General features: G+C 42.2%; 57 protein-coding genes, 2 tRNA genes, 1 rRNA gene and 1 pseudogene. 26 read left to right on the top strand and 35 right to left on the bottom strand.

From position 1 onward, the window contains the following. Positions 1 to 196: 196 nt before the first annotated feature. From rrf to BLQ81_RS18625, 6 genes are all read left to right on the top strand, one after another. A 5S ribosomal RNA gene (gene rrf / locus BLQ81_RS18650) occupies positions 197 to 308 on the top strand. A gap of 718 nt (positions 309 to 1,026) precedes the next feature. Further along, positions 1,027 to 2,001, top strand: a complete 975-nt coding sequence (locus BLQ81_RS18645; RefSeq protein ID WP_317042037.1) for a dihydroorotase — start codon at positions 1,027 to 1,029, stop codon at positions 1,999 to 2,001. Between the two features lie 31 nt (positions 2,002 to 2,032). Further along, on the top strand, positions 2,033 to 2,506 hold the full coding sequence (locus BLQ81_RS18640; RefSeq protein WP_245693309.1) for a DUF4199 domain-containing protein: 474 nt from the start codon (positions 2,033 to 2,035) through the stop codon (positions 2,504 to 2,506). 7 nt (positions 2,507 to 2,513) lie between these two features. Next, on the top strand, positions 2,514 to 3,062 hold the full coding sequence (locus tag BLQ81_RS18635; protein ID WP_092733484.1) for a DUF4199 domain-containing protein: 549 nt from the start codon (positions 2,514 to 2,516) through the stop codon (positions 3,060 to 3,062). A gap of 3 nt (positions 3,063 to 3,065) precedes the next feature. Then, positions 3,066 to 4,028 (top strand): glycosyltransferase family 2 protein, encoded by a 963-nt coding sequence (locus tag BLQ81_RS18630; RefSeq protein ID WP_092733481.1) that lies wholly within the window; start codon positions 3,066 to 3,068, stop codon positions 4,026 to 4,028. After that, the gene (locus tag BLQ81_RS18625) at positions 4,028 to 4,990 is read left to right on the top strand and encodes a glycosyltransferase (RefSeq protein WP_092733478.1); all 963 of its coding nucleotides are present in this window, start codon (positions 4,028 to 4,030) and stop codon (positions 4,988 to 4,990) included. Before BLQ81_RS18630 ends, BLQ81_RS18625 begins: the two co-directional genes overlap by 1 nt. On the opposite strand, the gene BLQ81_RS18620 is transcribed toward BLQ81_RS18625, so the two are convergent. From BLQ81_RS18620 to BLQ81_RS22385, 11 genes are all read right to left on the bottom strand, one after another. After that, a complete protein-coding gene (locus BLQ81_RS18620) occupies positions 4,987 to 5,751 on the bottom strand; it encodes a class I SAM-dependent methyltransferase (RefSeq protein WP_092733475.1) in 765 nt (254 codons plus the stop codon). The two genes, BLQ81_RS18625 and BLQ81_RS18620, sit on opposite strands and share 4 nt — an antisense overlap. 100 nt (positions 5,752 to 5,851) lie before the next feature. Next, positions 5,852 to 6,211, bottom strand: coding sequence for a hypothetical protein (locus BLQ81_RS18615; RefSeq protein WP_092733472.1), 360 nt, complete (start codon positions 6,209 to 6,211; stop codon positions 5,852 to 5,854). A 48-nt stretch (positions 6,212 to 6,259) separates the two neighbouring features. Continuing rightward, a complete protein-coding gene (locus BLQ81_RS18610; protein ID WP_092733469.1) occupies positions 6,260 to 6,436 on the bottom strand; it encodes an Arc family DNA-binding protein in 177 nt (58 codons plus the stop codon). Then, complete coding sequence (locus BLQ81_RS18605) at positions 6,426 to 6,920, bottom strand: hypothetical protein (RefSeq protein ID WP_092733466.1); 495 nt, start codon at positions 6,918 to 6,920, stop codon at positions 6,426 to 6,428. The genes BLQ81_RS18610 and BLQ81_RS18605 overlap by 11 nt, the downstream gene beginning before the upstream one ends. Positions 6,921 to 6,931: 11 nt before the next feature. Then, a complete protein-coding gene (locus BLQ81_RS18600; protein WP_092733464.1) occupies positions 6,932 to 7,417 on the bottom strand; it encodes a hypothetical protein in 486 nt (161 codons plus the stop codon). Between the two features lie 3 nt (positions 7,418 to 7,420). Further along, complete coding sequence (locus BLQ81_RS18595) at positions 7,421 to 8,269, bottom strand: SPFH domain-containing protein (RefSeq protein ID WP_092733461.1); 849 nt, start codon at positions 8,267 to 8,269, stop codon at positions 7,421 to 7,423. Positions 8,270 to 8,387: 118 nt separating this feature from the next. Further along, positions 8,388 to 9,344: a signal recognition particle-docking protein FtsY gene (gene ftsY, locus BLQ81_RS18590; RefSeq protein WP_092733458.1), complete on the bottom strand. Its 957-nt coding sequence runs from the start codon at positions 9,342 to 9,344 to the stop codon at positions 8,388 to 8,390. 93 nt (positions 9,345 to 9,437) lie between these two features. Continuing rightward, positions 9,438 to 9,590: a DUF4295 domain-containing protein gene (locus BLQ81_RS18585; protein ID WP_092733455.1), complete on the bottom strand. Its 153-nt coding sequence runs from the start codon at positions 9,588 to 9,590 to the stop codon at positions 9,438 to 9,440. Positions 9,591 to 9,627: 37 nt separating this feature from the next. Further along, positions 9,628 to 9,810: a 50S ribosomal protein L33 gene (rpmG, locus tag BLQ81_RS18580; protein ID WP_009036148.1), complete on the bottom strand. Its 183-nt coding sequence runs from the start codon at positions 9,808 to 9,810 to the stop codon at positions 9,628 to 9,630. Positions 9,811 to 9,842: 32 nt separating this feature from the next. After that, positions 9,843 to 10,085: a 50S ribosomal protein L28 gene (gene rpmB / locus BLQ81_RS18575; protein WP_092733452.1), complete on the bottom strand. Its 243-nt coding sequence runs from the start codon at positions 10,083 to 10,085 to the stop codon at positions 9,843 to 9,845. A 99-nt stretch (positions 10,086 to 10,184) separates the two neighbouring features. After that, positions 10,185 to 10,340: a DUF5522 domain-containing protein gene (locus BLQ81_RS22385; protein WP_175454277.1), complete on the bottom strand. Its 156-nt coding sequence runs from the start codon at positions 10,338 to 10,340 to the stop codon at positions 10,185 to 10,187. Between the two features lie 72 nt (positions 10,341 to 10,412). Here BLQ81_RS22385 and rocD point away from each other — a divergent pair, with 72 nt between their 5' ends. The 7 genes and pseudogenes from rocD to BLQ81_RS18540 all read left to right on the top strand — a co-directional run bounded on the left by rocD (position 10,413) and on the right by BLQ81_RS18540 (position 18,868). Beyond that, positions 10,413 to 11,684, top strand: coding sequence for an ornithine--oxo-acid transaminase (rocD, locus tag BLQ81_RS18570; protein WP_092733449.1), 1,272 nt, complete (start codon positions 10,413 to 10,415; stop codon positions 11,682 to 11,684). A 75-nt stretch (positions 11,685 to 11,759) separates the two neighbouring features. Continuing rightward, positions 11,760 to 12,413, top strand: coding sequence for an HAD family hydrolase (locus tag BLQ81_RS18565; protein ID WP_092733446.1), 654 nt, complete (start codon positions 11,760 to 11,762; stop codon positions 12,411 to 12,413). Between the two features lie 398 nt (positions 12,414 to 12,811). Next, positions 12,812 to 14,023, top strand: a pseudogene (locus BLQ81_RS18560) (porin). Positions 14,024 to 14,143: 120 nt separating this feature from the next. Next, positions 14,144 to 15,109: a porphobilinogen synthase gene (hemB, locus tag BLQ81_RS18555; protein WP_092733443.1), complete on the top strand. Its 966-nt coding sequence runs from the start codon at positions 14,144 to 14,146 to the stop codon at positions 15,107 to 15,109. A 518-nt stretch (positions 15,110 to 15,627) separates the two neighbouring features. Next, entirely contained in the window at positions 15,628 to 16,923 is a 1,296-nt protein-coding gene (locus BLQ81_RS18550; RefSeq protein WP_245693308.1) for an ammonium transporter, read from the top strand. A gap of 112 nt (positions 16,924 to 17,035) precedes the next feature. Then, positions 17,036 to 18,211 (top strand): porin, encoded by a 1,176-nt coding sequence (locus BLQ81_RS18545; RefSeq protein ID WP_092733438.1) that lies wholly within the window; start codon positions 17,036 to 17,038, stop codon positions 18,209 to 18,211. A 294-nt stretch (positions 18,212 to 18,505) separates the two neighbouring features. Further along, positions 18,506 to 18,868 (top strand): hypothetical protein, encoded by a 363-nt coding sequence (locus BLQ81_RS18540; RefSeq protein WP_139183674.1) that lies wholly within the window; start codon positions 18,506 to 18,508, stop codon positions 18,866 to 18,868. 30 nt (positions 18,869 to 18,898) lie between these two features. Here the strand turns inward: BLQ81_RS18540 and BLQ81_RS18535 are convergent, their stop codons facing one another. Both BLQ81_RS18535 and dnaK read right to left on the bottom strand, forming a co-directional pair. Continuing rightward, positions 18,899 to 19,273 carry a co-chaperone GroES gene (locus BLQ81_RS18535; protein ID WP_092733503.1) on the bottom strand — a complete coding sequence of 125 codons (375 nt, stop codon included), beginning with the start codon at positions 19,271 to 19,273 and terminating at the stop codon, positions 18,899 to 18,901. Between the two features lie 126 nt (positions 19,274 to 19,399). Continuing rightward, on the bottom strand, positions 19,400 to 21,313 hold the full coding sequence (gene dnaK / locus BLQ81_RS18530; protein ID WP_092733431.1) for a molecular chaperone DnaK: 1,914 nt from the start codon (positions 21,311 to 21,313) through the stop codon (positions 19,400 to 19,402). 425 nt (positions 21,314 to 21,738) lie between these two features. On the opposite strand from dnaK, the gene BLQ81_RS18520 reads away from it, so the two are divergent. After that, positions 21,739 to 22,548: an MOSC domain-containing protein gene (locus tag BLQ81_RS18520; RefSeq protein ID WP_092733425.1), complete on the top strand. Its 810-nt coding sequence runs from the start codon at positions 21,739 to 21,741 to the stop codon at positions 22,546 to 22,548. Between the two features lie 57 nt (positions 22,549 to 22,605). Here the strand turns inward: BLQ81_RS18520 and BLQ81_RS18515 are convergent, their stop codons facing one another. The 7 genes from BLQ81_RS18515 to truA all read right to left on the bottom strand — a co-directional run bounded on the left by BLQ81_RS18515 (position 22,606) and on the right by truA (position 29,252). Further along, on the bottom strand, positions 22,606 to 23,346 hold the full coding sequence (locus BLQ81_RS18515) for a DUF6733 family protein (protein ID WP_245693307.1): 741 nt from the start codon (positions 23,344 to 23,346) through the stop codon (positions 22,606 to 22,608). A 311-nt stretch (positions 23,347 to 23,657) separates the two neighbouring features. Continuing rightward, on the bottom strand, positions 23,658 to 24,683 hold the full coding sequence (hemE, locus tag BLQ81_RS18510) for a uroporphyrinogen decarboxylase (RefSeq protein WP_092733419.1): 1,026 nt from the start codon (positions 24,681 to 24,683) through the stop codon (positions 23,658 to 23,660). A gap of 103 nt (positions 24,684 to 24,786) precedes the next feature. Continuing rightward, on the bottom strand, positions 24,787 to 25,338 hold the full coding sequence (locus tag BLQ81_RS18505; protein ID WP_092733416.1) for a hypothetical protein: 552 nt from the start codon (positions 25,336 to 25,338) through the stop codon (positions 24,787 to 24,789). 194 nt (positions 25,339 to 25,532) lie between these two features. Then, a complete protein-coding gene (locus tag BLQ81_RS18500) occupies positions 25,533 to 26,045 on the bottom strand; it encodes a hypothetical protein (RefSeq protein ID WP_092733413.1) in 513 nt (170 codons plus the stop codon). A gap of 2 nt (positions 26,046 to 26,047) precedes the next feature. Continuing rightward, a complete protein-coding gene (locus tag BLQ81_RS18495; protein WP_092733500.1) occupies positions 26,048 to 26,629 on the bottom strand; it encodes a hypothetical protein in 582 nt (193 codons plus the stop codon). 34 nt (positions 26,630 to 26,663) lie between these two features. After that, a complete protein-coding gene (locus tag BLQ81_RS18490; RefSeq protein ID WP_092733410.1) occupies positions 26,664 to 28,436 on the bottom strand; it encodes an ABC transporter ATP-binding protein in 1,773 nt (590 codons plus the stop codon). A gap of 6 nt (positions 28,437 to 28,442) precedes the next feature. Next, a complete protein-coding gene (truA, locus tag BLQ81_RS18485; protein ID WP_245693306.1) occupies positions 28,443 to 29,252 on the bottom strand; it encodes a tRNA pseudouridine(38-40) synthase TruA in 810 nt (269 codons plus the stop codon). A gap of 51 nt (positions 29,253 to 29,303) precedes the next feature. Between truA and BLQ81_RS18480 the strand changes: the two genes are divergently transcribed. Continuing rightward, complete coding sequence (locus BLQ81_RS18480) at positions 29,304 to 29,786, top strand: DUF4293 domain-containing protein (RefSeq protein ID WP_139183673.1); 483 nt, start codon at positions 29,304 to 29,306, stop codon at positions 29,784 to 29,786. Positions 29,787 to 30,000: 214 nt separating this feature from the next. Then, complete coding sequence (locus BLQ81_RS18475; RefSeq protein WP_092733404.1) at positions 30,001 to 31,101, top strand: trans-sulfuration enzyme family protein; 1,101 nt, start codon at positions 30,001 to 30,003, stop codon at positions 31,099 to 31,101. A 254-nt stretch (positions 31,102 to 31,355) separates the two neighbouring features. Here the strand turns inward: BLQ81_RS18475 and BLQ81_RS18470 are convergent, their stop codons facing one another. Continuing rightward, positions 31,356 to 33,311: a M1 family metallopeptidase gene (locus BLQ81_RS18470; protein WP_092733401.1), complete on the bottom strand. Its 1,956-nt coding sequence runs from the start codon at positions 33,309 to 33,311 to the stop codon at positions 31,356 to 31,358. Between the two features lie 155 nt (positions 33,312 to 33,466). On the opposite strand from BLQ81_RS18470, the gene BLQ81_RS18465 reads away from it, so the two are divergent. The 3 genes from BLQ81_RS18465 (at position 33,467) to BLQ81_RS18455 (ending at position 35,724) form a co-directional block, all read left to right on the top strand. Next, on the top strand, positions 33,467 to 35,293 hold the full coding sequence (locus BLQ81_RS18465) for a TonB-dependent receptor plug domain-containing protein (protein ID WP_092733398.1): 1,827 nt from the start codon (positions 33,467 to 33,469) through the stop codon (positions 35,291 to 35,293). Between the two features lie 234 nt (positions 35,294 to 35,527). Then, positions 35,528 to 35,602 (top strand) — tRNA-Val (locus tag BLQ81_RS18460). A gap of 47 nt (positions 35,603 to 35,649) precedes the next feature. After that, a tRNA-Val gene (locus tag BLQ81_RS18455) sits at positions 35,650 to 35,724 on the top strand. A 142-nt stretch (positions 35,725 to 35,866) separates the two neighbouring features. On the opposite strand, the gene BLQ81_RS18450 is transcribed toward BLQ81_RS18455, so the two are convergent. The 8 genes from BLQ81_RS18450 to lpdA all read right to left on the bottom strand — a co-directional run bounded on the left by BLQ81_RS18450 (position 35,867) and on the right by lpdA (position 42,315). Then, complete coding sequence (locus BLQ81_RS18450) at positions 35,867 to 37,129, bottom strand: replication-associated recombination protein A (RefSeq protein WP_092733395.1); 1,263 nt, start codon at positions 37,127 to 37,129, stop codon at positions 35,867 to 35,869. A gap of 89 nt (positions 37,130 to 37,218) precedes the next feature. Continuing rightward, complete coding sequence (locus BLQ81_RS18445; protein ID WP_092733392.1) at positions 37,219 to 37,518, bottom strand: HigA family addiction module antitoxin; 300 nt, start codon at positions 37,516 to 37,518, stop codon at positions 37,219 to 37,221. A 10-nt stretch (positions 37,519 to 37,528) separates the two neighbouring features. After that, positions 37,529 to 37,810 (bottom strand): type II toxin-antitoxin system RelE/ParE family toxin, encoded by a 282-nt coding sequence (locus BLQ81_RS18440; protein ID WP_092733389.1) that lies wholly within the window; start codon positions 37,808 to 37,810, stop codon positions 37,529 to 37,531. A 65-nt stretch (positions 37,811 to 37,875) separates the two neighbouring features. After that, positions 37,876 to 38,889: a threonine aldolase family protein gene (locus BLQ81_RS18435; protein WP_092733386.1), complete on the bottom strand. Its 1,014-nt coding sequence runs from the start codon at positions 38,887 to 38,889 to the stop codon at positions 37,876 to 37,878. A gap of 30 nt (positions 38,890 to 38,919) precedes the next feature. Then, positions 38,920 to 39,378: a DUF2721 domain-containing protein gene (locus BLQ81_RS18430; protein WP_092733383.1), complete on the bottom strand. Its 459-nt coding sequence runs from the start codon at positions 39,376 to 39,378 to the stop codon at positions 38,920 to 38,922. A 100-nt stretch (positions 39,379 to 39,478) separates the two neighbouring features. Continuing rightward, positions 39,479 to 40,303 (bottom strand): anti-sigma factor, encoded by an 825-nt coding sequence (locus tag BLQ81_RS18425; RefSeq protein ID WP_092733380.1) that lies wholly within the window; start codon positions 40,301 to 40,303, stop codon positions 39,479 to 39,481. After that, on the bottom strand, positions 40,303 to 40,836 hold the full coding sequence (locus BLQ81_RS18420) for an RNA polymerase sigma factor (RefSeq protein ID WP_092733377.1): 534 nt from the start codon (positions 40,834 to 40,836) through the stop codon (positions 40,303 to 40,305). The genes BLQ81_RS18425 and BLQ81_RS18420 overlap by 1 nt, the downstream gene beginning before the upstream one ends. A gap of 81 nt (positions 40,837 to 40,917) precedes the next feature. Further along, the gene (lpdA, locus tag BLQ81_RS18415) at positions 40,918 to 42,315 is read right to left on the bottom strand and encodes a dihydrolipoyl dehydrogenase (RefSeq protein WP_092733374.1); all 1,398 of its coding nucleotides are present in this window, start codon (positions 42,313 to 42,315) and stop codon (positions 40,918 to 40,920) included. A 293-nt stretch (positions 42,316 to 42,608) separates the two neighbouring features. Here lpdA and fabG point away from each other — a divergent pair, with 293 nt between their 5' ends. Continuing rightward, positions 42,609 to 43,355 carry a 3-oxoacyl-[acyl-carrier-protein] reductase gene (fabG, locus tag BLQ81_RS18410; RefSeq protein WP_092733371.1) on the top strand — a complete coding sequence of 249 codons (747 nt, stop codon included), beginning with the start codon at positions 42,609 to 42,611 and terminating at the stop codon, positions 43,353 to 43,355. A 135-nt stretch (positions 43,356 to 43,490) separates the two neighbouring features. On the opposite strand, the gene BLQ81_RS18405 is transcribed toward fabG, so the two are convergent. Then, on the bottom strand, positions 43,491 to 44,054 hold the full coding sequence (locus tag BLQ81_RS18405; protein WP_092733368.1) for a transposase: 564 nt from the start codon (positions 44,052 to 44,054) through the stop codon (positions 43,491 to 43,493). 70 nt (positions 44,055 to 44,124) lie between these two features. Here BLQ81_RS18405 and BLQ81_RS18400 point away from each other — a divergent pair, with 70 nt between their 5' ends. Beyond that, a complete protein-coding gene (locus BLQ81_RS18400) occupies positions 44,125 to 44,343 on the top strand; it encodes a hypothetical protein (RefSeq protein ID WP_092733365.1) in 219 nt (72 codons plus the stop codon). Positions 44,344 to 44,417: 74 nt separating this feature from the next. Here BLQ81_RS18400 and BLQ81_RS18395 read toward each other — a convergent pair whose 3' ends face one another. Further along, positions 44,418 to 44,870 (bottom strand): GlcG/HbpS family heme-binding protein, encoded by a 453-nt coding sequence (locus BLQ81_RS18395; RefSeq protein WP_092733362.1) that lies wholly within the window; start codon positions 44,868 to 44,870, stop codon positions 44,418 to 44,420. Positions 44,871 to 45,002: 132 nt separating this feature from the next. Between BLQ81_RS18395 and BLQ81_RS18390 the strand changes: the two genes are divergently transcribed. The 3 genes from BLQ81_RS18390 (at position 45,003) to BLQ81_RS18380 (ending at position 47,290) form a co-directional block, all read left to right on the top strand. Further along, complete coding sequence (locus BLQ81_RS18390; protein WP_092733359.1) at positions 45,003 to 46,100, top strand: Gfo/Idh/MocA family protein; 1,098 nt, start codon at positions 45,003 to 45,005, stop codon at positions 46,098 to 46,100. A 176-nt stretch (positions 46,101 to 46,276) separates the two neighbouring features. Then, positions 46,277 to 46,729, top strand: coding sequence for a hypothetical protein (locus tag BLQ81_RS18385; RefSeq protein ID WP_139183672.1), 453 nt, complete (start codon positions 46,277 to 46,279; stop codon positions 46,727 to 46,729). Positions 46,730 to 47,038: 309 nt separating this feature from the next. Further along, positions 47,039 to 47,290 carry a hypothetical protein gene (locus BLQ81_RS18380; protein WP_092733353.1) on the top strand — a complete coding sequence of 84 codons (252 nt, stop codon included), beginning with the start codon at positions 47,039 to 47,041 and terminating at the stop codon, positions 47,288 to 47,290. Between the two features lie 306 nt (positions 47,291 to 47,596). On the opposite strand, the gene BLQ81_RS18375 is transcribed toward BLQ81_RS18380, so the two are convergent. The 3 genes from BLQ81_RS18375 to BLQ81_RS18365 form a co-directional block, all read right to left on the bottom strand. Continuing rightward, positions 47,597 to 49,216: a Gfo/Idh/MocA family protein gene (locus BLQ81_RS18375; RefSeq protein WP_092733493.1), complete on the bottom strand. Its 1,620-nt coding sequence runs from the start codon at positions 49,214 to 49,216 to the stop codon at positions 47,597 to 47,599. A gap of 13 nt (positions 49,217 to 49,229) precedes the next feature. Beyond that, positions 49,230 to 49,715: a DoxX family membrane protein gene (locus tag BLQ81_RS18370; RefSeq protein WP_092733350.1), complete on the bottom strand. Its 486-nt coding sequence runs from the start codon at positions 49,713 to 49,715 to the stop codon at positions 49,230 to 49,232. Between the two features lie 285 nt (positions 49,716 to 50,000). Beyond that, positions 50,001 to 50,396, bottom strand: a complete 396-nt coding sequence (locus BLQ81_RS18365; RefSeq protein WP_245693305.1) for a thermonuclease family protein — start codon at positions 50,394 to 50,396, stop codon at positions 50,001 to 50,003. A gap of 677 nt (positions 50,397 to 51,073) precedes the next feature. Between BLQ81_RS18365 and BLQ81_RS18360 the strand changes: the two genes are divergently transcribed. Then, positions 51,074 to 51,721 carry a vWA domain-containing protein gene (locus BLQ81_RS18360; protein ID WP_139183671.1) on the top strand — a complete coding sequence of 216 codons (648 nt, stop codon included), beginning with the start codon at positions 51,074 to 51,076 and terminating at the stop codon, positions 51,719 to 51,721. A gap of 11 nt (positions 51,722 to 51,732) precedes the next feature. Continuing rightward, on the top strand, positions 51,733 to 52,062 hold the full coding sequence (locus BLQ81_RS18355; protein ID WP_139183670.1) for a DUF6717 family protein: 330 nt from the start codon (positions 51,733 to 51,735) through the stop codon (positions 52,060 to 52,062). Positions 52,063 to 52,148: 86 nt separating this feature from the next. On the opposite strand, the gene BLQ81_RS18350 is transcribed toward BLQ81_RS18355, so the two are convergent. Further along, the coding region (locus tag BLQ81_RS18350; RefSeq protein WP_139183669.1) for an IS3 family transposase at positions 52,149 to 52,355 on the bottom strand (207 nt) is incomplete at its 5' end.

Here is a 52,355-nt window from a genome sequence, read left to right as displayed (position 1 = left end):
AGACGATGACGTTGATAGGCTGCAGGTGTAAAGTCAGTGATGGCATAGCTGAGCAGTACTAATTGCCCAAAAACTTACGCTACGTTTGTTACAGTTTCTACCAAATATGTTAAAGACATAAGACATTAGACGAAAAGAAGTTAGACAAGAGAAGAGAGATCTTGATCCTTGATACGAGCTACTGAAGTCTTCCAATTTAGGCGGCCTAGCGCAGGGGTCCCACCTCTTCCCATCCCGAACAGAGAAGTTAAGCCCTGCAGCGCCGATGGTACTGGGGTTACACCCGGGAGAGTAGGTCGCCGCCACATTATTCAAAAGCCTTTGGAGAAATCCGGAGGCTTTTTTGCGTTTAAACCCTCCATGTTTTGAAGGGAAGGTTCTTGTTGGATAATGATTTGTATCGACGTTCTGAAAGAAAGTTTAATCCATTTGTCAGAGTATCAGAAAGTCGTCTAAGCATTAAAACTTGATGGGAACCAATCTCTAACTATAAATTAATGTTTTTTAGAATAATCCTGAAATTTCCTTGCTAAGTGAAGACTTTTGAAATCCGAACATTATATCCCAAAGTGAGTGTACGTTTTTTATTTCTATATAACAAATGATTTTCGGTTTCGAAATCCGTTCCAGCTTTATCTTCGATCAAGGATAAATTGGCCTCTTAAGTGAATCCCTTTAAACTTTGATTAAAGAGGTTTTATCAACCTTACATTTCTTTTTATACTTTATTGTTGCACTTTTGTAGCATAACTCAAATTGATGGCGGTACTACTTAAAAACCTCAGATTGATCCAAGAAGGAGTGATTCTTGACCCTTTGAATTATATATTTAAAAATGGGTTTATTCAGGAAGTTCTTAATGGTGATCCAATAATTTTTGAAACTGAGATCGATTGCACCTCCTTTTTTGCTTCCAAAGGCTGGGTGGATCTTCGCTGTGGACTGGGCGAACCTGGACAGGAGTACCGAGAGACTGTAGAAAGTCTTTGTCAATCCCTTACAGTTAGCGGATTTGCTCACGCTCTGGTGTTACCCAATACTGATCCAGTCATTCAATCTAAGAATGAAGTAGACTTTGTTTTAAACAAAGCCAAGGTTTTTTCGTCTCAATTGCAAGTAATGGGGGCGGTTACAAAAAATGCAACCGGAGATGATCTAACTGAGATTTTGGATATGCATTTCCAGTCGGGTCTTCGGTTCTTTGGGGATGGTATAAGAACATTGTCAAATTCTGACCGCTACATGAAGATCTTGCAATATCTCCAGAAATTCGATGGAATACTGTTTGATCATGCCTACGATTCACTCCTGGGGATTTTTGGACAGATGCACGAGGGTGAGGTTTCCACAAAACTCGGGATGAAAGGAATTCCAAATCTAGCTGAAGATGTTGCTATTCAACGAAATCTTGAAATCATAAGATATGCAGGCGGAAGAGTGCATTTCCAAACTGTTAATACAGCTAAAGGGGTGGAATTAATACGTAAAGCAAAAGCAGAAGGACTTAAAGTGACAGCAGATGTTTCAATTTATCAAATGATATTCTCGGACAGTGATTTGGTTACCTTTGATTCTAACTACAAAGTCAAACCTCCCTTTAGAGGTAATGACGATAGAGAAGCACTAATAAAGGGGCTTAAAGATGGAACGATCGATTCAATTGTTTCAAATCACCAACCTCATGATTTCGATTCTAAATTTGCCGAATTCGATTTAGCAGCTTTTGGTATGGCGGGACTTCAGACCTTTCTTCCGGCAATGGTAAAGCTATCTGAGGAAATTGGCTGGGAACTTCTGATTGAAAAAATAACAATAGGCCCGGAAAAGGTAATAGGAAAACTATCTGATTCATTGACTATTTTCGATCCTGAGGAAAAATGGCTTTATAACGAGAAAAGCAATAAGTCATTATCCTCAAACAATCCATGGTTTGGAATGGAACTTCAAGGTAGAGTGAAGTATGTCATTCAAAAAGGCCAATTAATCAAGGCAGATGAATAGGTACTTAATTACTGCTTATCAATTTGGCACCTTGGGCGGGATTTTGAGTTTTATCGCCTTTTATTGTTTTTCATTTTTAAATCCTGATCCTACCAGTTTAAATTTAGTCTTTGGGTATTTTCTAGTCCCAGTGTCAATTTTTTTATCAATCAAATTTTTCAAAGATTATTCCAACTCAGGCTATTTGTCCTTCGCTGAAGGAATGACAGTTGGTTTTGTCACTTATGCACTTTTGGGTATTTTGTCAACTATTGGGATATGGACACTACTTCTTCTTTTTCCCGATTTATTTGAGGTCATTAAAACTCAGAAAATAGAACTGCTATTGGAGAATAGGGATTTAATTATATCGCAAGTGGGAGAAGCCTCGTTCAATGCGACTGAATTAAGTATGAATGGTTTGACACCTTGGAACGTCGCACTAAACGATGGACTTTGGAAAATCATCCCCGGAATGTTTTTTAGTATTATTATTTCAATAATTTTAAGAAAAAATCCTAACTAATTCTTTTATGGAAGAGCAACAAACACCTATGCAAGCGGCAGTAAAACCAGGATTGACAATTGGTCTCATATCTCTGGCAATTACTTACCTGGCCTATTTTATTGATTCGTCTCTGTTGGCTTCTGGCTGGTTTGGACTTGTATCATTAGTGATTATGGCGGTACTCCTAATTTACTTTGGAACCCAATACCGAACTGAAATCGGCGGGTTTATGACCTTTGGAACTGCCTTTAATTTTAGTTTTATAGCTATGATCATCTCGGGAATTGTAGGTTTGATAGGTATGCTCCTTTTATATCAAGTAATTGATCCGTCGCTTCCCCAGTTGCTGGCAGATGAAGCATTTCAAACAAGCTTGAAGACTATGGAAAGTTTTGGAGCAAATCCAGATGCTTTGCCACCTGCTCAACTTGAGGAAATGAGAAAAGCAACAGCTGATAGTTTTACGGTTATAGGTCAAATTAAAGGTTTTGGCTTTTTGTTGATCTTTTATGCTTTAGTTGCATTAATTTTGGGTGCAATACTCAAAAAGCGAGACAAGTCTCTCGATTTCTAAACTATGACTCAAATTTCCGTAGTTATTCCTGTTTTTAATGAGGAAGAATCGTTGCCGGAATTAACTCATTGGATTAGCCGTGTGATGAATGAGCGCGGCTTTTCTTATGAGGTGATTTTAATTAACGATGGCAGCACGGATCGATCTTGGGAAGTGATTCAAAATCTTTCCGCTCAAAACATCCAGTTAAAGGGATTGAATTTTACCCGTAATTTTGGTAAATCCGCTGCTTTAGATGCAGGATTTCGTCGTGCCCAGGGTGATGTCGTGATCACGATGGATGCTGACTTGCAGGATAGTCCGGATGAAATTCCCGGACTCTACGAGATGGTTTCAGGAAATGGATTAGATGTGGTCTCAGGATGGAAGAAAGAGCGCCATGATCCCTGGTCCAAAACTATTCCCTCGAAATTTTTTAATGGTGTCACCCGTTGGATTTCAGGAATTCAGCTACATGACTTCAACTGTGGCCTTAAGGCTTATCGAAATAAGGTCGTAAAAAATATTCATATCTACGGTGAAATGCACCGCTATATCCCTTTACTCGCAAAATGGAATGGGTTTGGTAAAATTGGCGAAAAAGTGGTTCAACATCAGCCCAGGAAATATGGGTATTCTAAGTTTGGTTTGGAGCGTTTTCTCAATGGATTTTTGGATCTGATCACTGTTTCTTTTGTACACAGGTATAAGAAAAAACCCATGCATTTCTTTGGCCTTTTAGGAACGCTTTCATTTCTGACTGGCTTTGTTATCACTGCATGGCTGATTTTTGAAAAAATTTATGGCCTTAGCAAAGGCTTAAAAGTCCGAGAAATTGTTGATCAACCCTTGTTCTTTCTTGCCCTAGTGGCATTAATCATTGGTGTCCAACTTTTTGTCACGGGTTTCATTGCTGAATTGATGACTTCCAACCAATCCAAGGAGATCGAATATAAAATCGATGAGGAAGTCAACTTTGATTTTTGATGTATTTCTCAGTCATTATACCGGTTTACAATCGGCCTTCAGAGGTTTTTGAACTTTTCACGAGTTTGGTTCATCAATCCTACAAGGATTTTGAAGTGATATTAATAGAGGACGGATCATCCCTTAAAGCCGATCAGGTGGCTATGAAATTTAATTCCGAGCTGACCATCCGTTATTTTTTCCAAGAAAATCAAGGTCAGGGATTTGCCCGAAATTTTGGCATGACTCAAGCAAAAGGAGATTTTTTCGTCATTTTGGATTCTGACGTAATCCTCCCACCTGATTATTTGAAGAATTTAGACAAGGCCATTTCAGATAGAAAACTGGATGCATTTGGGGGGCCTGATGCAGCGGCGGAAGATTTTTCAAACCTTCAAAAAGCTATGGATTTCGCCATGACTTCATTTTGGACAACCGGAGGAATAAGAGGGAAATTGAAAGATCCTTCCAAATATCAAGCCCGTGGGTTTAACATGGGGGTTTCCAGAAAAGTTTTCGAAACTACCGGAGGTTTTTTGGATCCCAAGCATGGAGAAGATATTGAGTGGAGTATTCGGATCAAAAAGGCAGGTTTTAGGCTTGAATTGGTGGCCGAAGCTTTTGTCTACCATAAACGAAAAAACACGCTTAAATCTTTTTCCAAACAGGCGTTCTCATTTGGGCGAAACCGTGTCAATGTCTCTAGATTTCATCCCGAGGCCATCAAACTCGTGCATTGGATGCCTACTTTTTTTCTGATGTTTTTGATTTCAATTGTGGTCAACGCAATTTTTGTCCAGGTATTTTTGATCCCCCACGTCCTTATTTTTGCGATTTGGTCAGGATTAGTAATTTACCAAGCGAGTTTGAAATATCAATCTATTGTGGTCGGTGATTTGGCGTGGATGACTTCGGTCATTCAGCTTTGCAGCTATGGCGCAGGCTTGGTTTATGAACTTGTCAGAAAATTCTACCGAGGTTAAGCCCCTTTTCTGCATACGAAAATCACTTCATCCGGTGCCAAAGCATATCGCTTTACTTGTGTTGTCGGAAGATCTTTTACAAAAAGGTTTTCTTCAATTTGAAGACCTGATTGGCTAAGTCGTTCGGCGTAGTCTTTGCCAAACTTCCTGACGTGATCCCGTTGACCAAAAAGTCTTTCTCTTTCTTTAGGATCGGAGATGGTTTTGTCTTCAATTGTTTTTTCAAGAGGATATACAGGAGATTGCAAAATCCCCCATCCACCCGGTTTCAATACCCGATTGAATTCAGAACATGCCAAAATATCATCGTCAACATGTTCTAAAACGTGATTACAAAATACCACGTCAAAAGAATTATCCGGAAATGGAATGGAATGTACATCCATTTTTACCTTAGCCAGGGGTGATTCGATATCAGCGGTGATGTAGTCTAAATTTGGTAAGGCTTCAAAGCGATCAATAAAACAATGCTCGGGAGCCACATGAAGCACTTTTAATTTTCCGGAAAAAAAATCGGTTTTTGCTTTCAAAAATAGCCACACCAACCGATGCCTTTCCAAAGCCAGACAGTTGGGGCAAAGGGCATTTTCTCTTGCAATTCTCCCATAAGGTAGAAATTTCTTGTACTGGTTTCCGCATACCGGACATTCGACCTCATTTCCTTTGTTTAATTGTGAGAGAACCTTCATTACCAGCGGGCTGACTGTCTGAAGTATGGGGCGTGGGATATAGCGAATTACAAAGCTAATTAGGGTTTTCATGCTGTTTATATTGCGATGCAAGTTAGGTATTCCCTTTAAAAAAGAACGGAGCTGATAAAATACCAGCTCCGAAAAACTCTTTTTGACCTTAAATCCGAGGTTAAATCATCTCACCTGATTGCTGAAGAAATTTTTCAAGTTTTGAAATCTGGTTTTGAAGCTTATTGATGTTTGTTCGCTGCTTTTCTAAGGATTTTGTGATTTTTGAAACTGCATTTGGAGATAGTTTTCCTGCGGAATTTCGCTTTTCAAATTTGCTCAGGTTTGAGTTGTATTTTTCTTTGGCTTTAGTCAATTTGATTCTTAACTTTTCAAGGTCTACTTTGGCTTTCTGTATTTTCCTTTCCTCTCTCAATTCCTTTTTTGAAACTTGAGATTCAGACTGGGCGAAAGATGGGGTGACCCCAAAAGAAAAAATCAAGGCAATAACAATTCCAGAAATTAAAGTTAGTTTTCTCATGTCCAAATTTAATAGATTCAATAATCAATTAAACGTATAAGCCTAAAATCAATCTTTTTGTTCAATTGAATCTCCTTTTGGAAACCTTCCAGCTTTCCGTAAAGACTCCCGTATAATCCATTCCAATTGTCCATTTGTGCTACGAAATTCATCTGCAGCCCATTTTTCAATTGCTTTCATCATTGATTCATCCAGACGGAGAGCAAATGCTTTTTTAGCTGCCATAGGATTGGAGTTTGTAGTTTTTGAATTGCTCGATTGCTCTACGGGCCTCCTCGGGCTTTTGGGTACCTAAAAGAAATTTTCTCTTAAGTGTCTTTACCATTATTCCATGGTTTCCCCTCACATTATAAGCCCAGGAATCGAAGTTGTATCGAATGCCCCATCCACCATATTTGAATAATGAATTGTACTCGATTAACTCCATTGATATGATGTCGTCGAATTTATATTTTTTTTCGCTGACAAATGGAAAATAACTAAATCTTAAAGTATTTTGATCTATTTTGATTATGAGTTTTAAAGAAAGGAAAAGTCCATTCACCAAAAATAAAATTAAAAGGGGTAATGCCTTTTCCCAACCATTCGAAGGTTTGGTTGGATTTCCCCAAAACAGAGCCCAAATGGAAAGCCCAGTTACACCTAATAAAATGGCCCAAATCCAGACTTGTCGGAATTGTTGTGTCTCCTTGAAAATATATGCTGCCATAAATATTGGTTTTAATTGGAATTTTCTGATTCCCAGCTCGCAATGATTTTTTGAAATTGATCGGACTTATGTGTACTGAAAACATACTTTCGTTTGTCTGTTTCTGCAATAAGTACCTGATCTGACAAGAAAATGTAAGCTCTGGTTTTACCCAAAAAGCGTACCCCCAGTCCACCATATTCCATCATGCCATCCGATTTTTTCACTTGTATATAGCGGATATCTTCCTTTTTTAGTATTCTCCACGTATTCATAAATGGTGGATTTTTAAATGACAGGGTAGTATGATCCATTCGTATTTCGAGTCGAATATTCAGAAGAAGGGCAATTATAGTTCCCATAATCCCAGCAACAATCAAGAGATGTATCCAACCATTTTCACCCAGTTTCCCCGTGAAATAAAAGACTGAAATTAGAGCCAAGGTGGGTAGTTCTAACATTAGAACTACCCAGATGATCCAACTTCCACGGAAACTTTGGGATTCTGTCACTACCATATTTTACTGATTTAGTGTTCCTACATTTAGCACTGGACTTGCACTTTTGTCAGAGCATAGGACTACCATTAAGTTAGAGACCATCACCGCTTTTTTCTCGTCGTCAAATTCAATGATGTCTTTCATTTTCAAGTCGTGTAGTGCCATCTCTACCATGCCAACTGCTCCATCTACAATCTTGCGGCGTGCTGCAACAATAGCTGTCGCTTGTTGTCGCTGGAGCATGGCGGATGCGATTTCTGAGGAGTATGCTAAGTGAGAAATTCTGGCTTCAATTACTTTGATACCGGCATGTTCCAGTCGTTCTGAAATTTCCAATTCAAGGGAGTGGTTGACTTCCTCGACTCCAGATCTCAAGGTAATTTCTGCATTCTCAGCCTCAAAATCGTCATAAGGATACTTTCCTGCCATTTTTCGGACTGCTGCGTCAGTTTGTAAGTGAACGAAGTTTTCATAATCTTCCACATCAAAGGTGGCTTTGAAAGTGTCTTGTACCTGCCAGACTACGATTGTGCCGATCATGACTGGATTTCCGATCTTGTCATTCACCTTGACAGGCTTGTTTTCAAAGTTTCTTACTCGAAGAGAAATCTTCTTTTTTGTCATAAAGGGATTCACCCAGAAAAAACCGTGAGCTTTCACTGTTCCTTTGTATTCGCCGAATAAGAGCATCACCAGTGCTTTGTTAGGCTCTACAATAAAGAACCCCGGTATACAGATAATTGACAAAAATAGGAGGATACCTCCCACGATGGCCATCTCTTGGGTAAAGTGGTAAATAGAGGCTGCGATTCCGGCTAAAGCCATGAAAAGATAGATGTAGCCTGAAGCGGGTTTGATGACTTTTTCCATATAATTATGATGTTAAAATGATATCATTGTGAATTACGAAATTTTTATCAAATAGATCAACTCCAAGCAAAAAAAAATCCCCTGGCCATGCAGAGGATTTGAATAGTGGGGAAAGATTTTATTTCTTTTTAAAGAGGGAGTCTACAAATTCCTTTCGGTTAAATAGCTGAAGATCCGTCATTTTTTCACCCACACCGATGTATTTTACTGGGATTTTGAATTGGTCGGAAATTCCGATTACAACTCCTCCTTTGGCTGTGCCGTCAAGTTTGGTGATAGCCAAAGCAGAGATCTCAGTCACTTTGGTGAATTCTTTTGCCTGAATAAATGCATTCTGTCCTGTCGAACCATCCAACACCAATAGAATTTCATGAGGCGCATCCGGGATAAATTTTTGCATCACCCGTTTGATTTTGCTCAATTCATTCATCAGATTGACTTTGGTGTGTAGCCTTCCCGCTGTATCAATTATGACGATGTCAGCGCCTGAGTCCATCCCTTGTTTGACGGCATCAAATGCCACTGAGGCAGGATCGATATTCATTCCATGCGAAACCACCGGTACACCCACGCGATCACCCCAGAGAATCAGCTGATCTACAGCGGCGGCACGGAAAGTGTCAGCGGCGCCAAGCACTACTGATTTTCCTGCATTTTTAAAAAGATTGGCCAGCTTTCCGATGGTAGTTGTTTTACCCACTCCATTGACTCCCACCACCATGATGACGTAGGGTTTCTTGTCAGAAGGAATGTCAAAATCCAAAAGATCCTGGGTATTATTTTCTTCAAGGAGCGAAGCTATTTCCTCTCTAAGGATTACATCCAACTCGGAAGAATTCAGGTATTTGTCCCTGGCTACCCGCTCTTCTATTCTTCGGATGATCTTGATTGTAGTGTCCACACCTACGTCTGAGGTGATGAGGATTTCCTCCAGTTGATCGAGTACTTCCTCGTCGACTTGGGATTTACCGACGACAGCCTTACTTAGCTTGGAGAAAATGGATTCACTGGTTTTTTGAAGTCCCTGATCGAGGCTTTCTTTTTTTTCTTTTGAGAAAAACCCAAAGATTCCCATGAGGTGCTATTATTAAAAGTGGAATATAATGAAAAAGTCCCTCCTGATTAATTACCAAGAGGGACTTTTAGTGCATTAGGATGCTCTATTCAATTATTTTTTTAAGGTCTCTTGCACCAATGTGGAAGGAACCATTTCTTCTCTGAAGGTGTAAGCGCCAGTCTTATCAGACTTTACTGCTCTGATGACTTTGGCGTAAGTTACGCCACCTTCTTTTTTTAGAGTTGCTACTACTTTCTTAGCCATTTCTTTGTCGTTTAAGCGGAATTACTTCCGAGCTAAATTATTTAATTTCTTTATGAACAGTAACCTTCTTCAAAATTGGGTTGAATTTTTTCAATTCTAATCTCTCAGTTGTGTTCTTTCTGTTTTTTGTTGTGATATATCTTGAAGTACCTGGCATGCCTGAATTTTTATGCTCTGTGCATTCCATAATCACTTGTACTCTATTTCCTTTCTTAGCCATCTCTGTATTGGTTTAAGGGACTGTGACTTTGATTATTTAATAACAATCATACCCGTATCCTGAGCTTTTTTCAAAACTGCGGTGATACCGTTCTTATTGATTGTCCTCAATGCTTTGGAGCAAACTTTCAAAGTAATCCAAGCGTCTTCCTCTGGTACGTAGAAGCTCTTCTTGTGAAGATTTGGGTAAAATCTACGCTTGGTTTTGTTGTTTGCATGGGACACGTTGTTACCTACTTGAGGTCTTTTTCCGGTAATGTCACAAACTTTTGCCATGATATAGTATCGTAAATTGGATGCGTTTCTGTAATGAGTCTGCAAATATCGGAACTTTTCGGGAATTAACAACAAGCAGTTTTAAAATAATTCCCTATTTCAATTACCTTTTGTGAATGGACAATGTTTGCATCCATTTCCGCAGCAAAAGCCCCTTTTGAGATGGTATTTTTCCGTAAAAACCATTAAGCCTTGCTCGTTAATATAAAAATCCTCTTCCGTTACTTTTGGTAAAGGGTTCTTTCCTTGTTTCATGGATTTGCCAAAAGGCAATTACTATATTTGAGAGTCTTATCTTTTTCAATATCGCGTAAAAATAACGAAATCATGGATACCATTTCTACCAGTAAGCAAGCAATACAACTCGAGGAAAAATACGGGGCTCATAATTATCATCCATTGCCGGTAGTCTTGACTAGAGGAGAAGGTGTCTTCCTTTGGGATGTTGAGGGTAAAAGGTACTTTGATTTTCTATCTGCTTATTCGGCGGTCAATCAGGGACATTGTCATCCCCGAATCAAAAATGCCATGATTGAGCAAGTAGGCACATTGACACTAACCTCAAGGGCTTTTTATAATGACATCCTTGGGCCATTTGAGAAGTACATTACGGAGTATTTTGGATTCGACATGGTTTTGCCTATGAATACAGGCGCTGAAGGGGTTGAAACTGCAGTAAAGCTGGCCAGAAAGTGGGGCTATGAGCGAAAAGGAGTGTCTGAAAATCAAGCAAAAATCATTGTTGCTGAAAATAATTTCCATGGACGAACGACTACAATCATCTCATTTTCCAATGATGCCAATGCGCGTAAAAATTTTGGGCCATTTACAGACGGATTCATCCGTATACCTTATAATAATTTAGACGCACTTATAGAAGCGTTGAAAATTGAAGGAGTTGTAGGTTTCCTGATCGAACCGATTCAGGGTGAAGCCGGTGTCTATGTTCCGGAGGAAGGTTATTTAAGAAAAGCAAAAGAAGCCTGTGCTGCTCAAAATGTTCTGTTCATCGCCGATGAAATTCAGACGGGAATTGCAAGAACCGGGTCCTTGCTTGCGGTGTGTGGAAATTGCACCTGCGAAGGGCATTGCGAAAAGCAAGAAACTTATACCAAACCTGATATTTTGATTCTGGGAAAAGCTATTTCAGGAGGATTCTATCCCGTGTCCGCCGTATTGGCCGATCGGGAAATAATGGATGTCATCAAGCCGGGGCAACATGGATCAACTTTTGGAGGAAATCCACTTGGGGCTAAAGTAGCTATGACGGCGCTTGAAGTAGTTAGAGATGAAAAATTGGCCCAAAATGCCCGTAAGCTTGGAATTATCTTTCGTGAGCGGATGCAGAAATTGGTGGACAAAAACCCAATTGCCAAACTGGTTCGCGGTAAAGGACTACTCAATGCGGTCGTGATCAATGATTCTCCAGAGAGCCCTACAGCTTGGAATATCTGTGTGAAGCTTGCTGAGAATGGACTTTTGGCAAAGCCAACCCATGGGAATATCATCCGGTTTGCCCCACCATTGGTTATGACAGAAGAGCAGCTTCATGAGTGTTGCGATATCATCGAGATAGTAATTCCTGAATTTAATAAATAAATAGGTTTCCCGTTACCATCTTTGGGGTCGCCTTTGCTAATTAACAAAGGCAACCTTTTAATTAATAAAGTTCCGATGTCCAAAGCAGTAATTTTCGATATGGATGGCGTCATTTGCCACACGAATCCATTTCATTCCCAAGCCTTCAAAATCTTCTTTGAAAAGCGAAATCTATTCCCGACAGAGGATGAATTTATGCTTCACATGTACGGGAAAAATAACGGCTACATTTTAAGTCATTTTCTGGGCAGAAAAATTGAAGGGCAGGAATTGCTTGACCTTGAGTTTGAAAAGGAAAGTCTTTTCCGTGAAATCTACCAACATCATGTAATTCCCATCCCCGGATTTTTGGAGTTTTTTCATGAATTGAGAAATGGTGACTTCAAAACTGCTGTAGCCACTTCTGCGCCATTTGCCAATCTTGAACTGATTGCAGGAACATTGGATCTATTTCCTCATTTGGAATCCGCACTTGCCAGTGAGCATGTCAGCAAGCACAAGCCTGATCCCGAGGTTTATTTGAAAACAGCAAAAAACATTTCACTTAATTCGAGTCAGTGTGTGGTTTTCGAGGATTCTTTTTCTGGCGTGAGCGCTGCAAAGAATGCCGGGATGAAAGTTGTTGGAGTCCTGTCTTCCCATTCCATTGAGGAGTTACCGATTTGTGATTTTTACATCAGAGATTATACCGGCTTGGAGATTAGCAGGGTAGCAACGTTATTGGAATAATCCAAAATTGCGTAACATAAAATTCAAGATTTTTTAACATTGCAATTAAACTTAACATTGGGAGAATATTAATAAGTATGTATGCACGGAACTTTGCCAGTAGCTTTTGAATAGACTTAAAATTACCTAAAAACACCAAACGTTAGGCTTCATCGGACATCGGACACCCGACATCCGGCCCAAATGAGTTATTAAATTTGCTTACTGGCAGAATAGCGTATAATCATATTAATAAGTCCATTTCTTGAATTTCATTAAGATTTTTTGAGAAGAAAATGAAAAAATACATAATTTTTTTAGTTCAATTAGTGGATTGATAAACCCTGATTCACTTTTAGTACATGTTGCAGTGCGGCCTTTGTCTTGCTGTGCAATTATTAATTTAAAATCTTTCCCGTATGCGAATCCGCTTCGCTGCAGCACTTGTCATCCTGACAATGTTATCAATAAGTGCTTTTGCAAGGAGTACCGATGAGGACTCGCTGCTGATTAAAAAGGCTGAATCTTCAGCTAAAGTAGAATGGTATGATCGTATTCAACTGAGAGGGTATGTCCAATTCAGGTATAGCGGGCTTTTGGAGACAAATCCTAATCTCAAATGCGATCAATGTGATAAATCTTGGGGAGGAGATGGAGGAGGGTTTTTCTTTCGTCGAATTCGGCTGATTTTTTATGGTCAATTTCATCCACAGGTTTATTTTTACATCCAACCAGACTTTGCCTCTGGAGGAGGTAACCTTGCTCAAATCCGAGATGCATATTTTGATGTTGCCTTCGATCAAAAACAAGAATTCCGAATTCGAATTGGGCAATCCAAAGTTCCTTTTGGTTTTGAAAACATGCAATCAAGTCAAAACCGGATTCCCTTGGATCGAAATGATGGTTTGAATTCAGCAGTGCCGAATGAGCGGGAATCGGGAGTGTTTTTTTACTACGCCCCACAACACATCCGTAAGCGATTTAGTCAATTGGTGTCTTCAGGATAAAAGGGTTCAGGCGATTATGGGGTATTTGGATTGGGTGTATATAATGGACAAGAACCAAATGCACTTGATAAAAATAAGAATCTAAATATTGTTTCCAGGATAACATATCCTTTTGAGTTGCCAACGGGGCAGTTTTTGGAAGCCTCGTTTCAGGGATATACCGGCAAGTATATAGTAAATCGAAATGTTAATACTGATTTTGATCAAGACGAGTTTCAAGAACTTCGTTACGGGCCATCTTTTGTGATCTATCCGCAGCCATTTGGACTTCAGGCTGAATACAACTGGGGAAAAGGACCTCAATTTAATCCAGAAACGAATGATGTCTGGGATGCGCCTATCAGGGGTGGGTATGTCTTGGCTTCAAACATGAAAAAAACCGGACAAGGTGCAATTATCCCTTTTACACGCTATCATTATTTTTCTGGGGGAAAGAAGTTTGAAATAGATGCCACTCGACATCGCATCAATGAATTGGAAATTGGAGTGGAATGGCAGTTTAACAATGCTTTTGAATTGGTCACTATGTACACGATTTCGGATCGTTCCGCACAAAATTCCAGGGATCCATTCAATAGAGAAAAAGGAAGCCTCCTCAGGATTCAGGCTCAAGTGAATTTCTGATCGGAAGAAATCCAGTCTCTAATAAAGCATCTCTATTTTACAGGGTTTATTTTTTGTTTTTACAGCCAATGGTTCAAATCTCTATAGTTAACTTTGGTTTTGTATACTTGAAAAAATATGATGCAAAGAAGACCTCGAAGGAACCGCAAATCTGAGTCAGTGAGAAGTTTGGTGGAAGAAACCAGCCTTTCGGTCAAAGACCTGATATTTCCACTTTTTTTAATTGATGGATCAAAAAAAAAGGCAGAAGTCAGTTCCATGCCTGGAATTTTCAGATTTTCCCAAGATCGCATGCTGAAGGAAATTGAGGAGTGTATGAAATTGGGGATATCCGCTTTTGATGTTTTTCCAGCTTATCCTGAATCCCTCAAGGACTCCAGGGCAACGGAAAGCCACAATCCTGAGACTTTTTATCTCAGGACTCTTCGAGAGATCAAAAAGCAATTTCCCGAAATTTGCCTGATGTCAGATGTTGCCATGGATCCCTACAGCAGTGATGGGCACGACGGATTGGTGAAAAATGGCAAAATACTCAACGATGAAACGCTTGAAATTCTGGGGAGAATGTCTTTGGCACAAGCAGATGCTGGCGTGGATATCCTAGGTCCCTCAGATATGATGGACGGTCGGGTTGGATTTATCCGTAATGTTTTGGACGAAAATGGATTCCATGAGACCTCTATTATGTCCTATACTGCCAAATATGCAAGTGTTTTTTACGGTCCTTTCCGAGACGCTTTGGATTCAGCCCCAAAATTCGGTGACAAAAAAACCTATCAAATGAATCCGGCCAATTCAAAAGAGGCCTTGATTGAAGCAGATTTGGATATGGAAGAAGGGGCAGATTTTTTGATGGTGAAACCGGCCTTGTCTTATTTGGACATCATTAAACTCCTGAGTGATAATTATCCTGTTCCAGTGGCTGCTTATAATGTTTCAGGCGAATACAGTATGGTTAAGGCTGCGGCAGCACAAGGTTGGTTGGATTCTGAACGTGCAATGCTCGAAATCTTACTCTCCATCAAGAGATCGGGTGCGAAAATCATCCTCACATACTTTGCAAAAGAATTTGCACGGCTAAAATAAGTCTATTGCTTACTTATTTAATCAAAAACCCGATTCAATCGGGTTTTTTTTTGCTCTTTGGTTAAATATGAGCCATCTATTTTCAATTTATAGAGTCAAAAAATAAATTTAGGGTAAAAAAAATCCAAAAAAATTGAAATTATGTTTTTCATAAATTTCGTTAAATGAATTAAAATTCTAAAAATTGGATAAAATCAGAATATAATTTTAAAAAAAAGCCATTTGATGTTTTATGCCGCTGTTTAGCGGTTTTCGTAATCGTTTTCATAAAATTTCATAAAGATTTGCCAAATATTATTTTTTCATTTATATGGTTAGAAAAAAAGTCTAAAAAAGATAATTAAATGAAAAAAATGTAAAAAAAGGTTCAAAAAACATATCAAAAAGCTTAATAAAATGATAAAACAAAAAAAAACAGTTTGTTTTTATGCCTTTTTTATAATTAAATTCGATTCAATATTTAGCTATCAAACCTATTTAAATTCTGAAAACGTTCAAAATTTAACCTAAAACCTATGATGTCTTTCGCAACCCTGTTGGCCCAAGATTTGGCCGCAACCCCGGATTTGGCCTTAGAAATTTCTCAAAATCTACTGACGACAAATAATGTTTGGATGATGCTTTCCACTGCCTTGGTGTTTATCATGCACCTTGGATTTGCAGGGGTAGAGACTGGATTTGGCCAGGCCAAAAACACAGTCAATATCATGTTCAAAAACACAATCACCCCAATTATCGGAATTGTGTCCTATGCTTTAGTAGGATTTTACCTCATGTATCCGGGTTTTGAAGTGCCAGGTTGGTTTAGCTTCGACTCCGCCGGTTGGAACATGTTCTGGTTTTCTCCTATTGATGCAGATGTTACTTCTGGGTATGCCGATGGAGGATATACCTATTGGACAGACTTTCTGTTTCAGGCTATGTTTGCTGCAACAGCTGCTACGATTGTATCCGGGGCTATCGCCGAGCGGGTAAAAATTTCGGCCTATTTGATCTTTACTTTATTGTTTGTCGGTTTGGTTTATCCCTTGATCGGCAGCTGGAAATGGGGCGGAGGAGTACTTGACGATATGGGCTTTTATGATTTCGCAGGTAGTACTTTAGTCCACTCAGTGGGTGGATGGGGTGCCTTGGCTGGAGTGATTTTGGTAGGCCCGAGAATAGGTAAATATGTAAATGGCAAAACTGTAGAGAAGCCAGGAGCTAGCGTGCCCTTGGCTGTGATAGGAGTTTTCCTGCTTTGGTTAGGGTGGTTTGGCTTTAATGGGGGATCTGTTCTTTCCGCTAATCCTGCCTTAGTTTCTTCTGTATTGGTTATCACCTCTTTAGGCGCATGTGCCGGCGGTCTGGGAGGGTTTTTCACTGCCTATTTTACCTTCAAAAGACTTGATCTTGGAATGCTTCTTAATGGAATCTTGGCGGGATTGGTGGGGATCACCGCAGGTGCAGATGTGTTTACTCCTGCGGCAGCGTTATTGATTGGTTTTGTGGCCGGAATTCTGGTGGTACTTTCCGCTGTCTTCTTGGACAAATTGAGACTCGATGATGTGGTAGGTGCAGTTTCTGTTCACTTGACTTGTGGAGTTTGGGGAACTATAGCCGTGGGTATATTTTCATCTAACCCTGACCATTCGTTCTTAGCTCAATTAATAGGTGTAGCAGTCTGCGGAGCAATGGCTTTTGGCTCAGCATTCCTGATTTTCTACATTTTAAAAGTGACAATAGGTATCCGAGTTTCCGAAGAACACGAGAAAAGCGGATTGGATTCTCACGAACACGGAATCCGCGGCTATACCATCGTCTATGACGAATAGTCCCTTATTTAAATAAAAAAGACCCCCGCCTGGAGAAAAAAACGCGACTCTCTTTCGGCCAGACTGGGGATCTATTGGTCAACTCTATCATTCACCAACACTCAAAATTAAAATGAAAAATTTATTCCTACTAATACTATGTGTGGTTTTATCCACATTTCAAAATGCTTTCGCTCAAGAAGAGACTATTGAAGAGTCCGGTTCTCTGACACTATCCGGTTCAGTAGATGCTTATTACCGAACAAATCTTAATGCTCCCAACAAAGGAGAAAGCTTCCAAGCCCCAGCTTCTTCTTTTGGGAATCTTCCGGGATTTTCACTGGGTATGGCCAATATCATCGCGACGTATCAGGGTAAAAAGGTTGGTGCCGTTGCTGACTTAGTATTTGGCCCAAGAGGTGAGGATGCTGTTTTTGGTTCTCCGCTTTATGGCGGAGGAATGGCAGGAAGCTCCCAGATCGTCAATCAGCTGTATGTCTATTGGAATGTGTCTGACAAAGTCACGCTCACTATGGGTAATTTCAATACTTTCCTTGGATACGAGGTTATCTCTCCAACGGCCAATTTCAATTATTCTACCTCATACATGTTTTCTTACGGGCCATTCTCCCACACTGGATTGAAAGCGAATTTTCAGCTTTCTGACAAATTCTCTTTTCTTGCTGCTGTGATGAATCCGACAGATATGACTGAGTTTAACCTAATAGGTACCTATACGCTCGGGGCCCAGCTTGGATATTCAAGTGATGCAGGTAGTACCTACCTGAATTTTGTGTATGGCGATCAAGATGGCAAATTGAGCAATGATGGTACGTTGATCACGGATCAGTCTTCTTTAGGAAAAACATTCCAGGTGGATTTGACCACTGGGTTTGATCTGTCCGATAAGTTTTATCTTGGTTTCAATACCACTTACAATACGACGAGCTCCGGTGAGTTTTTTACAGGATCTGACATTCAGAATGTTAATGGCGATGGAGCTGGCTTTTATGGATTTGCTGGATATTTACAGACCAAGCCTTCAGATAAGTTTGGAATTGGGTTCCGTGGAGAATACTTCAGTGTGTTCAACAATGGATTGGAAGGTGTAGTGGGATTAAGTCCCATAACTGGAGATGGGGGCGTATTTGCAGCAACTCTTTCTGGGAATATCAAAGTTGGGGGCAACCTGACCTTGATTCCAGAGCTTAGATTAGATAGCATGAAAGAAGAATTTTTCGTAAATAAAAATCTCAATGGAAGTAAAGGCTTGGCTTCATTCCTATTGGCTGCAGTTTTTGCCTTTTAATATTGAAAATTTAAACAGGGTCTATTGTTAAATTAAAGCCGGGGTGAATTTCACCTCGGTTTTTTATTTTTTATGAAAAGTGAATTAATTTAGGTTGTTATAAAGACGAAAATTCTCTGAAAATTGAAAATTTAGAAATTATCGGGTCAGAATTAAATGCTGTCTGTTATCTGTTAAAACATGAAATAAGAACAATATTTGCTTTTTGAGGGTCTTTTTGATCTAAATCAACTGATTTTTGAAACCCTAGGTTTCAAAAATCAGTATAGTTTTGTACTACCCAAATGTACAGCTATGAAAAAGTTGACCCTGTTTATTTCCGCATTCCTCATTTCTACACTTTCGTTTTCCCAAGATATGTTGATGGGACCTAAGTTTAAAAATGCACCAGTTGGAACAGTTCAAGGGCCAAAAATCACTTTGGTTCATGAGTCCCACCCTTCTGCCTTGCAAGGCCCAGCTGCTAAGAATACCGAAGTATGGATGAGTGAACCTGCATCAAAGCTTAAAATTGGTTTCCGAGACACAATCGATAACCCAAAAGGACTTCAAGCTAAAAATAGAAATCCATGGGATAAAAAACCCAAAGAAGTTGATTCTAAGGCAAGCTATGAGGAGCCTAAGTCTATGAAACCAAAGAAAAATTGGATTCACTAACAATCAAAAAAAGCCCGAACCGGGCTTTTTTTATAGTTCTGTTTCCCTCTCCAGCATCAAAATAGCTCCTTGGGATACGATAAAATATTTTTCGCCTTCATAAATTACTTCATGAGCCCCTGAGAGAAGAAAAATGGCTAAGTCCCCCTCTTTTGCCTGAAGTGGAACATACTTAACTTTTTCCTCCTGATCCATCCATGGCTCACTATCTTCTACAGGCATCGGAATAGGATATCCAGGCCCAGCTTTAATAATGTATCCGTGCTGCACTTTTTCTTTTTCCTGCACTCCGGGGGGAAGATAAAGTCCGGAACCGGTTTTCTCGTTTGGTTTTATTAACCTGATCAAAACCCGGTCACCCACCACAATTAGTTTCTTCAATTTATTTTCTGCTGTAAGTCGCATCTTATTTTTGAATTGGATCAAGAATAAGAGCCAAGAGTCTTGATGATAAAATACTAGATTCCTGGCTCTAAATAAAGAAACGGCACCAATCCGAAAAAAGGTGCCGTCTTATTGGTTTAGCTTGGATTACTTCTTGTCTTCGCTTACTTCTTCATAGTCTACATCCGAAACCCCGTCTCCGGCAGTTCCTTCACCTGCATTGACATCAGGTCCCGGCTGTGCACCAGTACCTTGGGTGGAATTGTACATTTCCTGAGAAGCACCTTCCCAAGCTTTGTTCAAGTTTTCCATTGCAGCATCGATACCTTCAAGATTTTTGGATCCATGCGCGGATTTCAATGCTTCCAAAGCCGAACTGATGTTAGCCTTGTTTCCACCGGAAAGTTTGTCCCCATATTCTTTCAGCTGCTTCTCAGTTTGGAAAATTAGGCTGTCAGCTTGGTTTAACTTCTCGATTTTTTCTTTTTCGGCCTTATCAGAAGACGCATTGGCTTCCGCCTCACGCTTCATTCGTTCGATATCGTCCTGTGAAAGTCCAGAAGAAGCTTCGATTTTGATCTTCTGCTCTTTTCCAGTTCCCTTGTCTTTTGCAGATACATTCAGAATACCATTAGCATCGATGTCGAATGTAACTTCGATTTGCGGAACGCCTCTTTGTGCAGGTGGAATATCAGAAAGTTGGAATCTTCCAATGGATCTGTTGTCCTTAGCCAAGGATCTTTCACCTTGAAGCACGTGAATATCCACGGCAGGCTGATTGTCAACAGCAGTTGAGAATACTTCTGATTTCTTGGTAGGAATAGTGGTGTTGGACTCGATCAGTTTGGTGAATACGCCACCCATGGTTTCGATTCCCAAAGAAAGTGGAGTGACGTCCAATAGAAGCACATCTTTCACTTCACCGGTCAATACACCACCTTGAATAGCTGCGCCAATTGCCACAACCTCATCAGGGTTTACACCCTTAGACGGCTTCTTTCCGAAGAATTTTTCAACTTCTTCCTGGATTTTGGGGATTCGGGTAGAACCACCCACCAAGATGACTTCGTCGATATCAGCAGCAGTCATATTTGCATCTTTCAAGGCCTTGATACAAGGATCCATCGATCTTCTTACCAAGGTTTCAGATAGCTGCTCAAATTTTGCACGGCTCAATTGTCTAACCAAGTGCTTTGGTCCCGTTTGGGTTGCTGTGATATATGGCAGGTTGATTTCAGTAGAAGCAGAGCTGGAAAGCTCGATTTTAGCTTTTTCAGCAGCTTCTTTCAAACGCTGAAGTGCCATTGGATCATTTCTTAGATCAATTTGCTCTTCAGTTTGGAATTCATTAGCCAGCCAGTCGATGATTACTTGATCAAAGTCGTCTCCACCCAAGTGAACGTCACCGTTGGTAGATTTTACTTCGAAAACGCCATCGCCAAGTTCCAGGATAGAAATATCGAAGGTACCACCGCCAAGGTCATACACTGCGATTTTCATGTCTTGGTGCTTCTTGTCCATCCCGTATGCCAAAGCAGCTGCCGTAGGTTCGTTGATGATGCGCTTTACTTCAAGACCTGCAATTTGTCCGGCCTCTTTGGTGGCCTGACGTTCTGCGTCGTTAAAATATGCGGGAACTGTGATGACGGCTTCAGTAACAGTTTGTCCCAAGAAATCTTCAGCAGTGCTCTTCATTTTCTGAAGAATCATCGCAGAAAGCTCCTGAGGCGTATAGGATCTGTCGCCGATTCTTACGACAACAGTATCGTTTGTTCCTTGCTCTACTTTGTAAGATGCATGCTTTTTCTCAGCTGAAACTTCAGAGAATTTCTTTCCCATAAATCGCTTTACTGAGGAAATGGTATTTGCAGGGTTAGTGATAGCCTGACGCTTTGCGGGATCACCTACTTTTCGCTCACCGTTTCCGTTGTCAAGAAAAGCCACAATTGAAGGGGTGGTTCTTCTTCCTTCGCTGTTTTGAATGACTACGGGTTCGTTACCTTCCATTACGGCTACGCAGGAGTTGGTGGTACCCAAGTCAATGCCTATAATTTTTCCCATTGTTATATAGATTTAGATAGTTGCATTTATTGTACATTCCCCTTTCTTCAAGGCATGTGCCACTGGAGAAAATGGCCTTTTTGGTGCCAGATTGTCAGTCAAACTGCCATTGCATTTCGAATAAAAAAATCGAATTGTCACTTTTAGAAAAAATGAACTTGCCGAATTTGGCAGGCTTTGGAAAAGTATACGATTACATGCAACCTCAATTCAAAGTGCTGCATCTAAGTATTGATGCAACCTTTATCTTCAAACCAAAACCGGGAACGAGCCAAATGGATTTTAGTCCTTCTTTTAGGGTTTGCAGTGATTCACATTACAAAACACCTTGAATTCGCTTCTGCCTGGGCATTTTTAAAAGCCATAAGCTCAAGTAAATTGTCGTTTTTGGGCTAAGGAACAGGGCTATTTCCTATTTTTGGTTAATGAAAAATAAGCTCGTTGTTCAGGATATTTTTATTTACCCAATCAAATCACTTGTGGGGATTCGTCTTTCAGAGGCTTTAGTGGAGGAGAAAGGCTTTCAGTTCGACCGGCGATGGATGCTTGTAGACGAGGAGGGACTATTTATTTCGCAACGCGATTATCCTCAGTTAGCTTTATTATCAGTAGAATTAGGTGAAAATGAGTCGATCGTATTTCGGAGCAATGAAAAAGAAAAATCGATTCAAATTCCATTTGAGGTAGCCACAGGCCCAGAAGTGTTGGTGATTATTTGGGATGATCAAGTTATAGCTAAAGTGGTTCATCCTGAAATTGACAAATGGTTTTCAGCAGTGCTAGGCTTGCAGGTAAACTTGGTAGTAATGCCCGAAAACTCTCATCGAAAAGTTGATCCCCGTTATGCAGTAAATGGAGAATCAGTCAGCTTTGCTGATGGCATGCCTTATTTGATTATTGGTCAGGAATCCTTGAACGACTTGAATTCCCGCCTGGAAATTCCAGTTCCGATGGATCGGTTTAGGCCAAATATCGTTTTTTCGGGAGGGGTGGCATTTCAAGAGGATTCACTTTGCAAAATCAAAATTGGCGACTCGGAATTTCAGATCGTAAAGCCCTGCGCACGATGTGTGATGACCACAGTTGATCAAGAAACAGGGGAGAAAAGTAAAGAACCTCTAAAAACGCTTTCCGGCTATCGCACAATTAACAGCAAAGTTTATTTCGGGCAAAATGTGGTCGCCTTAGGAACTGGCAAAGTCAGAATAGGGGATCATATCCTACCGCTTGAATAACCAAAAGCCGGACTTCGATAAAAGCCCGGCTTCTTTATTCTTGTAAGGTTAATTGATTTAAAAGGAGAACCCAGTAGTGAGTTTGAAGAAGGAATCATTGCCTTCTACAAGGTCAGTTCCAAAAGAGAATCTTGCAAATGGTCCTCCTCCAGGCTTAGCGAATTGAACATATGGGCCGAGCCACTGATATACGTCAGTTGAAGTTTCAACATTAGATCCGCCAGAATTGATCAGTTGCTCATAGTGAGCGCCTATTGAGAAAAATTCACTTGCTCTAAATCCTAAATTCAACCAGTAGTGTGTGTAAGCAAGGGTAGTACCATTGGAAGGAGCTTTATCGCGGATCGGTGCATAATAGCCGTAGTAAAATTGGCCTTCTATTTTTTCTTTCAACAGGTTTACGGTCAGGTTTGGTACAATACCGTCTCCGAAAATGGCGGGCCCCCTTGTACCGGAGCTAAGCAGATTTCCACTCAAAACACCAAGTTGTGGATTGATTGATAGTCCTTCAGCTGCCTGGAAGTTTGCGCCAATGCCGAATTCAGTCCAATTGCCCCATGCCGCTGCCGTTCCACCACCCCAGTGGATTCCGTAGAAGGTGAATTGTGTCTTTTCCGAAAATCCATAGGATCCCTGAAAAGTGGGATAAAACCCGAAGAATTGGTCGGAATTCAACGCTACAGAAAAGTTGAATTGTTTTTCCTCCTGTGCGAGGGTTTCTGTAATACTCGACAGGGCGCAAAGTGCTGCTAGGAAAGTTACCCGCATAGCAGACTTCAGAGTAAATCTGTTTTTCATAAATTAATAGGTTTTGGTTTGAGATAGGTTTGTTTTTGAACTAATAATCGAAACTTATATGCTTTTATTATTAATTCGAGGTTAATTTAATATCAAAAAATTAACAAAAGCAAAGCAAATTGAAAAAAACGGTAAAAAAATTAAGTGATAGATGAAGAATTTTAAATTTTATTCAAAATTTCCGTCAAATTCTCAACCGGGCACGGCAGATTTTACACGCTTTATTTGATGTGAGGTCAAAAAAAGACCCTCAATCTAAAAATGAATTGAGGGCTAAGTAATTGCTTTTTCCAAGTACAGGAGAACAATACCTATGAAAATTCTTTAACAGTTTGGATAAAGATCTTGACCATTTCGGGATCAATATCCGGGTAGACTCCATGGCCAAGATTGGCGATGTGACGTGTGCCTCGAAACTGCTCCATCATCTCAATTGTAGCTGCACGAACTTGATCAGGATTGCCATAAAGTGCTGCCGGGTCTAAGTTTCCTTGAAGTGTTTTAGATGATCCGATCAATCTTCTAGATTCTGCAATTCCCATATTCCAGTCTAGACCGATTGTCTCACAATTGAGCTGTCCCATTTCTTCTCTTGCGAAAAATGCACCCTTGGCAAAGACCGTAACTGGAACTTCTGTGATGGCATCGCATATTTGCGAAATATAGTTTAAAGAGAATTCTTTGTATTGCTTCGGCCCAAGAATCCCCGCCCAACTGTCAAAAATCTGAACCAAATCTACACCGGAACGGATCTGTGCTTTGAGATAATTGATTGTGGAGTCGGTGATTAGCTGAAGTAGTTTTTGGGAGAAGACTGGATCGCGATACAGCATTTCCCGTGATTTTGAAAAAGTCTTGCTACCGCTTCCTTCAACCATATAGGCAAAAATCGTCCAAGGAGCCCCTGCAAATCCGATCAGAGGGACGCGCCCGTTGAGGGCCTTTTTGGTGATTTGGATAGCATCGATCACGTATTTCAAATCATAATCTCCATCTGCTACGCGCAACTTTTTCAAATCCGAATTGCTTCGCACTGTATTCGGAAACCACGGCCCTCGTTTTTCAATCATTTCGTAAGGCAAACCCATCGCCTCGGGAATGACCAAAATGTCAGAGAAAATAATGGCTGCATCCACATCCAAAATGTCAACAGGCTGTATAGTGACTTCCGCGGCAAGTTCCGGAGTTTGGGCTAGTTCAATGAATCCACTGACAGATTCACGGACTGCGCGGTATTCGGGCAGGATTCGACCTGCCTGACGCATCAGCCAAACTGGAGTTCTTTCTGTTTTTTCACCTCTGGCTGCGCGAAGCAGTAGATCGTTTTTGAGTTGCATGCCGCAAAGATAAGCACCAAATTATTTTTGGAGGGATTGCCTCAAAATAAAAAAGCGAAGCCTGGATTTCCGGGCCTCGCTTGAGGTAAGAGTTGGTTTACTTTTAATATTTCTTTTTAGGCTCTAATTTCCGGAACTGAGTATCTGTTATTCCGAACATTTTGGTCACTGCATCATAGTTGGTCCAATCAATTCGCCCTTTTGGAAAATCCGAGGGAACTACAACAATTCTAAATTTTTGATCTTGAGTCCAAACCGGATCTAAAGTTCTCAAATTAATCGTCCCTTCAAGGAAGAGACGAATATCTGCCTGTGTAAAATCGAAATTGTAAACCAAAGGCCCTTCAGGAAAAAAGACAGTTTGAGGGACAGCTCTCCATATTTTTCTTCCCTGGACTACATCCCAAAGGATATAGGTCAATACAACGTCACTTTCCATCAACTCTTCGGGAAATTCCAGAAAGGCTTCCCAATCATTTGCTGCTGTAAAATCAACGGTGGCTTCGTAGGTGGTGGCTACAATATTTACACCGGGTGCGCCTTGTTGTCCTTGAGGACCCGGAGGACCTTGCAATCCCGGTAGGCCTTCCGGACCTTCACATGCCTGAAAGGCCAATACCACAGCCAGGCCAAAAATTAAAGTTAGATTTCGCATGATTTTATAGGATTAAAATTTGATCGCATATCCAGTTAGCTAACGTGAGGAATTTCTCACTTGCCAAGGGCGGACAGATGGCTGGTAAATATTCCCTTGATTGTAGGTATTCCGGCGTACTCGGTTTTAAATTATTTTTACTCTTTCACTGCAGGTTTCATGCCAAGGTTGGGTTTAAAACCCCAAAAGAATAGCTATCGGATCGGTGCGATCACCTGAACTTCAGATTCGCTGATTATCCGGTCAATAAAAATTCCGGTAAGTAAAAGATTTTGCGATTTGGCTGAGGCTTCAATCTCCTTCTTTACCTGGTCAGGACTTGGCATCACCCATTTGTTTCTTTTTATTGTTGCTCGCATGTGCCTAGCCTCTGCAAATCCCAATAGTTCCAAATCAGCTGGTGCAAAGGGTAAATCCAGACCGACAAATACTTTCATGGTATCCAATTTCCCCTTTGGCTCTTCAAAATAAACGGTGTGGATTTTCTTTCCGGGGTTGAGAGACAACAATGTCTCAATCGATCGAAACGTATTCCCCAACTCCTGATCCTGTGGCTGCCCGATAAAATATTTTCCGGCCAGCGTAGGAGGATAGGCCTCTACCAACTCAATTTCGATGGGGTTATTTCCCCCAAGTCGGTCAAAAATGAAGTAGAAAACCGTTGAGACGGCAAGTAAAATCACAAAAGCAATCCCTGTTCTTTTCATTTTCAAAACAGATAGCGTACGCCGATTCCTCCCTGTCCTCTGAAGTTGATCCGGTCGATCAATTCCAAAAACACACCCACTTCTGCAAAAACACTGATGGGCAAGTCATCAAAATAGTATTCTGCTCCGGCAAATACTTCCGGCCCGATGTCCAGGTTTGACCGGTCTTCCGACAAGACAGGTCCGGCTACCACCGGTCCTGGCTGATATACATAACTGACTCGGGTGGTTCGCAACTGGACGCCTGCACCCGCATACCCTAACAGGTAGCCTGTAGTGATCTCAAATGTATCGGTAATGTCTTCATGCAGGGCCATTCTGAAATTCAGGTTTACGCCCCGTGAAGCCGCATGTGAAAGGTAGAAAGCGTTGGAGTTGGGGGGATTGTTTTCAAAGGCGCGCTTATAGTAGTTTGATCCGTTGACTCCGCCGCTACCGAGCATGATTTCATAGGAAAGGTAATCTTCAATAAAATCCTTGTAGGTCAGCGCAAATGGCTCTCCCAATCGGATTCCTACGCCCCTTTCTTGCGCAAAACCCAGAAAAGGCAATAAAATGAGGATAAATAGAATACGATATTTCACTGGATTGATAGTTGGTTTAAAGTTGATCACTGAATTAAATCGCCATCATCTTCAGCTGCATTTGATGAAGTTGAGTATAGTAACCTCCCAAATCAAGAAGCGAATCATGCGTTCCCGATTCTACGATTTCACCTTTGTGAAGGACGAGAATCTTGTCCGCTTTTTGGATGGTGGAAAGCCGGTGAGCGATCACAATTGAAGTTCTGCCTTTCATCATTTTCTCAGTGGATTCCTGAATCAATTCTTCGGTTTCACTGTCGACGGAAGAGGTGGCTTCGTCTAAAATTAGGATTTCGGGATTGTAAACCATGGCCCTGACGAATGAAATCAACTGTCTTTGGCCCCCTGAAAGCGTAGCGCCGCGCTCCATTACGTTGTAATCCAATCCTCCGGGAAGCCGCTCAATGAATTTCCGTGCACCTACATTTTCGGCAGCTTCGAGGACCTGCTCTCTGGAAATAGCCGGATTTCCTAGCGTTATATTGTGATAGATCGTGTTGGAGAAAAGGAACACATCCTGAAGTACAACTCCAATATGCTTTCTCAAAGTTCCCAATTCATATTCTCTGATCTCAGTACCATCGATGAATATCTGACCCTGATTGATTTCGTAGAATCTTGAAATAAGGTTGATAATCGAGGATTTTCCTGCACCTGTTGCTCCCACCAGTGCAATAGTTTGTCCGGCTTTTACCTCAAAAGTGATGTTTTTAAGTACATATTCCTCGTCCACATAGGCAAACCAAACATTTTCAAGTCGGATGTTTCCCTTGATTTTTTCAGGCTTGTAATTGCCTTCATTTGCGATATTATCTGTGCTTGCCAAAAGTTTAAAAATCCGTGAGGAACTGACAACGCCCATTTGCAGGGTGTTGAACCGATCAGCGATCTGACGGATCGGTCTGAAAAACAGCTGAAGGTACATGATAAAAGATATCAGGATACCAATTTGCAATTCAAGTCCCAAAACACCCACTGCACCATACCATACCACCAAGCCTATTCCGATGGCTTGGATAATTTCTGCGACAGGAAAATAAATGGAATAATACAGGACTGAGCGAATGTGGGCCGTGCGATGCTCCCGATTGATGTCTTTGAATTTTTCGAATTCCCGCTGTTCCCGGTTGAAAATCTGCACAATATTCATCCCAGTGATGTGTTCCTGAAGGAATGAATTCAGGTTGGAGACCGCATTTCTGACATCATTGAAGGTGACTTTGATTTTTTCCTTGAAGACGTAGGTGGAAATTATCAAAAGCGGTAGAGTACACAAACTCACCAAGGTCAGCTTCCAATCAATGTAAAACATCACCCCCAAAATCGTGATGATCTGAAGCAGATCTCCGATAATCGCTGCAAGCCCTTCACTAAATACATCGGCAAGAGTTTCTATATCGGAGACATTTCGTGTCACCAAGCGGCCTATCGGTGTATTGTCAAAAAACCTGAGACGGAGCTTGAGTAGGTGCTTATACAATCTTACCCGTATATCCTTGATGATCAATTGACCTATCCAGCCAGAATAATAGGTGTGAGCCCACTGTACAAGGGCCTGCAAAATCATCAGCCCCACCAGAATGTAAATGATCCTTACCAGACCTGCCGTATCGCCCATAGCAACATAATCATCAATGGCAATCTGAATAAAATAAGGTCGGGTCGGTGCCAAAATCGCCATGGCAATCGTCAAAAAGACCAGAAAGTAAAACTGCGCTTTATAAGGCTTTACGAAGGAGTAAAGCTGCTGCAGTACTTTCATGTCGACGATTTCGCCTGACGATTCTTTTTCTTTTTCTAAGCTCAAGGCTGGTTAGTCTAGGTAAATGTCTTCTTTGTAAACGATTTGACTCAGGAAAAGTCCCTTGGCTGGAGCCGCTTTTCCGGCGATCGCCCGATTTCGTGAACGAATCAGACCGTCCATTTCCTCGGCTTTTCTCAATCCCAGCCCCACTTCCATCAAAGTACCGACAATCGCCCGTACCATACCACGCAAAAAACGATTGGCGGTTATATGAAATAACAATTGGTCGTCCTTTTGTTCCCAGTGGGCTGAGATAATTTCACAACAGAAATGCTTGACTTCGGTATGTACTTTGCTAAAGCACTCAAAATCCTCATGGCGTAGTAGGGCTTGCGCAGCCTCATTCATTTTTTCCACATCAGGGCTGTGAAAACAAAGCCACGCCAGATCGTTCAAAAATGGATTTTTTCGAAAAATTATCCGATACACATAAGTCCTTCTCCTTGCATCAAATCTCGCATTTGCATCGGGTTTTACTTCACGGATGGAATGAATGGAAATTTCTTTGGGCAAAATCGAATTGATGGCTTTGAGGAAGTTTACTCCCGGGAGGACATCTTGCAGATCGAAGTGACATACTTGCATACTGGCATGTACGCCAGTATCTGTCCGGCCGCTTCCGGTGATGTAGATGGGTTTTCGGAAATAAGTACTGAGGGCTGTTTGTACGCATTCCTGCACTGTAAAGGCATTGCTTTGGATTTGCCAACCATGAAATGGGGTGCCTTTGTAGCTCAATTCAAGAAAATATCGCTTCGTCTCACTCATACGGCTGCAAAGATACAATTCCCCGTCAAATCCGACGGGAGTCTTTTCCATCCTTGGTTATGATGGGATTTGCCCTTTTCTTTGCCAAAAAAACAGAAAGAAATGATTCAGAGACTTCAAACCATATTCTTGTTTCTTGTAGTTGTCGGAATGGGAATTACAGTGGGTACCCCCTTGTGGGAGCAGGCAGATACCGGATCCGGCACCGGGGATTCCTGGAATCTCACCGCATTTATGCTGTCCAATTACGATGCTGCGGGAGAGGTGATTCAATCTTCCTCCAAATGGTATATCGCCACATTGGCTTCCTTTGCCGGGCTGTTGGCACTGATTTCAATTTTTCAGTATAAAAATCGCGCGAGACAAATGATGATCAATATGATCAACAGTCTGCTGATGGTAGGCCTTGTGGCAACGGTGTTTTTGACAACCAACGGAATCAATCAGGCTATTTCGGCTGAAGTGGCCGGGGCTTATCAGATCGGATTTTGGGCTATCCTTGCCTCCATGGTCTGTAATATGCTTGCCAATCGATTTATCCGAAAAGACGAGGCCTTGGTTCGGTCGGTAGATAGAATTAGATAGAAACAAGATTTTAGAAGCAAGACACAAGACACTAGAAATAAGACATAAGATTCGAGATTTGAAATTTGAGATATGAATTGGCAGAAAGCCAGCAGGACGCTGGCTTTCTGTTTTTCGGCCTGGGCAGGATCATTGTTGCCTCACAAGGAATTTTTAGAAAATAAAGTCAATCTCCTCAGAGACTTTTCTAATTTCAAACCAAAACACACTATCAATGCGATTCGAAACACTCACTATCCATAAAGGAAATCTGATCACTGACTCCGCAAAACCCGTTGTTCAGCCGATTACGCTCAGCACCACTTTTGAGCACGGAGCTGGGGAAATGATGTACACCCGAGCCAACAATCCCAATCGAAAAGCGCTTGAAGATTTACTTGCAGCCATGGAAAAAGGGGCAGATGCCGCCGCTTTTTCATCAGGCAATGCTGCCGGAACTGCCGTTTTCCAAGCCCTGAAACCCGGTTCGCATATTGTCGCTCCGGATGATATGTACCATGGTTTACACAATTCCATGGTTCAGCTTTTTGCAGGAATTTTGGAAGTGACATTCGTGGACATGAGTAATCTGGAAGAAGTCAAAAAGGCTATTCGTCCAAATACCCGTCTTTTTTGGGTGGAAACGCCCTCCAATCCACTTTTGAAAATCACCGATATTAGAAAGATATCAGCTTTAGCCAAAGAGCAAAAAGCGATCCTTGCCTGCGATAATACCTTTGCAACTCCGGTTTTTCAAAATCCAATCGATCTCGGTGCAGATATCGTGATGCACAGCAGTACCAAGTATTTTGGGGGGCATTCGGATATTTTAGGAGGAGCCTTGATCACTAAAGAAGTCAATCCCTTTTGGGAAAAAGTTAAAATTGTCCAGCGGGTTGGAGGGGCTGTGCCTGCGCCAATGGATTGTTACCTGCTTTGCCGCAGTATCCGAACCTTGGCCTATCGGATGAAAGGTCACACAGAACATGCGACGATTTTGGCTGAATACCTGCTAAATCATCTTAATGTCGAAAAAGTTTTTTATCCGGGTTTGATATCTCATCCGGGTCATGAAATTGCTGCTTCTCAAATGAGTGGATTTGGTGGGATAGTTTCGTTTATGGTAAAAGGCGGCGCTGAAGAAGCAGATCTGGTAGTCTCAAAGCTGCATTATTTTGCCAATGCCACAAGCCTTGGCGGTGTGGAAAGTTTGATTGAGCGCAGGGCTGCCGTCGAAGGGCCAAACACCAAAACTCCCCAGAATCTGCTTCGTGTGTCAGTAGGCTTGGAGCATACGGATGACTTGTTGGAGGATTTAGCGCAGGCTTTAGATTGATAGATTGGAAGATTTTAAAATTGAAAAATTAGGCTTAGATCTCTCCTGAATTTGCCGCAAATTAAATGTGTGTAATTAAAAATGGCTCTCAAAATCAATTGAGAGCCATTTTTAATTTAAAGCTAAGGTTTCTTAGAAGCAGTTTTTATAGTGATTGGTTTCAAATTTTGGACTTCTTCTGTCTCAGGTCTCCGGTCTTCCAATACTACAGTCCAGCAAACTACTGAAAGTATCAATATTAGTCTGGTCGATTTTCACTTGTAAATCTCCATTGGCCAGTGATCATTGCCGAGGTTAATGTCTGTAATGACTTTGTCAGGATCAATTTCAACTGATTTCACCCGCTTGCCTGTCTTGTGAAGGTAAGACCAGGAATCTCCCCTGTGCCAGATCTCAACCGGAAGCTTGACACGCTCCTTGCTATCATCTTCGTAAATAAATTCCAATAAAACAGGCATGGGGAAGTCTCCCTTATTTACAAGGTTTACCAGATAATTTCCGCCATAAGGCTGTACAGAGCTGATTCCGAGGTCAATGTTGCCATTGCCATAAAACCAACCTTTCCAAAACCAGGAGAGGTTTTCTCCGGCCACATTTTCCATGTGATTGAAAAAGTCATTTGGCTGGGGATGCTTATAAGCCCATGTTTTGATGTAGGATTTGAAAGCATTGTCAAATCGCTCTTCACCCAAAATGTATTCTCTGAGCATCACCAATCCAATAGCAGGCTTCATGTAGGCTACCATTCCGAGATTTCGGGTGTCGGTCAAATCGGGGTAGTTATCAATTCCTTCGCGTGTATCGCTTGTGAAATAATTGTTAAAACGTCGGGTTTGATTCAACGTGGAGGGGTATTCTCCATTGTTGAAAGCATTGGAGCTGTAGTGGTTGATAAAGGTGTTGAAGCCTTCATCCATCCAAGCGTATCGACGCTCGTTGGTGCCGACAATCATCGGGAACCAGTTGTGCCCAAATTCATGATCTGTCACCCCCCAAAGGGAAGCTCCTTTGGAATTGTAGTGGCAGAAGTTTAATCCCGGATATTCCATTCCGCCGATTTCTGCAGCGACGTTTGTGGCTGTTTCGTAGGGGAATTCAAACCACTGTTTGGAATAATACTCGATGGAAGCCTTGCTGTATTCGGTAGACCGACTCCAAGCATCCTGCCCGTTGCTTTCCATGGGATAGACCGACTGTGCGAGCGCGGCTTTGCCCGACGGTAAATTGATTTTGGCAGCATCCCAGATAAATGCATCGGAACTTGCAAAAGCAACGTCCCTGGAATTTTGAATCCTAAAATGCCATGTTACTGTTCCATTTTGTTTTGGACGGGTGAGTTTCGTGTTGTTGATTTCTTCAGGGGTAATCAAATAAATGGCCGTATCACTCGCAGCAGCTTTTGCCATTCTATTTTGAAGTTCTTTGCTGAGGACTTCATTCGGGTTCATCAGCTTGCCCGATCCAACGACTATATGATTGTATGGGACGGTGACTTTGTAATCGAAATTGCCGTATTCCAGGTAAAACTCACCTGCTCCAAGATAGGGATCTACATTCCATCCTTCGATATCGTCAAATACCGCAACTTTGGGATACCACTGCGCAAACGCATAGATCCAGCCATCCTTCACTTTCAATCTACCCATTCGATCCATCCCTTTTTGTGGCACTTTGAAAGAGAAATTCATGGAAACTGTCGCTTTTCCGCCTTTTGCCGGAATGGGCTCAGCAAACCAAACCTGCATCCGGGTATCATCGATCAGATGCTTGGTGGAGTTGGCTCCTTTGAGGCCTACTTTTGCACTGACGTTGGTAATGTTGTAGCCGCCGTCAATATCGCCATTGTAGCGGTTACCTTGAATCGGAGTTGTAAGTGTGCCTCGAGAATCTGGAGTGAATCGGTTTTGTTCCAATTGCAGCCAAATGAAATCCAGTGATTCGGGGCTATTGTTGGTGTAAGTGATGGTGACTTTGCCGGAAAGAACATGACTGGAATCATTCAGGCCGACTTCAATTTGATAATCTGCCGCATTTTGCCAATAAGCTTCACCCGGTTTGCCGGATGCAGTACGATAGCCGTTTCCCTTTCGATCCAAGAATTCCCCGAAATATTTCTGGTTATTATCTTTTCCCTGCTGCGCAAATACTGAAAAGGATCCCGTGAATAATAATAGGATAACTGTCCAACCCAATAATTTTAATTTTCTCATCATTTGTTCTATTTGAGCTCAAAATACAGACAAAGGCCTAATGGATGAATGCTTTTTGCGCGGAATAAAAACTTTTAACCAAATTTTTGATTTTAATTGGGCTTGCAAGAAGGGGTAAAAGGCCTTTACCTTTGGCCAAATTACCAATCATCTTGATGAAAAAAGCATTATTAATTGGCTGCTTGGCCATTTTGTCTTTCCAAGCAAACTCCCAAACGGACACCACTACCCAGAATCTGAATGAAGTAATTATTCAGGAAAACAGGATTCAGATTCCTTTTTCAAAGCAAAGCAGAAATATTTCTTTGATCGATCGGCAGCAAATCGAAACCACTCCGGGAAGAAGTCTTCAGGAGGTGCTGAGCTTTGTGCCGGGTGTCGATGTACGGCAGCGGGGTGTCACCGGAGTACAGGCGGATATCGGGATTCGCGGCGGTTCGTTTGAGCAGACCCTGATGTTGCTCAATGGGATCAAACTCAGCGATCCTCAGACTGGACATCACATGATGAACATTCCCGTTCCATTGGTCAATATTGATCGAATAGAAGTCCTGAAAGGGCCCGCCTCTAGGATTTTTGGTCAGAATGCCTACACCGGTGCCGTAAATGTAATAACAAGCTTGAGTGATAAGCAAAGCCTAAGATTGCAGGGATATGGCGGCGACTTTGGGATGAAAGGGATAAACCTTGCAGGTTCGCTGCCAGTCGGGAAATACCGGCAAAACTTGGCGGTGTCTTACGATGATTCCAATGGGCATCAGTATAATTCCGACTATCAGGTGAGCAATATTTTTTATGAAGGAGGATTGGACTTGAATTCCAAAAACTCCATCCGGGGAATGATAGCCTATACCGACCGGACTTTTGGTGCCAACGGATTTTACACCTCGGCTTTTCCGGATCAATGGGAAAGCATCCAAACCACCTTGGCATCCTTGAGCCATACCTTTACCTCTGGAGCGCTTTCTCTAAATACCAGAATGTATGGCAGAAGAAACTCAGATGAGTATCGCCTTCGTAGAAATGAACCTCAATTTTATCAAAATAACCATACCTCTGATGTTTTTGCCCTCGAGACCAACGGAAGCTATAAAAGTAAATTAGGAGTGACAGGTTTTGGGGTAGAGCTTCGCAAAGAGCAAATTGAAAGCAATAACCTTGGTGATCATGAGCGCTCCCTTACCGGAGTTTTCCTGGAGCAAATGGTAAATGTGGGAGAAAAAACTGATATCCGGGCCGGGGTTTATTCCAATTACTATTCGGAGTATGGCTGGAAGCATTTTCCGGGTTTGGAAGTGGGCTTTCAGGCGACAAAAGCGATCAGACTGTATTCGGGAATTGGATCTAGCTTTCGAATTCCAACTTACACCGACCTGTTTTATGTAGGCCCGACAAATATCGGAAATCCGGATTTGCAGCCCGAACAGGCAAGGTCATTTGAGTTTGGGGGGAAATGGTCTCATTCCAATTGGAGAGGAGAGTTGGTGTATTTCAATCGCTACTCAGAAAGTGTAATCGAATGGACCCGAATTAATACAGTCGAACCTTGGCAGCCACAAAATTTCAATGAAGTAACATTTAACGGAGTGGAGGCATCTGCTTATTATCGGGTCAATCCAAATGGAAGATCAGTAAAAGTCAAAGAGTTGATGTTTTCCTATAATTTCATTGATGCTAATTTTACAACTCAGGAAGGCTTGGAATCCCGCTATGCGTTGACTGCATTGAGAAATCAAGTGATTGGTGGTGTTTTGGTTGGTTTTGGTGAAAAAGTGGAGTGGAATACCAAAATGCGCTATGTGGAGCGGATCAGTTTGGATCCTTATTTCCTGCTGGATATGCGGGTGGACTATAATCGCATGGGTAAATTAGGATTCTTTGCAGAGACGTCCAATATCACCAATACTGATTACATCGAAGCCGGCACAGTGCAAATGCCGGGAAGATGGTTTAGGGCTGGATTTATGGTGAATTTGGAATAGGAGAGATTTTTCACAAAGATTTCCGTGGATATGTACAGATTTTGAAAGTCAAAAATTTAAAGTAATTCAGTTTAAAATTGCCCGTTAAATCAGTGTAAATCCGCGGGAAACCATTTTCTCTTTAATTGTAAATAAAAAAATCGGCCTCATTGTCAAACAATTGCAAATGATTCAAACATTTTATTTGCCTGTAAAAAATTAGAATCTACCTTTGCAATCCGTTTGATATGCGACGGGAGTTTAGCTCAGCTGGTTCAGAGCATCTGCCTTACAAGCAGAGGGTCGGGGGTTCGAATCCCTCAACTCCCACATTCATACTAATCACAAGAGATTAGAAAATAGTTAGTCAGTCCTTCGGGAGTTTAGCTCAGCTGGTTCAGAGCATCTGCCTTACAAGCAGAGGGTCGGGGGTTCGAATCCCTCAACTCCCACAGAAAAGCCTTAGAGAAATCTGGGGCTTTTTTGTTTCCCGCAGATTAACACAGAAAAGGGCACAGATTTCCACAGATTTTTTAATTGAAACTATCTGAGGTTTCAAAACTTCGGTCTCCTGTCTTCGGTCTTCCAAACTTTTTAATATCCATACTTCCCTTTCCATTTCCCGGATAGATACTTTCTCAGCTCATTTTCCCTGGCATTGTCACCCGGTTCGTAGAGTTTGGTTCCTTTGATTTCATCGGGTAAAAATTCTTGAGCCACAAAGTTGCCTGGGAAGTCATGGGAATACTTGTATGCTTTGCCGTAGTTCAGGTCCTTCATGAGCTTCGTGGGAGCATTTCTGAGGTGGAGCGGCACAGACAGGTCTCCCTTTTCGCGAACCAAAGCTTGGGCTTGATTGATGGCCAGGTAGGACGCATTGCTCTTGGGGGAACTCGCTAGATAAGTCACGCATTGAGCAAGGATAATCCGTGCTTCGGGATATCCGATGATTTTGACAGCCTCAAAGCAATTCGTAGCCAAAAGTAAGGCATTTGGATTCGCATTGCCAATGTCTTCTGAGGAGAGGATGACCAAGCGTCTTGCGATGAATTTCACGTCTTCGCCACCTTCGATCATCCGTGCCAGCCAATATACGGCAGCATTAGGATCAGAACCCCGAATAGATTTGATAAAGGCAGAAATGATGTCGTAGTGCTGCTCCCCGGATTTATCGTAAAGAGCCACTTTTTGCTGGGCGATTTTCATCACGATTTCGTCCGTGATCACGCAGGGATTCTCGTTGATGCCGTCAATGACTATTTCCAAAAGATTCAGGAGTTTCCGGCCGTCTCCACCAGATATCCGAAGCAAGGCGTCGATTTCCTGAAGTTCAACCTTAATTTTTTTCAGATCACTATCCTTTTCCAAAGCCTGACGCATCATGGCTTCGAGTTCGGATTTGCCCAGCGGATTTAAGGTGAAAACCTGACAGCGTGAAAGCAAAGCTCCATTAATCTCAAAAGATGGATTTTCAGTTGTCGCGCCTATCAGGCGGATGGTACCCTTTTCCACAGCACCCAATAGCGCATCCTGCTGGGATTTGTTAAAGCGATGGATCTCATCGATGAAAAGCACGACTCCCATCTGGAACTTGGCCTTTTCGATAACCTCGCGAATATCTTTCACTCCCGAACTGATCGCGCTCAAAGTGTAAAATGGTGCCTTGATTTCGTTGGCGATGATATTGGCAATGGTCGTTTTACCCACACCGGGAGGGCCCCAAAGGATCAGGGAAGGGACATTTCCTGACTTGATCGCCTTATGTAAAAAGGAGTTGGGAGAAGACAAATGCTCCTGACCGATCAGATCCTCCAATCGGGCTGGGCGCATGCGTTCGGCTAGTGGAGTGGGATTCATTTTCTTAGGAGATACAAGACTTTAGATGCAAGACATAAGACTTGCCAATTTCAAAATTTGGAGCAAATTAGGATAAAAAAAAGGCCTTTTTAGGCCTGGTTATAATTGAATGGGGTGATTGAGTCAATCGCTGTCTGTTTGGAGGTTTTTTCTTCTTCCAAATCAAAATCATCCTGAAGCCCAAGCCAGAATTTCGGGGAGGTTCCAAAAAACTTGGAAAACCTCAACGCTGAATCTGCGGTAATCCTTCTTTTTCCCTGAATGATTTCTGAAATGCGAGTTTGAGGAATATGAGTTTCCTTGGCAAGTCTATATGCGGAGACTTTCATTGGTTTTAAGAATTCCTCCGATAGAATTTCGCCAGGATGGATGTTTTTAAGATTTTCCATTATTTTAATATCAATGATAATCCACTATTTGAACATCAAATGATTGATTGCCTTCCCAAGTAAATATTATGCGCCATTGTTTATTGATGCGGACACTAAATTGGCCCGATAAATTTCCTGAGAGTTTTTCTAGATGATTTGATGGTGGTATTCTTAAGTCATTTAAGTTTTGAGAGTTATTGAGCATCCTAAGTTTTCTTCTTGCAATTTCTTGAATATCATTTGGGAGTTTAGCCGAACGGATTCCATTCCAAACTTTCTCTGTTTCCTTGTCGCCAAAAGATTGTATCACTAGTTCTGTTTTTCGATACTAACGCTTGAAGTTAGTAATTGATTTCAAATTTCAAATACTGAATCTCAAATTTCTCTTACCCTCTTCCCAAACTCCTCCAATTGATCATCATCAAAGTCCAAGTGCGTCACAAAGCGCACGAGATCCTTTCCGAACTTGACTGATTTGATATTTTGCTCCGCCAGCTTTTTCATGAATTCCTCCGGAGGCGTTCCTTGCAGTCTCGCAATCACAATATTGGTTGCAACTGGGAAAATTTCTGATACCACTGAAAGTTTACCCAGCATTTCTCCCAATGCTCTAGCTCTGGCGTGGTCTTCTTTCAATCGCTCTACCTGATGATCCAAGGCATAAATACCTGCTGCCGCCAGAAATCCAGCCTGTCGCATTCCTCCGCCAAAGACTTTCCGAACCTTTCTCGCCTGCTTGATATCTGCTTTTGATCCTAGTAAAAGCGAGCCAATCGGACAGCCCAAACCTTTGCTCAAGCAAATAGAAATCGTATCAAACTGAGCACCCCAATCGGCAGGGTTTTCGCCCGTCTCCACCAAGGCATTGAAGAGTCTAGCCCCGTCCAGGTGAAGCTTGATGCCCTTTTCTTTGCAAAGGGCATGAATAGGTTTGATTTCGTCTAATGTGTAGATGCTTCCTCCTCCTTTGTTCATGGTGTTTTCCAGCGAAACCAATGTAGTCTCAGGCGCATGCACGTCATCGGGATTGATGGAATCGGCAATTTGTGAAGCAGAGATTTTTCCCAGTTCTCCGGGTAGAAGTTTTACAGAAGCATGTGAATTCGCCATGATTCCGCCTCCTTCATAGAGGTAGATATGAGAATATTGGTGGCAAATCACCTCGGTCTGAATCCGTGTGTGGAGACGAATTGCGATCTGATTGGTCATGGTCCCGGAAGGACAGAAGAGCGCTGCCTCCATTCCAAAGAGTTTGGCGATTTTTTCCTCCAAGGCATTGACTGTCGGATCTTCTCCAAATACGTCATCGCCAACCGGGGCTGTAAACATGGCTTCCTTCATTCCCGCAGTCGGCCGGGTTACCGTGTCACTTCTCAGATCAATCAACATGGGTGAAATACTTGGATTTTGAACTTGTTTTTACACATCATCTTTTTTGGGGTCTTTTTTAAAGAATACATCCAAGCTACTTTCCCGCTTTTGAAAGATTTCCTCCATATCCGAAAGCTCCAGGTTGAGTGCTTTGGTTGAAATCTGGATTTCGACCAGTGAAATCATCAAGGATACAAGAAGTGAACCCATACTCGCCACAAATACCCAATTAGCCGCGGAAGTATAACCTTGGAAGAGCAAATACATACAAATGATGCACATTAAAAAGCTGAAAACTCCGAAAAGCTGCATGTTTTTGATGAGTGTCAGTCGACGGCGAAGGTTGTGAATCTGCTCAACAATGATGGCTGAATCGGGCTCTTTTAGGTAGTTCTTATGCAGGCCACGAATCAGGGTGGCGATGGCCAAAAATCGGTTGGTGAAAGCCAACATCAGCAAGGTGATGGCAGAGAAGAGTAGGGCAGGAGTGGAGAGTTGGAGTTCCATAGGATTTTAAAAGTGCTTTCAGGGAAGCTAAGTTCAACAAAAGGCATGAAAAAAGCCCGCTCTTTGCAAAGCAGGCTCGATAAACTCTGTTCTTTAGGTATTAAGCAACTTCTCCCAGCACGACCAACTTTTCAAGTGTTGGTGCTTTAGAGCCTCCTTTTGGCTCGATGGTGATGGCAAAGGCACCTGCTTCGGCCACAGCTTGCATTTGTTGAAGGGTGAATTTCTCTCCCGGATTGACTAGACCAATTCCTACCGGACCATCTTTGCCTATCGCCCAAAGCTGATAATCAGATTCTGCGTCCAGTGAATTCAAATTATTCACTGCCACGAAGACTTCTTGTGCTTTTTGATCCCAGAAGACGTCAACTTTCGCGTCTTTCTGCATTTCAAATCCAGTGCCTTTCATTTCCACGCGTTTGAAATCGCCAGAGACCAGGCGATCCAATCGGGAATCCGTTTCTTCGTATTGAAGCTTGACCTGATTCAGGTTATCCGCCATCACTTGCTGATCTAGGAGTAGGGCAGTGAATTTCTGATCGGTGTCGTAGTATTTGCCCGCGAAATAAATCGCTGCCGCACTTGCCAGCAATGCCACAAGAGATGCTGCTACCGCAAATTTTTTCCAAGGGGAAAGTGGGACAACTTGGGTCTCTTTAGGGGTAACTGGAGCTGCTTTTAGAGGTTCTTCCTTTTTGAAGTCAGCCTCTAGGTTCGCAAATATTTTTTCTTTTACCTGAGGGGAAGGTTCGGGTCCTGTCAAGTTATCAAAGTAAAACATTGCTTCCTCCAACTCATCCAATTCCTTTTGGATTTCAGGATAAGTTTTTGCCAAGGCCAGAACTTCCTCCCGCTCGCGCTCAGTTAACTCCCCCAGTAGGAAGAGTTCCAGTTTGCCTGATGCTATGTATGATTGGATGTCCACTAGATTCTGTGTAAGTTCTTTTTTAATACTTGAAGTGCAGCCCTGACGCGGGATTTGACTGTGCCGAGCGGAATATCAAATTCCTCCGAGACCTCCGAATGCGTATAACCTTTGAAATAGATATGATCGATGATGAATCGTTGATCCTCGTTGAGGTTATTGATTAACTCTTTGACTCCTATCGCCTCTACCTGTTCCATAGTCCCTGACTGACTTTCAAGTCCATATACGAAGTCATCAATTCCGTTGGTCTTACCGGATTGAGATATTTCCTTGGACCTAAGTTTGTCTATGGCAGAATTACGACAAATATTAGCCATCCAAGTGTACAGGCGGCCTTTTGACTCCTCGTAGGAGTCGATTTTTTTTGTGATTTTGATAAAAGCATCGTGGAAAACCTCCTCCGCAATGTCCTTATCTGACACTATGCGGGCAATAACCGCAAATAGTGCCCTTGAATACTTCTCATAGAGATATTCCGTCGTTTTTCGGTCTCGGGCTCTTAAGCCTTCGATGAGTTGTTCTTCCTGCAAAAGTATTTGGGTTGAAGTGGAATACGCTTAAAAATAAAACTCTAGGCCGAATGTTTCAGCCTAGAGTTCTTTTATTTTTTATTAAAGATGAATTACCTCATCGTATGCAGCTGCAGCGGCTTCCATGATTGCTTCCGACATAGTCGGGTGAGGATGGATGGTTTTGATCAATTCATGACCTGTAGTTTCCAGTTTACGGATTGCAACGATCTCAGCGATCATTTCTGTTACGTTTGCCCCAATCATGTGTGCACCGAGAAGTTCTCCGTATTTTTTGTCAAAAACCAACTTCACAAATCCATCTTTGGCACCGGCCGCAGAAGCTTTTCCTGATGCTGAGAATGGGAACTTGCCGATTTTCACTTCGTATCCTGCCTCGATTGCTTTTGCTTCGGTGTAACCCACGGAGGCAATTTCCGGGGAGCAATAAGTACAGCCCGGAATATTGTTGTAATCGATTGGTTCCGGATGGTGACCTGCGATTTTCTCTACACAAGTAATGCCTTCCGCAGAAGCAACGTGGGCCAATGCCGGCCCGGAGACTACATCACCAATGGCATAGTAACCAGGCATATTGGTTTTGTAATATTCGTCAACTTTGATTTTGCCTTTTTCCACCAAAATTCCGACATCTTCCAAACCAATATTTTCCAAGTTGGAAACTACACCTGCGGCAGAAAGCACCACATCACACTCCAAGGTTTCTTCGCCTTTGGCAGTTTTTACCGTCACCTTGCATCCTGTTCCTTTGGTGTCTACCGCAGTCACTTCCGAAGAAGTCATGATGGTCATGCCCGCTTTCTTATAGATTTTTTCCAAAGCCTTGGAAACTTCCACATCTTCCACTGGGACGATACGATCTAGGTATTCTACAATAGTTACTTTGGTGCCAATGGAATTATAGAAATAGGCAAACTCCGCACCGATAGCACCTGAACCTACGACAACCATGGTTTTTGGCTGTTTTTCCAGCGTCATCGCTTTTCGGTAGCCAATGATTTTTTTATCGTCAATCTTCATTGATGGTAGTTCCCTGGATCGGGCACCGGTAGCGATGATAATATTATCCGCGGCATAAACTGTTTTCTTGCCATCTGCACCTGCTACTTCCACCTTTTTACCAGGCTGGATTTTACCCCAACCCGTGATGATCTCGATTTTATTTTTCTTCATCAAAAACTGAACTCCCTTGCTCATGCCATCGGCTACACCTCGGCTTCTCTTGACCATTCCGGAGAAATCTGCCTCAGCACCTTTGATCGAAATACCATAATCGGCAGCATGATTGATGTATTCAAAAACCTGCGCGCTTTTCAGCAAGGCTTTGGTTGGGATACAACCCCAATTGAGGCAAATGCCACCCAATTCGGCAGCTTCTACGATGGCGGTTTTCAGTCCGAGTTGAGAAGCGCGAATCGCGGCCACATAGCCTCCAGGTCCACTTCCCAGCACGATCAAGTCAAATTTTGTCGAAGACATATCTTATTCTTGTTTGATTACAAATTGAAACTCTGCAAAAATAGGCCTTTTGCCTTCAGAAAAAAATTGGATTTCCGACATGCCTTTTCCTTCAAAAGCCGCTTAAACTGAATTATTTAAGCTTTTTAGAGGAAAATTTTAACAAATCATTAATCCTCCGACTTAAATTTTGCGGAATCAATTTTTGGAGATTTAATACCTTGGTTTTCAATCTAAAACCAATTTTGTGAATTTCAGAAAAGCAGAATTCTAAGCTTTTTTTCTATTTTTGGCCAAACAAAATTTTACACTTCATGGGATTACTCGCAGGAAAAACCGCATTGGTGACAGGAGCTTCAAAGGGAATTGGAAGATCAATTGCGATTCGATTTGCATTGGAAGGTGCAAATGTCGCATTCACTTTTTTGTCCAGTGTGGAAAAAGGACAGGCGCTTGAAGCCGAATTGGAGGCTTTTGGAGTAAAGGCGAAAGGCTATCGATCCGATGCATCTGACTTCAAAGCTGCTGAGCAATTAATTAATGACGTGGTAGCTGACTTTGGTGCCTTGGACATTTTGGTCAACAATGCCGGCATCACCCGCGACAACCTTCTGATGCGCATGACTGAGGAAGCTTGGGACGAAATCATGAATGTGAATCTCAAATCCTGCTTTAACACGGTGAAGGCAGCTTCCCGCACGATGATGAAAGCAAAGGCCGGTTCGATCATCAACATGACTTCCGTAGTCGGGGTGAAAGGAAATGCCGGTCAGGCAAACTATGCAGCTTCGAAAGCTGGAATTATCGGATTTACGAAGTCGGTGGCTTTGGAACTAGGATCAAGAAATATCAGATGTAATGCCGTGGCACCGGGATTTATAGAAACTGAAATGACGGGAGCTTTGGATGAAAAGACGGTGCAAGGTTGGAGAGACGGAATCCCGATGAAGCGTGGTGGTCAGCCGGAAGAAGTGGCCAATGCCTGTGTCTTTTTGGCGTCGGATATGAGTAGCTATATCTCAGGGCAGGTGCTTCACGTGAATGGGGCGATGTATACTTAACCTTTGAGTCCGCCGCGGCGGACTCGAAGGTTTTTTTAAACAATGAACCTTCGAGGTTTTTTAGAAATCTCAAACATCTCAACTAGACCTCGAAGGTTCTAAATTCAAAGAGACCTTCGAGATTTTTTAGTTCTTCTATTCCAATGAAAATTCTATTGGTAACCTAAGATTAGTCGTTGATTGATGATCTTTTTGAAATTGATCTATTCCACCAAACCAATCAAGAATGTATTCTCTTCCAAGCTTCGTTGGTTTAGAGGACATTAATGCTTGATAGGAGGAGTATTTCCATTTTTTAAATTCCGTCGTAATTCCATGTTTACTTGGATTTTGATGAATATAAATTACCACCTGAGTTAGGTAGCTTTCGTGGTCAATTTTCTTTCTTTTGAATTTTCTTTGAAATAATCCGCCGTGTCTTTCGTACAATTTATTGTATGATTTTGAATAGGAATTTAGAAAATTGGAAATTGACGATAGGGCCTGTTCGGAAGTAGTGTTTTCCTTTACCTGAACAAGGAAATGAAAATGGTTAGGTAACAAGCAATAGGCAAATGTTAAAAATTGCTCTTCACAGTACACTAGATACTTTTTAAGGAAAAAAGAATAATTTTCATCTGAACGGAATAGGAGCTCGCTTCCAATCGTTCTCGAAAAAATGTGATAAAATTCTCCTGGTTGTAAACTATCTGAGTTCATCTTTTAAAAAGTTATCAAGTCTGACTTTAAATTTAAGAAATTTTGCTTTTGGATTAGACCTTCGAGGTTTTTGAAAACCTCAAAGGTCGGGGGAGCGGCTGGAGAGATTCAGCCGTTTTTTGTTTCCCGCAGATTGGCGCAGAAAAAGACGCAGATCGACGCGGATTTGATTAACTTCAACATTGGCCTATGTGAAATCCAATTGAAATTCAGGTTTATGAATAGGAATGTGGCTAAAGCCCATTCCTTAATGGATTATTGTCATTACGGGGCTTTAGCCGAAGATTAAGTTTATTACCTCCCGCAGTTCTTCGCGGAAAAGGTCGCAGATGAGCGCGGATTTTTAATGGAATTCGTCCTTCCTCAATACCCCTTCACTCCGGCTTCTGCAATGATCCCATCCTGTGCAGAAGTCACTCCTGAAATCCCGATCGATCCGACGATGATGCCGTCTTTAAATATCGGAAGTCCACCTTCGACCCCCACTGCATTGGGAAGCGTGGCGATTCTGCTTCCGCCTTCGCCCTTCATGACATCCTCAAAAATTTTGGTGGAGCGCTTAAAATAGACTGCGGATTTGGCTTTGGCCTGAGCAACATCAATTGATCCGATTTGAACACCATCCATACGCTTCAGAGAAATCAGATGTCCGCCATCGTCAAGAATGGCGATGACTACATTCCAACCTTCTGCTTTGGCTTTTGCTTCAGCAGCTGCGGTTATTCGCTCTGCATCAGCAATTGATAAATAAGGTTTGGTTTGCGCAAAAGCAATCATCGGAAGGGTAAGGAATACAAGAATTAGGAGCTTTTTCATAATTGGGGGGGGGGTTATTAGTTTCAATGTGGATTTTCAATTAGGAAGAATAATATTTGAAAATACCCCTAGTTTGGGTTTTATAAAAGTTAAATATCCAATAACTTGATTTTTCAAATAAAACTGAAGTAAATGACCTCAAGACGCGATTCACTCAAAACCATCGGCTTGGCCACCGGACTGGGACTTATTGCCCCATCTGCCCTTTTTGCATGCAATACTTCCTCACGGAAAGAAAAGCTTGGCGTGGCACTCGTTGGATTGGGCTATTACAGCACCGATTTACTTGCTCCGGCTTTGCAGCAAACACAACATTGCTACCTGGCAGGCATCGTGACCGGAACTCCTTCCAAAGCCGAAACGTGGAAAGCCAAGTACAACATCCCGGACAAGAACATTTATAACTACGACACTTTCGACTCCATCAAGGACAATCCCGATATCGATGTCATCTATATCGTCCTTCCTCCATCCATGCATCGGGAGTATGTGGTGCGTGCCGCAAAAGCTAAAAAACAAGTTTGGTGTGAAAAGCCCATGGCAGTAACCTTGGAGGAATGCCAAGCTATGATTGATGCTTGCAAAGCAAATGGAGTGGGATTATCCATTGGTTATCGCTGTCAGCACGAACCGAATACTCAAGCTTTTCAGAAAATTGTCAAGGAAGGAACTTTAGGGAAAGTCCTCAGCGTGGACTGTGCAGCAGGGTATCGGGAAGGACGGACTGGCCACTGGAAGCAAAAGCGGGAAATGGGTGGAGGAGTAATCTATGATATGGGCGTATATTCCATTCAGGGTGCAAGGCTGGGGGCAAATATGGAACCTGTTGCAGTTAATTCTGCCAAAGTCTGGACGGAAAGGCCTGAAGTATATAAGGATGGTCTGGGCGAAATTGTGGAGGCAGTACTCCAGTTTCCGGGTGGAGTAATCGGAAAGATCAAGACTTCCTTTGCGGAAAACATCAACTTCCTGAATATCCAATGTGAAAAAGGACTGATCGAAATGTCTCCTTTCCAAGGTTATGCAGGCAACAAGGGAAAGAGCCCGCTGGGCCCGATCAACTTCCCGTACGACGTGCCTTGGCAGCAGGCCAATCAAATGGATCAAGATGCCTTGGCCATCCTAGCAGGCAAGCCTTACCTCGTGCCGGGTGAAGAAGGTTTGCGTGATATCCGGATTGTGGAGGCGATTTTGGAAAGTGCCCAAACCGGCGGTAAGGTGCCTATTTAAGGTGTAATCGGGTATAAACTCTAAGGCCTGAAACCAATTCAGGGCAGGCAGTCTTTATCCTACGAAACATCCGCAGAACCTTATCTCAGAATGCTAAATCATTTTCTTTGCTGACTTTCGTCATATGTTCAAGGATTAGCGTTAGGTATTATTGTGATTATCAATCAGACCAAACTATGAACTCCAGACTTTCGAAAAGCAGCATTTTGCATGCCTGCACGATCAAGCAACAAATGACCATTTCTGATTTTGAAAAAGAAGTGGCCCGGCTCAAGTCGGAAGTTACCACGCGTGATGAAAGTGCAAGCCAGGGCAACCGCGGTGCATCCGAGCAAAACGAATTGTTGGTAAGGATGGAACACGAGTTACTTTTTTTGAGAAATGAGCTGATGACTCTGGGTAATATTGATCCGGATTTGACCTGTGAAGAAATAGAAATCGGAGCCGTCGTCGTCACCGATCAGCGGATATTTTTCGTCAGTACCTCGATCGAATCAGTCGACATAAATGAAAAGTCGGTATTTGGCTTGTCCGTCCATGCACCCATCTATGCTGAGATGAAAGGCAAGAAAAAGGGAGAACTCATCGAATACAATGGACTTCGGTACAAGATTTTGGATGTGTATTGATTTAGCTAGAGCTAAAAACAAGAAAGTTAAGGGTCCCAACATTCAGTTAGAAGGTTGGGATTTTTTTTTACAACATCTAGTTGAAATTGAGCTGAATGAATAGTTAGTATGTGTATCTGTGAACCTGCACATAGCCTTTGAAATTTGGATTGGAGGACAGATTTGCTTAGCTATGGGCCATGGACTAAAGACCTTGGTTAAGGATCCGCAACTTACTGGACCAATTTTTACCCAACGTGCATCCTTGCGGATACTCATAATAGTTATTTGGTTTCCCTACTTTTGCAAGAAATCAAGCGCTAGTTTCACATGTTCGAAGGCCTCAAATATCCCAAATCCCTGGATGAAGCACAATTTAATTCCTGGATGGAGGCAGGAAGGGCGAGTCCGATTTCCTATTGCTACTTGTTGATTTTTTGGGACGAGTTGGATGAAAAGTACCTGCCGGGTTTTGCAATCCGGCGGAGTGAAATCGAGGAACATGAAAAGTATGGCTACTCGCCTGCCCGGCAATTATTGGTGGCGGCTTATGATTTGTACTCGGAGTCAAGGGTGGGGTAAACTATCCAGTCCAGCAATCCCCTTTTCCAACCATCAAGTCAGTTTAGAAAAGGAATGATTCAAGGATTGAACTCATCTGTATTTTATTTTTATGATTACCCGCAATTCTACCAGTTTGTAAAAATTGAAATTGAAAAAAGCGGATAATCGTCGACAGACGACCGTCCACTCCCGATGGCAATCGGGAAGCAAGTCCACAGCTCGTCTCATCGGACTTCTAGCCGTATTTCCTATGGCTACTGGTAAGAAAGCGGATATACAGAAAAGAAAAAATGACGCATAAGCTTGAGATGCGTCATTTCATTTTCAGCTAATGGAATTTTCCAAAAGGATAGCATCCAAGTCTTCTCCCGGCAGGGAAATGATTCGCTCACTTTCGGAATCCCATTCGATTTTTCGGCCGGTTTTATAAGAAAGTCCTGCCATATGTGCGGTGATAGCTTCCTCAAATCCTTCCTGAATTCCACAGCTTGGTTCCCCTCCCAATCGGATGCAGCTCAGCCACTCCCGGATGTGTAAGAAGGTAGAATCTACACGCTTGCCATCCCGATAGGTCCATAGCAGTCCTTTATTTGCGAAGTACTTGGTCGTAGCGGAGGTCACAGCGTCGACACCATCGGCAGTGGGGTCGTATTGGTAGATGGGAACCGAAGGGTCGATCCGTCCTTCTGCGATCATGTCCTTGTACTTGGTGGATCTCGGGTCGGCATAGATAGTCAGGATATTGCCCAGTTCCATGCTGCCGTCATGGCCCATCAGCACGGTACCCCGGTCAAACTGATTTCCCAAGGTAGCACTGTAGACAAGGGTCATTCCTTTTTCTTTCCCACTTTCCTGACTTGAACCGGTGCTGAATTCCGGAAAATCCATATTCACCTGCATCACATCCGGTACATTTCTGCCATCACGGTGGGTATAGATTCCTCCCGAGGCCGTGACATACTTGGGGATCCCCATTTTAAGCACACAATTTATTCGATCGTAGTCGTGGGTAAGCAAGTCTCCGGATAATCCCGAACCATAAGCCCACCATTTTCTCCATCGGAAAAAATGCTCCGGATTGAATGGGACTGAAGGGGCATTGCCCAAAAAGGCATTCCAGTCAATGGTTTCAGGCGAAGCCTCCGGATGGATCTCATATTGCCAGGCTCCATTGCCATCATTTCGGTTGGTGTTGGTTACGACGAGGGAGATGTGGCCCAGGGTGTTTTTGGCTATGGCATCCTGAGCGGTCAAGAAGCTGAGCGTCTGCCGATGTTGGTGCCCTACCGCCAAGATAGCTTTGGGATTTTTTCTGACTGCCTCTCTCAGCAGATAGGTCTCGCCGATCGTATGAGTCATCGGTTTCTCAATGTAGGCATGGATTCCCGCCTCAATTGCAGCCTGTGCCATTGGTGCATGCCAGTGATCCGGGGTAGCAATAATGACTGCATCGACCTCTCCGCTGTTAATCAGGTCCAGGTAGCTTTCGTAGCGCTTACAGGTATTGGATTCGTTATTGAATGATTTTAGGGCTTTTTCGGCCCGAACATCAAAAATATCACAGATTGCCGTGAGTTTGACATTGAGGTTTTCCTGAGCTTTGAAATCTTCCAATCGCTTGTCTTTGGGATCCTCCATGAAAGCCTTTGACATGGCCTCAACCCATTCATTGGTCGCAAATCCCAGTGCTCGCATCAGTTGCTCGCCTCGTATGCCAAAGCCGATAAGACCGATTCGTAAGGGGTCGCCACTCATAGGGCCGGAGGCAGGAGGGGGGCTGGCTTTGATGTTTAATTTTTCGAGGAGGAAATCTTTTTCCAGTTTCGACCTTTTAGTGGTATCTATCCCAGCTGCCCATACAGCGCCTAAGACCGGGATTCCTGCCAGGCTTTTAAGCAAATCTCTTCTCGAAAAGGCTGCAAATAGTTTTTTGTCAGTTGCCATGATTTCCGTGTTTTTAGGATTGAGTTTGGATTTCCTTTTTGGTGAAAAACCGTTCCAGTCCAAAGGAAATGGAAGTAGGGAACAGAAAAATCACCACTAGGGCCGCAGCTTCGATCAGGTTTTTATTGATGATCCAGTAGCTCCCCTCAGCAGGTCCCTGAGGATATCCGGGAAAAGGCGGATGGGCAAAGTAGTACAAAAGCAAAAGACCTATTCCGATCAGACTTGCGACCTGCGTCTTGAAACCCAAAATCAGTCCGACACCTACCAAGAGTAGTGCGGTGATATTCAAAGTGTCAATGGTAGAAATCATGGAATCACTGGCCATCCAGTGGAAAAAGGACTCCATGTACGTAGCACTGAGTAGGTAGCCCTTGGCTGTCCATGAGGGGCTATAAAGCTTGAGGACACCTTCGTAAAGAAAATGCCATCCGATGAGGATTCGCAGAATAACCAAGGCGCTGGTCTGCGGGGGAGATAAAAGGGAAGGTCGGGTCATACCGTGGTTTTTTTTTGGTTTGATCAGACGATACTACCTACAATTATCCACTCAATACATGAGGATAATCAGCTTAAATAATGAGGTTTGTCTTGAAAAGGGAGGGGCTAAGAAATCCTGTTTTGCTGGTTTTTTCCCAGTTTAAAAAGGGTAATGGGAATAGGTCCGAAGGGATGTTTTTTATTGGCTTTGTTTTTTTGTTCCTTGGATTTCCGGCAAAGCTGCTGTTCGAATTTGCACTGTCAAATGACCCGACACAGGATTACTTTTCCATTGTCCGACAAGCTATTCCTTCCAGAGCCCCTTCTTTTTATTCCGGGCTTCCCGCTCCAATTTCATAAAGAGCTCCACATATTTCACATTGGGCGGATAGGTGGCCACGTTGGCAAAGCCCTCCTTTACCAAAAGGGCATTCAGAAACGTACCGTCTTCCAGATAGACATAGGCCAAGGTTCGCTTGTAGCGGTCATATCGCCCCACATCATATTCCAAGCGGACTCGTCTGCCTGTAAGCAATGCCTTGACAAAGTCCGAAGCCTCCTTGCCAAAATATTCAACCTGAGTCCTTCCGGTATTTCTGACTTCGGGGGTATTTACTCCGATCAACCTTATTTTCTCTTCCTTGCCCCTGGAATTGATTACCCAAAAGGTGTCGCCGTCCACCACTTTGGATACCTTCAAAAAGTCTGTTCTTTGCTGGCTGAAGGCAGAAAACATAAAAAATATGGCTACAAAAAATAGAATACTTCTTCTCAATAAATGGTCAGTGAAAGGGGTAAGATTTACACTCTTAAAAGGAACAAGGGTAAATTTATTGATTTTTTACCCTTGTTTAGATAACGGAGGTAAACTTTACGCTCGTTTGGAAGATGGGGATAGTCCAAATCAAACCTAAATCACAGTATAATGTGGAAAATGGTGAGAATAGAGCTGTTGGTTCAATAAAGACCTTTGTTTTCATATTAAAATGTGATTTTTTGACTTAGTGGTGTTAAATGGTTCTATTCTCTGCAAATTTTTCGGATATAAATACAGCCTAGTTTTAGGGTGTTTTTAATGTATGGATCGCCTCAATGAATAGGGACGCGGCTTTAGCCCGATCCTTCAGGAATGATCATATCACCGAGGGGGCTTTAGCCCAATTCTTCGCTTATACCATCACCTTCGATTCCCTTCAAATCGGATCCCAATGCTCAATTTGCCCACTGCGCAAGCTCCCTTTCCAAGTTGAGAGGGGTTCGTAAAAACTCGAAATCAGATCAGGAGAATTTTTTGTCAAAAGGTAGACTACAAGCTTGCAGAGATTTAGCAGCATCATGGCTTTGACAGACCTTTGGGAAGATTTAACAAACAAAGCCATGAACAAACAAACTTATTATCATCTGGTCCTCGACCGAAGCGGCAGTATGGACTCCTGCTGGAAAGAGGCAAGACAAAGTTTCCAAACCCAGTTGCAGGGATTCAAAGACAAACAGGTTGAATTCACAGATCAGGATTTATTCTTTTCCTATTGTGCATTCAATCAGGCACTGAAATTCTCTGAAGGCATCCTGCCGATTTCTCAAGCAGCCATTGACTGGAGAGAAATTTTCCCTGACGGAATGACATCCCTTTACGATGCGATCGGAAGTAGCATCCAATTTCTGAAAACAAAATTGAGGACTGAGCTTGAAAATGAGCATACCGACGTGGTCATGTTAATTCTCACGGACGGCTTTGAAAACTCATCCAGGATTTTCAATGGACATGAAGTCAAGCGTCTGATCAATGAGTTGGAATTAAGCGGAAAATGGAGGTTTCTTTTCCTCGGTGCCGGGCTGAATGTGGAAGAAGCAACTCGAGAATTGGACCGAAATGGTAAAAATTCTTTCAGTTTCGAAAAAAACTCAATCCAGGCCTCCATGAGTTTTGTGAGCGAGGAGATTACCGATTTCATGGATTTGAAATCAAAAGGAGTGAAAAAGGATGAGTTTTTCAAAAATAAATCAGGTAAAAACCCCCTTTAAAACCGATAAAAATGAGAATAACACAAGTTCTTAGAACCTCACAATCTAAAAACAAAATAAATAAACAGATGGTGAAAACACATACCCATAGATTCTACAAAGAAAACGATAAATGGTATATCGATTTACCTGAATTCCTTGAAAAAGGATTAGGTACTCAAGCTAACTTGCAAATGGTCGGAGGTTCTGATGAATATTTAGATGCAGCATCTCAATTTACTAATGAGGTCACATTAACCTTTTCAAAAGATCCATTAGGTGGAGGACTTACTGATATATTTCACAGAACTGGATTTGCTACAAAAAACTGGACAATATTTTTAAGCTTGTTTTTGATTTGATTTTATGTCGCCTGCCGCGGGGCTACTCAACTAATCAAGTGGATTTAGAAAAAAAATCCACCTGATTAGTTCGAGTTCAATTTTCTTTAAGCTGCCTTTGTTTTTGTTTTTTCTCCGAACTGCTCTGGAGTAAGGTAATTCAGGTAGGAATGTTTTCTTTTTTTGTTGTACCAGATTTCGATGAACTCAAAGATCTCGATCTGTGTCTGTCCGATGTTGAGAAGTGGGAGCTGGTATATCAGCTCTGATTTAATGATCTTAAAGAAGTTTTCTGCCACTGCGTTATCCCAACA

Origin of the sequence: Algoriphagus alkaliphilus (assembly GCF_900103735.1) — a bacterium.
GTDB lineage: Bacteria > Bacteroidota > Bacteroidia > Cytophagales > Cyclobacteriaceae > Algoriphagus > Algoriphagus alkaliphilus.
The sequence above is the reverse complement of the archived record's forward strand: the minus strand, read 5'-3'. Positions and strand labels throughout refer to the sequence as shown.

What these genes read in the sequence shown, in the direction of transcription:
- BLQ81_RS18395 (WP_092733362.1), bottom strand. Translation starts at nt 44,870, where the DNA reads ATGAAAAAGCTCCTAATTCTTGTATTCCTTACCCTTCCGATGATTGCT.
- BLQ81_RS18610 (WP_092733469.1), bottom strand. Translation starts at nt 6,436, where the DNA reads ATGGCAGCTAAAAAAGCATTTGCTCTCCGTCTGGATGAATCAATGATG.
- BLQ81_RS18625 (WP_092733478.1), top strand. Translation starts at nt 4,028, where the DNA reads ATGTATTTCTCAGTCATTATACCGGTTTACAATCGGCCTTCAGAGGTT.
- BLQ81_RS18375 (WP_092733493.1), bottom strand. Translation starts at nt 49,216, where the DNA reads ATGGCAACTGACAAAAAACTATTTGCAGCCTTTTCGAGAAGAGATTTG.
- ftsY (WP_092733458.1), bottom strand. Translation starts at nt 9,344, where the DNA reads ATGGGAATCTTTGGGTTTTTCTCAAAAGAAAAAAAAGAAAGCCTCGAT.
- BLQ81_RS18370 (WP_092733350.1), bottom strand. Translation starts at nt 49,715, where the DNA reads ATGACCCGACCTTCCCTTTTATCTCCCCCGCAGACCAGCGCCTTGGTT.
- BLQ81_RS18605 (WP_092733466.1), bottom strand. Translation starts at nt 6,920, where the DNA reads ATGGCAGCATATATTTTCAAGGAGACACAACAATTCCGACAAGTCTGG.
- rpmG (WP_009036148.1), bottom strand. Translation starts at nt 9,810, where the DNA reads ATGGCTAAGAAAGGAAATAGAGTACAAGTGATTATGGAATGCACAGAG.
- BLQ81_RS18390 (WP_092733359.1), top strand. Translation starts at nt 45,003, where the DNA reads ATGACCTCAAGACGCGATTCACTCAAAACCATCGGCTTGGCCACCGGA.
- BLQ81_RS18435 (WP_092733386.1), bottom strand. Translation starts at nt 38,889, where the DNA reads ATGTTGATTGATCTGAGAAGTGACACGGTAACCCGGCCGACTGCGGGA.
- BLQ81_RS18515 (WP_245693307.1), bottom strand. Translation starts at nt 23,346, where the DNA reads ATGAAAAACAGATTTACTCTGAAGTCTGCTATGCGGGTAACTTTCCTA.
- BLQ81_RS18565 (WP_092733446.1), top strand. Translation starts at nt 11,760, where the DNA reads ATGTCCAAAGCAGTAATTTTCGATATGGATGGCGTCATTTGCCACACG.
- BLQ81_RS18620 (WP_092733475.1), bottom strand. Translation starts at nt 5,751, where the DNA reads ATGAAAACCCTAATTAGCTTTGTAATTCGCTATATCCCACGCCCCATA.
- BLQ81_RS18500 (WP_092733413.1), bottom strand. Translation starts at nt 26,045, where the DNA reads ATGAAAAGAACAGGGATTGCTTTTGTGATTTTACTTGCCGTCTCAACG.
- BLQ81_RS18505 (WP_092733416.1), bottom strand. Translation starts at nt 25,338, where the DNA reads ATGCGAAATCTAACTTTAATTTTTGGCCTGGCTGTGGTATTGGCCTTT.
- BLQ81_RS18615 (WP_092733472.1), bottom strand. Translation starts at nt 6,211, where the DNA reads ATGAGAAAACTAACTTTAATTTCTGGAATTGTTATTGCCTTGATTTTT.
- BLQ81_RS18630 (WP_092733481.1), top strand. Translation starts at nt 3,066, where the DNA reads ATGACTCAAATTTCCGTAGTTATTCCTGTTTTTAATGAGGAAGAATCG.
- hemE (WP_092733419.1), bottom strand. Translation starts at nt 24,683, where the DNA reads ATGCAACTCAAAAACGATCTACTGCTTCGCGCAGCCAGAGGTGAAAAA.
- BLQ81_RS18545 (WP_092733438.1), top strand. Translation starts at nt 17,036, where the DNA reads ATGAAAAATTTATTCCTACTAATACTATGTGTGGTTTTATCCACATTT.
- BLQ81_RS22385 (WP_175454277.1), bottom strand. Translation starts at nt 10,340, where the DNA reads ATGAAACAAGGAAAGAACCCTTTACCAAAAGTAACGGAAGAGGATTTT.
- BLQ81_RS18595 (WP_092733461.1), bottom strand. Translation starts at nt 8,269, where the DNA reads ATGGAAAAAGTCATCAAACCCGCTTCAGGCTACATCTATCTTTTCATG.
- fabG (WP_092733371.1), top strand. Translation starts at nt 42,609, where the DNA reads ATGGGATTACTCGCAGGAAAAACCGCATTGGTGACAGGAGCTTCAAAG.
- BLQ81_RS18550 (WP_245693308.1), top strand. Translation starts at nt 15,628, where the DNA reads ATGTCTTTCGCAACCCTGTTGGCCCAAGATTTGGCCGCAACCCCGGAT.
- BLQ81_RS18635 (WP_092733484.1), top strand. Translation starts at nt 2,514, where the DNA reads ATGGAAGAGCAACAAACACCTATGCAAGCGGCAGTAAAACCAGGATTG.
- lpdA (WP_092733374.1), bottom strand. Translation starts at nt 42,315, where the DNA reads ATGTCTTCGACAAAATTTGACTTGATCGTGCTGGGAAGTGGACCTGGA.
- BLQ81_RS18355 (WP_139183670.1), top strand. Translation starts at nt 51,733, where the DNA reads ATGAGAATAACACAAGTTCTTAGAACCTCACAATCTAAAAACAAAATA.
- BLQ81_RS18385 (WP_139183672.1), top strand. Translation starts at nt 46,277, where the DNA reads ATGAACTCCAGACTTTCGAAAAGCAGCATTTTGCATGCCTGCACGATC.
- rocD (WP_092733449.1), top strand. Translation starts at nt 10,413, where the DNA reads ATGGATACCATTTCTACCAGTAAGCAAGCAATACAACTCGAGGAAAAA.
- hemB (WP_092733443.1), top strand. Translation starts at nt 14,144, where the DNA reads ATGCAAAGAAGACCTCGAAGGAACCGCAAATCTGAGTCAGTGAGAAGT.
- BLQ81_RS18520 (WP_092733425.1), top strand. Translation starts at nt 21,739, where the DNA reads ATGAAAAATAAGCTCGTTGTTCAGGATATTTTTATTTACCCAATCAAA.
- BLQ81_RS18430 (WP_092733383.1), bottom strand. Translation starts at nt 39,378, where the DNA reads ATGGAACTCCAACTCTCCACTCCTGCCCTACTCTTCTCTGCCATCACC.
- BLQ81_RS18360 (WP_139183671.1), top strand. Translation starts at nt 51,074, where the DNA reads ATGAACAAACAAACTTATTATCATCTGGTCCTCGACCGAAGCGGCAGT.
- rpmB (WP_092733452.1), bottom strand. Translation starts at nt 10,085, where the DNA reads ATGGCAAAAGTTTGTGACATTACCGGAAAAAGACCTCAAGTAGGTAAC.
- BLQ81_RS18540 (WP_139183674.1), top strand. Translation starts at nt 18,506, where the DNA reads ATGAAAAAGTTGACCCTGTTTATTTCCGCATTCCTCATTTCTACACTT.
- BLQ81_RS18600 (WP_092733464.1), bottom strand. Translation starts at nt 7,417, where the DNA reads ATGGTAGTGACAGAATCCCAAAGTTTCCGTGGAAGTTGGATCATCTGG.
- BLQ81_RS18585 (WP_092733455.1), bottom strand. Translation starts at nt 9,590, where the DNA reads ATGGCTAAGAAAGTAGTAGCAACTCTAAAAAAAGAAGGTGGCGTAACT.
- BLQ81_RS18535 (WP_092733503.1), bottom strand. Translation starts at nt 19,273, where the DNA reads ATGCGACTTACAGCAGAAAATAAATTGAAGAAACTAATTGTGGTGGGT.
- dnaK (WP_092733431.1), bottom strand. Translation starts at nt 21,313, where the DNA reads ATGGGAAAAATTATAGGCATTGACTTGGGTACCACCAACTCCTGCGTA.
- BLQ81_RS18445 (WP_092733392.1), bottom strand. Translation starts at nt 37,518, where the DNA reads ATGGAAAATCTTAAAAACATCCATCCTGGCGAAATTCTATCGGAGGAA.
- BLQ81_RS18475 (WP_092733404.1), top strand. Translation starts at nt 30,001, where the DNA reads ATGCGATTCGAAACACTCACTATCCATAAAGGAAATCTGATCACTGAC.
- BLQ81_RS18480 (WP_139183673.1), top strand. Translation starts at nt 29,304, where the DNA reads ATGATTCAGAGACTTCAAACCATATTCTTGTTTCTTGTAGTTGTCGGA.
- BLQ81_RS18470 (WP_092733401.1), bottom strand. Translation starts at nt 33,311, where the DNA reads ATGAGAAAATTAAAATTATTGGGTTGGACAGTTATCCTATTATTATTC.
- truA (WP_245693306.1), bottom strand. Translation starts at nt 29,252, where the DNA reads ATGGAAAAGACTCCCGTCGGATTTGACGGGGAATTGTATCTTTGCAGC.
- BLQ81_RS18465 (WP_092733398.1), top strand. Translation starts at nt 33,467, where the DNA reads ATGAAAAAAGCATTATTAATTGGCTGCTTGGCCATTTTGTCTTTCCAA.
- BLQ81_RS18450 (WP_092733395.1), bottom strand. Translation starts at nt 37,129, where the DNA reads ATGAATCCCACTCCACTAGCCGAACGCATGCGCCCAGCCCGATTGGAG.
- BLQ81_RS18380 (WP_092733353.1), top strand. Translation starts at nt 47,039, where the DNA reads ATGTTCGAAGGCCTCAAATATCCCAAATCCCTGGATGAAGCACAATTT.
- BLQ81_RS18405 (WP_092733368.1), bottom strand. Translation starts at nt 44,054, where the DNA reads ATGAACTCAGATAGTTTACAACCAGGAGAATTTTATCACATTTTTTCG.